Below are 46,720 nucleotides of genomic sequence, written 5' to 3'. Positions count from 1 at the left end.
TTCGTTAACTAGTTATCTAACTTGTTGATGTCTGCATTAACCTGTTAAATTTTGCCTATCCTGTTATTAATGCATATATCTAGGATGCTTGTATAGCAAGGGTTTTAACTAGTGGTTATATCTGCATATTAATTCATGACAGCATACACGAGTATCTATCTCTAACTTGTTATTTAACTGGTTATTTAATTTATTATATATAACAGTTTTATGGATTAACAGGTTGTTAGGTGCGGCGGCGTAACCTCGTTGTGTCTCCCTGCCACCTCAGCTTGCTTCACGGCTGGCAATTCTCCCCAGGCGCGTAGTCTTAGACTGGCAGCTACGCTGCTGACGACGGCGGCGTTGCCGCGTCTCCCTGAGAAGGCTAGGCTGACATCAAGCGGTTACACTATCGCTATCGTTCTATCTGGTTAGACATTTTAATAACCAGTTTTAACATTCTTAACAGGTTATTGCTGACTAACTTCCAGCTTTTGACCGCCGCGAAAATTTCCCAGGTTAGCGATCGCTCACTGTAATCTGTGGCAAGTCCGAGGGTCAAGCGCGATCGCTACTATTAGTTATGCCTTATTATTTTTATCTGGCATAACTCCTTTAAGGGCTTTTTCTATTTCTTCAATGGCTGTATCAATTGCATCCAATTGCTTACGATTTGCCCATTCTTGGTAGGCTTCCGTTACAGCTGGATCGGTAGCTAATCCCGTACTACTGCCTACCCTGCCTATGTGCTGATGGCAGGTGTATTCTGGATTCTTGCCGCGTTTGACAATTCCTTTTAACCTTTGCTTAGGGTTACGCTTAAAAATTGCTTCATTGGCTTGCCACTTGGCGTATACATACCAATATATTTCACCATCTTTTTTATACTGCTTTCGCACCTCGTATTCATGAATCCATACCCCAGGTGGTGACATTGGCTGATTGACTAGCTGCTGTCTAATTTCCTTTAATTGGTGCAGCTTCTCTATGATTTGGTCTATGCAGTCTGTCATGGCAGTTATAAGAGTTATGCCTATCAAAAATTTTAGGGCATAACTCTTCTGAACGCGCTACCAGAGTTGGACAATGCCAACGGCGGTAAGCTACGCTCCATACCGCATCTATTTAGTTAGATATTTGTAATAACAAGTTCTGACACTAATAACAGGTTACTGCCATTGGCTAACCTCTTCCCGATTCTTTGACCACCGCCAAAGTTCCCCAGATTGGCGATCGCGTGTTAGGGATTGGGCATTGGTGCGATCGCTTTCCCTCGGCAAGCTACGCTCCTATACCCAAACAATATTTTTGGCGTGGTTCCTAGTACTGCTATTTTGGTGCGAGATTGTGAGCGCCGCTTCTAATTGCCTCCCCGCCCTGCCACCAAAACAAAAAAAGGTCTTGGGGCGATGCCTGCCTGCGGCGGGCATCGCCTACGCACCCTCTAAATTTCATCCATTGGATTTTTCGCAGTAACTTGAGCAATTCGCTTCTCTGAAATCTATGGTTAGCGATGCCGAAGGCAGGCGGTTACGCCATCGCTTTGGGACTTGTTGCCCATTGTCACTAAAATTTCCCAATGATTTTGACTGGCATCTACGATGCCTCGCTGACTCAGGCTTCGCCACGAGCGCATCATTTTTGTACTGGCTTGACAATGCTGGGTTTTATACAAAATCGGTAGTCACCACTGAGAATAGCCGCATTTTGTATCAAATTCTGATACCGTAGTCACGCCTTCTATATAAATAGATATTAACTATCATGACTACCAAATCTATTATGACTACCAGACCATGACTACCAAAACCCTAAACCTCCAATCTCAATTCTTAGCATGACTACGGACGAGCGCATCATTTTTGTACTGGCTTGACAATGCTGGGTTTTATACAAAATTGGTAGTCACCACTGAGAATAGCCGCATTTTGTATCAAGTTCTGATACCGTAGTCACGCCTTCTATATAAATAGATATTAACTATCATGACTACCAAATCTATTATGACTACCAGACCATGACTACCAAAACCCAAATCCCCAATCTCAATTCTTGACGTGACTACGGGCGATCGCACTTCTCCAATTTGGAATGCGTGAATTGTCCATGACTTACGGGAGATTCTAAGTAAGTTTGTAAAATACTGCGATATTGCAAAGGTACTTCAAAAAACCCCTCAATCGAGTAATTGCTTGAGCAAGTGAATCTGTAATTCCAACTGTGAGATAGAGTAAATCACAGCAGTCTTGAGAGTGTCGCTGTCAGCACCAATGCGCTTTATGACAAATGGCCCCCAACACATCCTTAAAGTACTCAAAACAATTTTAGTCAAACCTCTGCCCGACATTCGACGCTCTCGCTCTCGTAAAAATTGCAGCAACTGGCCATCGCTACTGTCATGACTACGCTTAATCGAAAGCACTTCTAAATTAGGTTGCTCCATGTCCTGTATTCCTATCGAATTAAAGGAGATTATAAGTAAGCCATCGTGTTGATTGATACCAAATTCAAACGACTGTCAAAATGCGCCGTAAACCACCCCTAGTACCCCTCTACTGTACCAAATGACTGTCAAACGACTGTCATTACCCGAAACCCCAATGACTGTCAAACGACTGTCGTTATGTACCCTAAAGGTGCTTTTGGGCGTATTTTGACAGTAGGCAGTAAGCGCGATTTCTCCCCCAAAAGTGGATTTCAGGGTTTTGTATAAGTGATACCATACTCATTATGGTTTCATGCCCTGCGGGTGGCTGCGCCATCTCTCGCTGCGCTCGTGACATGAAACCGCCGTTCGCTTGGAGAGGTTTTTTTATACTACAAAAGTACTGCATTTGTAGCATAAATCTTTTATGTCGCCACTAACAATTCTCAGAATTGAGAAACTAAAAACATTCGGCAACGTTGCCGGAAGTGATGACCATGTTACCAGAAACAGAGAAACACCCAATGCAGATCCAACTAGAGAGAATGTCCGGTTGATTGGGGGAGAAGACGAACGCGCATTAGAGGAGATAGTTAAAGAAAAAATCTCTACGCTACTGCATCGCCCTCGGCATGATGCAGTGTTATGCACTGAAATGTTTCTCTCGGCATCGCCTGAATATTTCCGCCCCGATAATCCATCCCTTTCTGGGCAGTGGTCTAATGAGAGAATGCAGCAATGGGCTTTAGCATCTCGTGACTGGCTAGCTCAAAACTATGGGTCAAAGTGCGTCAGGGCAGAACTCCACCTAGATGAAAGTACCCCACACATTCACGCCTACATTGTGCCATTGAACGAGAAAACCGGGAGAGTCAGCCATGACGCGATGTTTGGCGGCAGAGGTGGACAGGGAAGAATTAAGTTATCCAAGCTCCAAGATAGTTATGCTGCTGCACTTGCTCCTTTGGGCATTGAACGGGGGGTCAAGGGCAGTAAGGCAACCCACACCAAAGTAAAGGAATATTACCAAGCGGTTAACAGTGAACCACTCACCGCAGTCATTACAAATAACCAATTAGCCCCCACACCGTTTGAATCAGCTAGGAGTTATGTAGCCAGGATTCAGTCAGATGACCAGTTCCAAGCGATTAACCATCAACTGGCTGACCGAAAATTCATGGAACAGCGATTAGAAAGGGCAGAGCAACGCGCTAGGGATAGCGAGAAGGAGCGACAGCAACTAGAGAAGCGGGTGCGATCGTTAGAGGCTCAGACTCAACAACTGCGGGACTTGGCCTTAGAGGATGTCGCCTGGGAGTTGGGGCTACACCATGATGAAGGAAAATGGAAGGGTCACGGACACATCATTAATATAGATGGCTCCAAGTTCTACGATTTCTCACCCGAACACTCCTTGGGTGGCGGTGGTGCGATTGACTTGGTGATGCACGTTAACCAGTGCAATCTGCGTCAGTCCGTTGTCTGGTTACACGAGCGATTTGGTGAAGCTGGGGCAGAACGAGCAGCGATCGCAAAAGCTCGTGAAGTAACTGCTGAAATTATTCAGTTAGAACCGCGAACCCCGTTTAAGCCACCCGTTGAGGATAAAGCAAAGTGGCAAGCAGTTCACAACTACCTGACTCAGAAGCGGGGAATACCATCAAATTTTGTGGAACTTCTGCACAACCGGGGGCTAGTTTACGCTGATGACCAGCAAAACGCTGTGTTCGTCATGCGGAATCTATTAGAAGAACCCCAGGGCAAAGGTGCGTTCCTGCGAGGGACACGGGGAGAAAACAACACTTTCAGAGGTTACAAGAAAGGGACTAAGCGGCGTGAGGGCTGGTTTCACTTCCGCTTAGGCGGACAGCCAACTTCACCTGTAGAGAAAGTGGTGCTTTTAAAATCGCCCATCGATGCCGTGTCTTTTGCCATGCTGGAATATCAGCTTAGAGGCGACGTGCCACCCAATAGAACTTTGTACATGGCGGTAGATAATCCCAAAAGCTTACCAGTAGAGCAATTGCAGCATATTCCTAATTTACAAGTGGCGTTTGACTCGGACGATTCTGGTAATGCAGCTGCACGAGTTGTTAAGGAACTACTGCCACAGTCCAAGCGCGTCAAGTGCAAGGCACATGATTGGAATCAGCAGCTACTCGATTATGGGCGACAGTTAAGGCAACAGCAACAGCAACAGCAACAGCAACGCCAGCAGGAAGATGATTTGAGTCTTTAATAGTCAGCGTTCTAGTAGTGAAGTGTACTGTTAGTTTTGTAGTATTAATGTAGCTTTTTTGTACTTCTTTTTGGTTCAAGTGATTTGAAATTTACTTAAATCGTCACTTTTCGCTCCAAAAAACTTTCCGCCAAAGATGGCGTACTGTGCCTCAAAAAAAGATGCATTCCAGAGCTTAAAAGCTTTTAAGCGAATTTCCCGATAATTTACCAATTATTGGGAGCAAATGGGAGACTTCTTATAAGTATTGGAAACTGTTTGGATTTATTGGGAATTTTTGAGCTAATGAGAATTTTGTGAATGGATGATGTTTAAGGGCTAAAAAGGTAAGAAACAAACTGGAGAATTGGGAGATGTTGGATAGATATTGGGAGATGTTGAATGTAGTTGGTGAGGGCGGGGAAAATGGATGTTTTTTCGAGATATTCGACCCAATGCACAAATTTAGTTAAATCAATCAACTAGTGCCAAAACTGTAATATTTCTTGATAAATGTATCAATAATCACGGTTTGGGCGGTTTATATTGAGAGTAATTATCAATTAGATAGACAAAAAAAGGGTCAAAAATAGGGGAAATTTTTTTTTGTGGATTTTGTTTCTTTAACAAGCTTTAGCGGGTCTAAGTCCCCGGCTACAAAATAAGCCGCAAGCTTGGCTATCCTCTCACCTGTGGCTAGGATCTCAATTCTTGGCATGACAACAGCGCGATCGCTTCCCTCACCCCTTCAGACCTTAAAGCCACCGCTCTTGATTTTGCTCCCAGCAGTAGTTAGAAGAATGCCTTAGACAATGAATGGCCGCGATGCCTGCGGTTCTTGCTAGCCGAACCACCTTCTTCGACCTATGCTTAATTCCCGAAGCGATCGCTTCTCCCTCCTATTCCCGCACTGCTGACTCTCGCCCCTCTAGCTCGACCGCATTCGCCATTGGGCATTGGATGTTGAGGAAGAGGCGATCGCCCGTAGTCATGCTACGCTCTACTCCCCTGGCGGCCCTATTAGACATTGGAGATTAGGGATTGGGTGAATGGGCGTTGTCATTCCATCTGTGAAACTTGATCTGCTTTTGTCGTTCTTTTGTCGTTCTTTTGTAGTCAATTTTAGCTGATTGCGATCGCGTCAACCATCCCACCTAACACTGCTAAAATAATTTTTTACCCCAAATTTTCATTTTTTCGCTTCAAAAGCCATGCAAAAATGGCTCAAATTTAAGTTAGCCAAAATAAGCGTAGTGAGTTACGGTTATTTTATTCTTTGAGCGAAGAATTTTTGCGGACAAAAAATAGTGATTCCCTGCGCTAAGTTGTGGCTTAGTCTAGGCTTAGTCCAAGCATAGTCTAGGAAACAAGTTTCTTGAAAAAACTGATTAAGAGCGCTTAGTCTAGGCTTAGTCCAAACATAGTCTAGGCATAGTCGGGAGAAAATGTAGTTTGGTATACAATTTCCTCATTTAAAATCCACTAATTACATAGACTTAGTGGTGATTATGACTGAGTTTGTAAAGGAAAAAATAACTTTAATTTCTCCCTGACTTAAAGCCTTCACCACTAAGGAACTCTTCATTGATCAGCAAGAGAATTTTATCTGTGTCCTTTCCCTTGTTGCCATAGCTGGCATAGACAATAAAAAGCCCTCTAAAAATTGATTCTAGAGGGCAGTGGGAAAAATTATTTGGTGTGAAGAGCTAGATGTACTAGGTTCTGTTGCTAGATACGATCAGAGTTGTCCCCAATCGGATCTTCAGTAACTACAGGTTGAAATTCATCAAATCCGGTTATTGCTGGGGGAAATGTTGTCCAGAAGTTCCATTCCACTGCGGATAATTTAGGAAATTTCGGGGCATCGAAAGAAGGGAGCAGTTGCAAAGATATCTGGAAGTAACGGATGAGCAGGTGTTGGGGGCGGCGGCGAGTTTGGCGATGTTGTCGCCTGTGGGTAGAAGTCATGTAGAGATATTTGCCCATTCACCACATTTACGCGGCTTATTTCTCATCCTGGGGAGAACCTAAAAGCGATCGCTATTCATCCCTCAGCATAGCTGCCTTTTTCAAAAATTCTCGCGTGACCCCTAGTTGTACTCTCCAGGAAGATCAGTTTTTTTAACAGTAATGCTGCCAACTTTCTTGCCTGACATTCTCAATAATTCATCACCTGAAAATTCAAAACCAAGCTTTAGTGCTATTCGCGCAATATCATCTGCGGTTGGTGCTGCAAGCACCTCGTTTTTAAGTTCAGGTTCAGACTGCATTTTCTTTAAAAATGCTTCGATTTGCTCAAAAGCCATATTTAAAATTTGATCCTCGCTAGCTACTCGTAATATAAAGAAAAACAGCAGTATATTTTTTAAGACTAGCAGCACAAGGGTATCAAGATTCGGGGGAAAGATGATTATAGCGACGCGCTGCTCTTCATTTATCAGAATCTTGCTTATAAGAAATCACGTTCTGATAAGTAATCATTATCCTACTCCAGATCCGTTTCAGCTTCTCCCTGCCTTAAAGCCTTCCCCGCTTAGAAATTCTTCATTTACTAGCAACAAAATTTTATTTGTGTCCTTGCCTTTGTTGGCATAGCTAGCAGGGTTACTGGGATCTTTTTTATTCTCCATACCGAATTTCGCGTTATGGCTGATTATTTCGTCTTTGTGTTGCTCAATCCAGTCGCGTACCAACAAGCCGTTACAGCCTGATAAATCTCTCAAAGCTTGGTTAGTAATTGCTAGGCGATCGCTGTCCCCAGTTGCCACAGTATCGTTATAAAGACAAATTGCCTGATAAGACCTACGAATTTTTTCTACAGCTGCTAAGGTTGCCTTGCTCCCCCAGACCTCAGCATCAGTTTTGGCTTGCCAGTCAATCTCTTCTTTGATGGGTGTGACTTTGGCGGCGGTAGCCTTGGCAGACGGGGCGATTGCTCCCCCAAGAGTAACCTTGTTCACCACTTCAATAATTTTCGCTTCTAACCAAGAATCTAGCTCGGTAACGTTGAGAGTAACTGTTTGTGGTTGCTGTGGTGCTGTGGTTTCCATTGCTGCTTTCTCCTGTTGTAATTGGTTATTGGCTTGCTCTAACTGGTTATTTGTTTGCCGTAACTGCTTAATTTCTGCTTCTAACTGGGCAATTAATCGCTGTGATTCCTGTAACTGCTTCGCAACATCAACGCGGTTTTTGTGGTGTTCAATCAAACGGCTGACTACCGATTGCTGATTTGGTAAATTCCATTGGGCTTGCAATTCCTTGAGATATTCAAAATCAGCAGGGATAGCCCGAACTTGAACTAGTTTTTCTTTCTCTGGTGCATCTGGGAAGCCTACAGGCTTTGTGGTGTAGTAGTCTGCATACCCCAAAGTGGTTACAAGGTTTTGTAAATCCCGATCAGTGGGAGCATCCTTGACAAAGTGTCCAGCTAACCTTGCAGCATGGAGCATTTTAGAACCTGTTGAACCCTGGCAATCCCTCTCTGTAGCCAGCGCTAAATATGCAGCCCGGAGCGCTTTGCAGTTGTCTTGTTCTTCCCCGTGTCGGAAATTTAAGATGGGGGCAATGTCTCCCTTATCCCCAAAGTACGCCCGTACTACCCGATTCAATGAACCGTTGCGGCGGCTGTCAATGGCGCGGTTTTGTGCTGCTACATCTGTAAGATTTTCGTTAGCCACCTCTGTTAAAAGTGCTTTAGTTGATGGTTCTTTTCTTAGCAAGTTCAACCGCTCGATGACGTAACTAGCAGGGTAAAGGGTAGCGATCGCAAATACTGGCTGATCTCCCCGTTTTTTACCTTGACCAGTAAACATAACTTGATAGCTTTGACCCTCAACAGGTGCAAACTTGGCACGAGCGAGAATTTCATGGGGACGGCGACCAGTGGCAGCAATTAACCCTACTGCTACCTCATGGAGGTCTTGGGATTCTAGCAATTTACCCGTTACCTCTAAATATTCGTCTGGGCTGATTTCCTGACCATTGTCTAGGCGTAAGCTTACCCGTGTAGTTTCGTTACGTTCCTCCCAATCCTTTTTGTCCAATCCACACAGCAGTAAAACATAGTGCTTTAACTCATAACCTGTTACATTGCCTTGGGCATCATGCTTGGGTACAGAATCAGCGTTTTTCCCTTGCTCTAATGGCAGTGACTTAAATTTTTTATAGAAGCCAGCCCGACTCAGCACAGTGCCTAAGCTTTTAATGCTGTAGCTGGTTTTGGTGTTAATAAACTCGTTAAAAGCTTCGCAGTGTGGCTTGATTTCCTCAAGGCTTTGCAAATCCTTGACCGCAACAAAGAGTTGTTCTACTTGCTCCTGAACTGCTTTAGACATCTGACTGACTCCCCTTTACTTCTAAGCTGTTACTAATTTAACTAACAAGTTAGCTAATGTCAATAACCTGTTAAAATATCTGACAAATTATTGACACATTATAACAGGTTAAGCTACGCTAATAACAGGTTGAAGAAACCACAGAAAAAGCGGGCTACTAACCCGCAGCTTAAAAATAAAAGGTATTCTCATGTTACTCACAATTGCTAAACCTCAACAATTCCAAGCAAAAGACGACTACTACGATGGTGAATTCGACGCGGCGATTGGACTACCACCTAAAAGCCAGGATGGAGAATACTGGAGAGGGTATCTAAGCTACACGCTCAAAACTGGTAACGTACCATTCTAAAAATCAAGGGGAGGGTAACACCTCCCTTTGCTGCGTAAGCCTACCAAGCTTCCCTAAATTTTTTACAAACTTCTGTCCAGGGCATTCCTTCTCTTAACTGGTTAGCAATTCTGGGCGCGTCCTCTCTTAGACAATGAAAATCGCTCCCGGACTCTGCATACATGGGCGATTTTCCTGCTAGCATTCCTTCTTCGCCTTGAAAGTAAAACTCTGCCCAGTGCCATGTAATTCCGTCTGTGTCAGAGCATGATTTAAATTGCCAGTCTTGAAATTTTGGTTTCATGCAAGTGAATTAGTTGATTAACCTTAAATTTTTGATCTGTTCTTGTGGTGGTGTCAGAGAGTTAACTGGTTGACTTGTCCATCTTCCGGCTATCAGTCCCACTCCCAAAAATCCTATCATGCTGAAAATGATTAGCTTAATTGGCAAGTCGCTGAGACTGAAAACGTGTAACGATCGCTTCTCAAATTCCCAGTTAACCATCATAAATTGCACTGGATTAAAATCAAACCACTCTTGACTTTTGATTAACCCAACATTGCATTGGCTAAATTGTTGATGTAATTCACCCTCTACATCTGCCATGTCCTCTACATAAATAGTCTTGAGGATTTTCACGTTACAAGGTGGTTGATTCCTATGAAAGTTATCAAGTCGAGCTTCGGGATTACGAGATAACCCAATTTTGCAACGACGGAGGTAACAACCAGGAATTAGCCCGTGATAGCCCTCTGCTTCCATTAAATAGATAAATCCCGGCTCATGGTCATTTTTAGGCTGATAGATAATTGTCGTAATATCATCCAATTCCATATATTTATTTCCAAACTATTTTATTAGAAACTGTTATTTTTTTGCAGTTCAAACAGTAATATCTTTTATCCTTTCTTACGGTTAAATTTGCGTGACCACAGTGGGGACAATAAGGCTTTGTGTCACTTTGGCGGCTACCCCCCATAGTGGAAAATGACGCGGCAGACATCACCGTTTCAGTGCTTGCTATGCTTGGGTTTAAGGTATCGCGTGTCAATCTCGTGTAACCCGTGTCAGGGGACTTTGCAACTCTTGCCAGTCGCTTTGTCTCTTCTATCAATGAATAGTTGAAACTAACTTTATCGAGATTAGGTAAAAAATAAAGTTTGGGTGAGCGAGAATCGACGACTAAGGCTACTCTTAATAATCTCGCATCATCGGTAACTAACTCATTTTTATGGTCTATGTATTCTTCAATAGCGTCTAAGTTCCGAATCAACTTAGCCAAGTTAGACTCGCTGTTTTTCCCCTTGCCGTAGGTATTCAGGTAATGTCTGATTTTGGGAATGCCAATGATTATTTCGGTAAAGAGTGACCGATCATCATTAGTAAAACCTGGGATTTGTTTGGTCATCACTGATTGACCCGACACAATCCAGCCGATGTTATTATGACCAAACTGTTTTAAAATCTTCTTAAGGTTTTCCCCTGCCTTGTATGGCTCACTGCAAGAATTTAGGGTGTTATCTAATTCATCCCATGCCCAAATTTGAAAGAAGTTAGCAGCGAATGTGGGGTTTTGAACTCGAAAATTTCCGTCGTCTAGGCAATCATCAAAGGATTTAATCGCGGCTGTGGTATCGCCATATTTAAGGAAATGCTCCAAAGGATAGTTGCTATCTTTGAGTGAAGCAACAGCACCAGGATAAGACACCGTGACCAGAGTGTGAGGTACTTTCTCACCCTTGCCAGTATTGCCGCGAGTGCATCCAGCTTTGACAATTTCGCTAATCATTACCGCAGTGGTTGGGGTTTTGCCAACGCCCGGATCTGCAATCAGCCGATAGCGAATAGGGTGACTGACTACATAGTTGATAAATTCGTCAGGAGTCCCAACCATCAACTTAATTTCATCTGCTTTGATGGCTGGCCCCATACGGTAGCTGACCACAATACAATCGGTTATTTCCAGCTTGCGAACGCTTGTTATTTTGAATAGTCCTAACTTTTTAGCCAGCGTGTCAGAATGCTTGCTGATAGCCTCCACGATGGCTTTGGGATGCACAGACCGGGAATAGCCATAACCTACATCTACAACGCTGTCAGGCTTAACCTGGAAGCCTTTAACGTTCAAAGCCAGACTGATATCAGTAAACAAGGTACGCGCTATTTCGTTGGCGATTTTCCCGTTGATATCAAAGCCAAATTCACCATACACGGGTTCTATTAAATCACCAAGCAATTGTTGCTGTAGCTGACCTATACGCTCGTTTAGTAATTCGATTTGCAAAAGATAATTTTGGCGCTCACTAGCGATCGCTTTCCCAACCTCATCTAAATTTTCGTTGTAGCTACTTGCTAAACTCTTGATAATTTCGGCTTTACTTTGATGACCATGCGCTACCTTTTCACCCCAGTTTTGCAACCTTCTGAATAGCTGCATAGCTTCAGAGGTAATAGAATCGTGTTCATGATAAATCTTTTCTAATTCCTGTGACTTGGCAAGTTGAAAGCGTTTGTTGGCTTCCGCTTCTACTTGAGTTTTAAAGTTCAATTCCCATTGCTCAGTCTCACTTTCCAGATATTCAATACGCTGGGTATCTTTTTGAGTCTGTGTAGATAATTGATTTAACTTGGCTTGCAGTTGAGCTATTATTGCTGTGCTTTCTAGTTTGTTATGACCTAACGAGTTGATGGTATTTCTCGCTTCTTTGAGTTCATCTTTCAAAGATTCTAGCTGGCTGCTAACAGTGGCTAACCTTGACTTGCTCCTTTCAAAATCCCTGATGATTTTATGCAGCGTTTGACCTGCTTGTTCATTCTTACTTTCGGCATGTGTTAATAGTCTTTGTGATTTAGTATCCGCGATCAAGTAAGTAATAAAACTTGCTGGCAACGCCCCTATACCAAGCATAGAGATTAGTTTGGCTGTATCGTTGTTAAACCCTCCAGAAGCAAATGCCAAGCCAGTACAGAAGCCAAATACACCAAGTCCTAACCCGTGTATTGCTTTCATTCCTTCACCTCTATATAATCGCCTAACTGTGCCTTAAAGCTTGATAATTTCCCTTGAGACTCAACAGTTTTTAGCCGTGATTCCTCAGCTTTAATGGAGGCTTGCAACAGTTTTTGATTTAGTTCGTCTTTGCTATGAACGGAAATGCTTGTATCGGCAACCGTCTTCACTTGGTTGACATCTAAAACAACTGATTTTTGGGTAGTTACTTCTTTTTGATTAAGGTAATCTAAATAATTACCTTTGACTTTCTCAATCTCGGTAGCGGCTTGGATGCCAGCACCAAAAGCCTTTGAGTGTTTACCAATAACAGTAAATTTCTCGCGTGTCAGGTCGAGCGCTGCCCCCGTAAGTTTCAATGCTCGTGTAGAACCTTCATAGATTTTCATACCTTTATCTAGCTGGCTTTGAGTTGCTTGTGGGAGAGTTTCGGGAGGATTTAACGGATCTGAAATATGGTATTGATTGGGCTGGAATGGTGGCATCATTCCCGGTATTAAATCCGGCGTGACGGTCAACAATCCAGGAATACGGCTATCTATAGGAATGGCGGTAGATGTGGTAGGTGTGGCAGATACGGAGTTAGTGCTAGATGGTGAGTTGACTTTACCTCTTGCCAGCTTTTCTGCTACAGCTTGAGCCGCTGCTTTTGTAGTGTCGATTTTAGCCATTGTTCAAAAATTTTCTAGTGTTTAGTAGGGATTGGTACTTAATTTCTAATTGCCTAAATGCCTTGTCTATTTCGCTAAATTCAAGTGCTAATTCCTCATCTAAGTCATATTTCTTCAGGACTTTGTTTAGCTCTTTCTCATCCGTCTTTGCATTCTCAATTTGACTATTTAGTTCGTCCATATTGCTAATAAGAAATTGCAAAATTAAAAAAGCCAATCAGCGAACTTATCTGAATATGCATCATGGCTTTGATATTTTTTAGCAAATTAGTTGAGCTTTGTGAGAGCTAGATATTCAACATCATCAATAGCCGCTAACACCTCATTTAGTGCTTGAACTGCGTCGCCTAACATCAAATCATTGTTAGTTGAAAAATATTCATGCTGTTGGATTTTCTGATAGTTAGCATCGCTCAAAACTACTTGTAAGGATGCTGAACAACCTCTCAGAATTGCTTTGATTTGTTCTGTATTCATGAGATAATTTTTCTGTAGTTTTCATCGGCGCAGACTGCATTCCATTTGCTATTCACAGGCGATCGCTTACTTTGTCCGAGACAGCGATTGCTTTGTATTGCCACCGAAAATCATTCTGTAAAACCTTCAAACCGAGATACTTCTAACTCAGCATTAGCAGCCGATTCCAAGTAGTTGAAATATTGCTTAACGTCACCAAGAGCTACATCACAATCAAAACGCAAGCCTTTAAACTGTGGATGCTGGCGGATTTGCCCAAGTAATTCCAGAGCTTGAGCAACTAGCTCTGGTAAGGAATTACCGCTCATATTTACCTGTGATTCAATGCCGGAAATTGTAAAAGTCATGGCGTTAGTACTCTTTCTAATAACCAGTTAACAAAGTCGAGGGGAGATAACAGGATGTTGATCGCTCTCACGCGATTAGCTTTTTTCCCAGTTCGGTGATGATGCCTTCAATTTCTTGGGTCAGGTCAGTTTCATCTGGGGTAACTTCTGGCTTTTGTTGTGCAAGTCCAGCCAAATCTCTAATCGCTCCCAAATATCCTTGCTTTTGGTGTTGCCAGTGCTGATTGATACCCTCTGTTAGTTCCGCATCTCGCACAGCTAAGTTATTTAGAATCAGTTGGTTCTTAACTTGGGCTATAGCGTCTACTGCTGCAATTTCTTCTGATGCCTGTCTAGTTAGCTGGTCAATCAGCGTCAGTTGGGCGTTAGGGCTTGAGCCGGGGGTAGGGGCTGTTAGATGTTGCTGTTGCCCTTGTCGGGATAGGGCATTTTGTGGCTGTTCTGTGGCTGGCTCAGATGCTTGCTGTGTTAAATTTTGTGAACTTTCGGACTGTTCCGGTTGTGTAAAATTTTGTGAATTTTCAGGGAATTCTGAGGTGCTAGCCACAGTTGGTAATTCTGGCTGAAAGTATGAGGCGATCGCTTCTAAATCTAATTCCGAAACTGCCTTTACAGTGTCGAAATCATCAGGGCGAACATGGCTTAAAGCCAGTCTCAAGCTCTGTTCCGTGGTCATATATCTTAAGCAAGCATCATGAATGCTTACTGTGTCTGCTGTTGGTGCTGTGGTTCTCTTCCGTGTTGCCATGATTTATGCTCCCTTTTGGATTTTTTGGATTTGCTGGAATGCTTGCTGATAGCGGTATCTAGAAAAATCATTCGGGTTTTTGGCGATATAGCCTTTGACTCGTTCAGACCGTCGTAGCTGTGCCATTAATCGCCCTACTCTGCCCAAAATCCATGCTTGGTAGGGTGATAAGGGTGATTCCCGGTCGTAACTGCCATCGTGGGTTTTGGGGTAGGCATCTCTGAAACTGGGGATTCTCCAGAAAGCTAAATTCTCCCAAGTGACTAAGGTCGAGCGACTAACACCCAAAACCTCAGCTAAATATGTCTTGGTAGATGGGAAATCTAAAAATAAATCTAAATCTGTAGAATGCTTGCTCCGTCTAGGTTTCATGGGTTTACTACAGTAATCAATGTGAATCAGATATTAACTAGCTAGCAATCAGAATAAGTACACATCACAATGTCGCTCCTAATCGCTAAACCCCTTACTGTGTAAGTCGTTGGGGTACTCGTAGGACGCTAATTAGTGGCTTGTTGTTGATCGATTGCTTCTCTGTTGATATAGTAATTAAAGGTGAGTCACCTGTCAATACTATGATTCAAAACTGGTCAATAAAACTCAAGAGGAATGATAATTAGGCATAGTGACTCACTGTTATGTATGCCTTCTAAAAAACCACAAATGACAATCCGTATAGAAGAGGATGAATATAAATATCTACAAAGTTGGGCGAATAAAGAGTTTTTAACGGTTCCCCAATTGACTAGGGTGCTAGTAAAACGCGCGATCGCCGAACAAAAGAAACTAGAACAAAATAAATCAGCATGATAAGAAGCACAAATTCAAGATATTTATTCACGCCAAGTTGCGATCGCCAAGATGATTGAGGCAGGGAAATGACAGATACACCAGAACAACCAAGCCGACTTGACCGTATAGAAAATCTAGCTATCAGAAATACTGAAGCTATAGCTAACCTCACAGTAAAGATTGACAACTTGACTGATAACGTAAATGAGTTAACCAGCAACGTTGACCGAGTTCTTGCTCGTAGCGCGATTTTGGATGATGTGTTACTTGAGTTACGTGATAGCCATGAACAACATCAGCGTAACTTTGAAGAACACCAGCGCACTACTAACGCAGCATTAAATCAGCTTGGCGCAATATTGCTACAGCTAACACGGATTGATCCACAAAACTAGCTCAGGCGATCGCAATGCTGGGAGTGGATTATGAAGAGATTTCCTTAAGGAAAGCGATCGCCTTATCAATAATTTGTATTTTTGAGGACTACACAAAAGATATAAAATTTTTATCAATTTCTCTAAAATTCACAGAATAAATAGCAAAAAAAATGCTAGCTACACAGCCCTCAGCTTTTTGAGTGCGATCGCAGGGATTAGAGATTAATCAATCCACCACGGTAAGCAAAAGCAGCGCACAAAGAAACGTTTACTAGACGTTTCAGCCCCCAGACTCTGCAACCAGCAAGTCTAATTAAATTTATAACTATTTCAAGCTTACCGACTAATCCCTACAATCTGCAAATTTAAAAGTTAAGGGGCTGTCCAAACCAACAAAGGACAACCCAATGAATAAACCCCTCACTTCTGACAGACAGGGGTTTGCGAATGAAAAGCCTAGTATTCTAACGCAAACTTTCCCCAACAATCAAGAATCTCGAATTTCGGAATTATCAAACCATATAAGCGATCGCCGAACTAGCACCAAATATTTAAAAGCGGGTTGCTGTGACGTTGCTCTAAGACCATGCCCCGACCCGGATGAGTTACTGCAATCGCCTAACCTCAACTTAGAGGAGTCCTTTTACTTACAGCGATTAGTCAAGCAAGGCATGTTTAGTGGTCAGGTGGCCGCTGTACTTCTCCAAATTGAAGCCAAGGTTGGAGGGGTGGCAGTATGAATCACAAAGGATTCGGCAAGATAGCCTCACCCCAAAAATCACTAAATCAAGAACTAAGGCAGGTTTTCAGAAAATTCAACAAGCGAGGTAAGCTCAGAAGTACCCCTTGGGCTTTGCATGAAATCTCAAGACTTGAGTCCAGAGATGGAAAAGTCCATCAAGTTGTTGTAGCCGACAGCCAAAATGACATGGCGCAAGGCGATGACCATGATATCGAAATTCAAGCACTGGGTAATCATCAAGGATTCAAAGGGCCATCCGCACCTTATACTTTGCCAGCCAGAGAAGATTTTGAACCAAGCCACTGGCAAGAGTGGGGTGAGAGTGCAATTGATAGTGAGATAGCGGCACTTAACTTCAAATCGCTGTCAGGGAATGCCGCTTTTGATTACTTGCTCTACTCCGATAAAATCAGCCGCCGTAACGATGGACGGCTACGCGATGGGGATATGCGGCGATATGCTCACCTCTCTAATGGTGGTTGGTGGTGTAGCGGAATAAATATTATCACTGGTGAAGATTCCGATTGGGGATGCTTCAAGCCCAACACGCCAAGAATAGATGAGGGTAACAGCAAGGCAATTAAGTATGAGCATCCCCCCAAAGTTGACACAGAAATTTTTGCCTTACGGATTCCCACCCGGATCTGGGAATTAATTAGCCGCCGCTACGATGTGGCACTACCAGAAAATTACCAAAGTTTACCTTTTGGTGATTTTTGGCGATGGGTGAGAGAGAATACCCAAATTCCCATTATCATCTGCGAGGGTGCTAAAAAAGCAGCTGCAATCTTATCTTGTGGTTATGTCGCCATTGGTATACCCGGAGTATGGGGAGGCCGTCGCCAACCAAAGGATCAATATGGCGAAAATAACGGCGCACCGTACCTAATCCCACAGTTAGCCGCTTATGCTCAATCAGGCAGGCGAATTTATTTCTGTTTCGATGCCGATGTGAAGCGCACCACGGTTAGAAGCGTGAATGGTGCGATCACTAAAACTGCCAAGCTTTTATCTTTGCGTGGCTGTGAAGTCCGAGTAATGGGGTGGCATCTGGCATTAGGCAAAGGCATTGATGATGTACTAGCCGCTTACGGCCGCGACCAATTTGATACTATTTACTGCGATGCTCTGAAATTAGATGAGTGGAATACCAAGCAACTAAGGCGGCTCACATACACCCCAGATTTGAACTTAAATCAGCGTTACTTGGGTGAGTTGGCTATTCCTTTGGGTAAGCAGCTAATAGGCTTGAAATCGCCAAAGAACACAGGCAAAACTCATTTGCTTCAGTGGCTAACTGACCCGATAATTCGCGCTGGTGAGAGGAGAGTGTTAGTAATTACCCATCGGGTGCAACTTGCTACGCAGCTTGTAAAAAAACTGGGATTACCTTTCATTACCGAAGTGAAGCAGACTGAGCAAGGCTCACATTTCGGAATGGGGTTAGTAATTGATAGCTTACATCCAAAAAGCCAAGCCAAATTTAACCCTGATGAGTGGAAAGGGTGCTGGTTGATTTTGGATGAAATCATGCAGCTAATCTGGCATTTGTTGAGCAGTTCGACTTGTCAGACAGATCGCGTAGCCATCATCAAAAATTTCAAACGCCTGCTACAAAATGTTGTTAATTATGGTGGGAAAATCTTCATTGCCGATGCTGACTTAAACGATATTGGTATTGACTTTATCAAAGGGCTGCTTGGGCAAGAGATTGACACTTTTCTCGTGGAAAATACATTTCAGTTTGTAGAGCCTTGGCAGGTAAATTTAGTACAGGGTAATAATCCAGCACAATTAGTAAAAATCCTTACCCAAAAACTAGAGAATGGGGAGAAGTGCTTTGTTGCTTTGTCTGGACAACGGGCTAGTTCTAAATGGGGTTCTCGCAATTTGGAGGCGTACTATAAAAAACTGCTACCACACCTGAGAATTTTACGAATTGATTCTAAAAGTACAACTACTCTTGGTCATCCGGCTTTTGGCTGTACAGATAATTTAAATGAAGTAATTAAAAACTATGACCTCGTTCTAACTACCTCGACCATTGAGACTGGGGTATCAATTGAAGAAAAACATTTTGATTATGTTTTTGGGATTTTTCAAGGCATACAAACTACCGATGGTGTTAGACAGCATTTATCACGTTATCGCCCTCCAGTCCCTCGTTATATCTGGCTTAATCCAGTAGGCATCAATAGGGTAGGCAATGGCTCCAATAGTGTCAAGGCATTACTAGCAGGTGAATACATCAAGAATAAAGCCAATATTAAAAAGCTCGTTGATTTGGGATTTGAGGAATCGATAGAAGGCAATTTTGAGAGCATCTGCATTAATACTTGGGCGAAGTTAGGGGCAATCATCAATGATGGGATGAATAGCTATGAATCGCAAATTATTAGTGATTTGAAATCTGAGGGACATATCATTTGTGAAGTCAGCGCAGATGAGTTACCCGAACCCGCAGAAGTAGAAACTACTAAGCAAGAAATTTACAACAACTGCAAATCAGAATATGCGGGACACTGTGAGAATGTAACTGCATCTGAAAGCATTACAGATGAACAGTTTTTGAAACTAGATAAACAAAATTGCAAAACTGAGTCTGAACAGTTAAAACACAGAAAAGGTGAGATTGAAAGGCGTTATAACGTGACCGTTACTCCCGAATTAGTAAAGAAAGATGATCAAAACTGGTATTCTATAATTCGACTAGATTACTACCTTGGCGTGGGTAGGGAATTTCTACCGGATAGAGAAATAAACGTCATGTCTACCGCTTTAAAAAATGGCGATGGAGATTATTTCATTCCCGATACTAATAAAAGCTTTATTGGGAAAAAAATTGATGCTTTAGACTGGATTGGGTACAAAGAGCTTCGAGAAACGGACGGATTGAGCAACAATCACCCATTAGCACAAGCAGTATTTGAGAAAGCAAAAACTCATCAGTCCGATTTGAGCTTAATTCTTGGCGCTAAGAGTAATATGTTTGCAAAGCTAAATACTCCCATGCAAGTCTGTCAAAAACTAGCATCTCTTACTGGGTATAAATTCCCCCGATTGCGGCGAGAGGGAACACGAGGCAACCAAGTCTGGATTTACGGTGTCCCCGCGCCAGACTTCCAAAAAGATGATGAGGGGAATCTGGTTTTGGTCGATGGTCACGCTGTTCCTGTTAGCGATCGCCGAGAGGAAGTTTTCACGGCATGGGTAGAGCGCGATATCCTAGCCAGAGAAAAAGCCGCCAAAGCAAAACTAGAGGCACAAGTACAAGCAACAATTCCCAATTGCCAATTGTCAGCACTTGCAGAAACCGAAATTAATACGCTGACCACATTACAAGAACAGTACGCAGAGCAAAAAACACAGACCCTAACAGAAGAAGTTGAGTCAATAGTCATCACTCATGACTCAGAAAGTCAGGTAATCATAGCTGAGTTACCAGTTGAAAATCATCAGCAGTCCACAGAAGCGGTAATTGAGAAACTACTAAAAATTTCTAATTGGGGAGAAGTTGCGGTGAGCCAAGCCGAGATTAATGAAGTTTGGCCCCTACTCTCAGAAAACCAGCGATCGTATCTGTGGGAACTTCATCAAACATATCAGCAGCAATTGTCTTTAGAGGAATTGGCACAGCAGGCGATCGCTACACAAGCTGAAATTAAGGAAACGGGTTTTGGTTCCCACTTCCGAAGCTATGTTTTGAAAACTGTTAGAGGGGGAATAGCGATCGCTCGGAAATGCTGGGGCGACAAGCAAGAATGCTCAATACCTTTAAATCAACTATTGCTAGCCACTGGTTAGAGTTTGTGTACCTAGTCAATTTTCAGAACACCAAACAATCATGACAAAAACAAAAATATCATATTTAGCAACCCCTGAAGAGGTAGCGGAGTATTGGCAAGTCCTTTTGCAGACTTTCTGATGGATTAGACCAGATAAAAAACAGTTGAAATCCATCACTCGCTAATTTCGTGTTCAAACTTGATAAATAAAGGGAACAATAATTATGTAGATGTATAAATATATAAAATAACAATGAGTGGAAAAAAGAAACCCTGGCTGCCTATAGTTATCGCAGCACTTTTAAGTTGGTTTGGCGTTAGTAAAATCCTGCAAATTACGAAAGATTATTCAGCACACCAACAAGCAATTACCGATGTACAGGCAATCGTTAATGAAAATAGTAATATTAATAGCATTCCCAATTTGGATGCTTTAAAAGCAAACCAAACCAAGATACAGCAAACCATTGAACAGCTAAAACTCGTTCCAAATCTACCAGGATATCCATATCAGAATGCCCAAAATCAAATATCACAGTTAAATCAATTACTTGCTAAACTTGACTCAAAAATCCAGGTTGAAGAAGCAGCTTTCAATAATTTACAAGCTGCACTTAAATTAGATGATGAAGCAGCAATACTAGTCCAAGAGAAAGCTTACTCCAATAATTGGCAAGAAGCGAAAGGTAAATGGCAGCAGGCAATAAGCATTTTAGAAAAAATTCCTACAGCTACATATGTTTCTGATACAGCAAAGCTTGGAATATTATCTGTAAAACGCAACTTTAATGATGTAGATAAGGTGATTACAAGTGAACAAAAATCACTTCAAAACTTTTCATTAGCAGTTGAATTAGCTCAAAAAGCTACTAACCTTACTAAAGATACTACATTAATCACATTACCTGAATTATTGAATGCAAAGTTGCAATGGCAGCAGGCAATTAATTTACTTGTAAATGTTTCTTCGGCAACTAATCTATCTTTGAAAGCACAATCCCAACTTAGCATTTATCGCAATAATTATCGCCAAGTTAGTAATGCAATTGATGAAATTAAAAAATGTCTAACACAAAAAACTAGTTTTGAGAGTGAGTGTACAGCAAGCGTCTCGTTAGATATTAGTCCTCCTGAAACCCTAACCGCATTGCTCGAAGATGTCAAAAAAGAAGAAGATGCTAATAATCAAATTGCTTCTTCTGAATTTAACAGTACATCTGGTACTTCGTCAGATACTTCAGATGACTCTAGCAGTAGTAACAACTATAGCGGGTATAGTGGTGGTTACAGTAGTGGTTATCGTAGCCATTCCGGTTCAGTTTTCGTACATGGATACACTCGTAGAGATGGAACTTACGTCAATAGTCACACCCGCAGCGCTCCAAGTTCTCGTGTAAGTGGTTTTGGTAGTTTTCGTTCTGGAGGAGCGAGTTCATGAACGATGTTAGGCATAAGTTTTACCAGCAGCATCAAGATATATTTAGCTGGTACGATGCCGATGAATATGCTTGCTATGAGGTGTTAATGGTTGCACCGGAAACCATAGAAAAAATCAAGCAAGCAGCAACAAGAGTTTGGCAGGTTTTAAACCATGCGGCTCTGGTTATGAAACAGTTTGATGAACGGACTCTAATTGAATTTGATTATCCTAAATCAACCCTACGATTAATCAAAAATAATAAGCAAGTACCTTTTATTGCTCGATGCGATTTTGCAGTTGTTGGTGATAATATCTACCTGCTTGAATGTAATGCGGAAGTGGCGACTTTTATAGTCGAAACATTCAAAATAAATGGGATAGTCGCTAAACATTTTGGGAAAGTAGACCCGAATATTAACGCTGAAGCAGTTCTTCAAATAGGGCTTAATCAATATATTGAAGAATCTGCCAAATATCTCAATAAATCTCCTGAAGACTGCAATATTATCTTTGCAGCCCTATCTGAAGCTCTCGAAGATATTGGTACTGTTGAATATTTAATGTCTTTGTGCCATTATCAATCTGCTTTTTGTCCAATCGAAAGTATTGCAATGGATGAGGATGGCTGCTACGACCATAGAGGTGAAGCAGTCGATATAATCTACCGCATATACCCAACAGAATGGATGGTAGAAGATAAAGACCCCGAATTTGGAGTAAGTCTCTGGGATTATTTTGAACCATTAGTCTATTCAAGGAAGCTAGCTTTAATTAATCCTGTCAGTGCTTTTGTAATGCAAAATAAAGCGTTAATGGCTTTAATTACAGAATTAGGAGTTGATTTTTTTAGTCAGAATAATTTGGCAGGATTTGAACATTTTCTACCTACATTTATGGAACAAGATAAAATCAATCCTCCCTTAGTGTCAAAACCCACTTGGGGGAGAGAAGGGAGAGAAGTTAAAGTTATTAAAAGTAATCAAGAAATAGCTTGTAACCCAGACCCAGAGTACGCTTATTTTGCTAAAATTTACCAAAAATATGCTGATTTACCAATTATCAAAGTAGAAGGAGAAGAGTATAGATTGCAGTTATCTTGCTTTTTGATCAATGGCGTTGCTGAAGGAGTGGCAGCAAGAATTGGTAAAGATGTGATTAATAATAACTCGAAATTTCTGCCAATTGGGTTTTAGGGGGAGAAGGGAAGAAACGGGAAAGTCGAATTTAGAATTTACCACCCAGCAGGCAAGGCAAGAAGGCGAACGCTTAACTTTGGGATTGAATCATGAACACGCTCTAAAGACTTGATAAAATTCTGAAAAGTCATAATTGTAGACAATTAAGATTGAATCAGACCATACTTGCAACTTACTGGGATTCCCAATTTGGGAATCTGGAAGTTTCGTTGTAGATTCCACTTCGGTCTGGTCATGCAGGGATCGCTCTTTTTCCTCATTAACTTGCTCAATATGACTGTGGTTTATATGCGTCGCTCTTTTTGGGATGTAAGCTAAAAGCACAAAAGATATGAGTTAACATCCTATGCAGCAGTCCACAAAAGGCAATTACCGGGATCTTTGGCGGCAGCTTGTTACTTTGGCTGCAATCTTTGGTGCTTTCGTTATCAACGTAGTATCGAACATTTTTCCGCTCAATGGACTCAGCATAGGGGAAATTTCCAATACTTTGTTTAAAAATGTCCTGATTATCCCTGCTAATTACGCCTTTGCTATTTGGGGGCTGATTTACCTTGGGTTGTTTGCTTTTGGGGTATACCAAGCTCTACCTGACCAACGAGATGACCCTGATTTACGTAAGACAGGTTATCTGTTGGTGATTGCCTGTGTTGCTCAAAGTATCTGGGTTTATCTGTTTTTGTCTCGGCTGTTTGCTCTTTCTGTAATTGCAATGCTTTTGATTCTGTTGCCCCTGATTGCTGTCTATGTGCAGTTAGAAATTGGCAATAAGCGTGTACCTCGGCTCAAGAAATGGTGTATTCAGTTTCCGATTAGCATTTATCTAGGCTGGATTAGCGTGGCAACCATTGTCAACGTAGCGTGTGCCTTGTATTTTCACGGGTGGAATGGTTGGGGGATTTCTGCTGTAATCTGGACTCTCATAATGTTATTGATAGCAACAGCAGTTGCAGCATTTATTGTCATCCAGCGTCGAGACATCGCTTATACAGCAGTAATACTCTGGGCATTGGTAGCGATCGCACTCAAACACTTTGATAACTCAATGCTCAGAAATGCTGCGTTGGTTTTGGCAATTGTCCTAGTTTTGACCGCTACGATTAACAGCTTACGCCCCCAACAAGAACATATTTAAGTGCGATGGCGTACCCGCCCACTGTAGGCTCACGCCCAAAAATTAACATTCATTGATGATGTCCTCACTAGCACCCTATTGGCGTAATACACTCAAAGTAAGAAGTCGGGTAGTTGACCGTGGAATTATCAACACTACAAGGACAACCAGCAAGTATTCTCGGTTTAGCAGGGCAATCGATAGATGCTGCAACTGTTTTGTTGGCATTTGAGGCGGGAATTAATTACTTTTTCTTTTACAATCTGGAATCTGAAAACTTTTTGGGTGGCTTAAAACCTCTGTTGCTAACAAAGCGTGAGCAAGTCTTGGTGGCAACGGGGAGTGAAAACCGAGATATACAATCTTTACGCCTTTACCTCGACTCTGTGCGCCATTGTTTAAATGTCGAAATGGTAGATGTATTTTTTATTGAATATGTCTCCCCTGCTGATGACATGACCCAGGTTCAGGTGTTGCTTGATGAACTTCGTTTGTGGAAGGATTCTGGACTTGTACGCTACGTGGGAGTTACCACACACAACCAAGCCATAGCTTTAGAAATGATAGAACGTCATCAGTGTGATGTGTTAATGCACCGTTACAATATGGCACATCGCAAGGCTGAACAAAACGTTTTGCCTGCCGCTCAAAAAGTTGGTATTCCCTTGGTGGCATTCACTTGCACGCGCTGGGGAACGTTACTCAAAGGTCATCACAACTGGTACGGAAAGTTACCCACGGCAGCAGATTGTTATCGCTATGCGTTAAATCATTCAGGGGTGCGTCTGGCGCTGACCGCCCCCAAAACTAGGCAGCAATTAGAAGAAAATCTTGCTGTTCTGTACGCACCCCAAATTGAAGCCCAAGAAGTAGCTAAATGGCACTCATACGGGAACTTAATTTATGGAACTGGGCAAGATGCGTTTGATACTCAATGGGTTTGAAAGGTGGAATGGTTGAGGGGAGCGATCGCACTGTGAGATAGCCACGTAATAGATGCTTGAATATAGAAGTCAACAAAAACCAATTATACCCATGTCAGAAATTGAAAACTTAGGAGTGAGTGTAGAGGAATATTTGGATGGATTGGCAGCAGGGATTGATGTTTTGGAATTGAAGCGGTTAGAAGCATGGGGAATTCCCACAAACCTAGCTTTAGAAGTGATGGCGATTATGCCAAAGGTAATTGATGGCACGGCTACTCCTGAAGAGGTTGTCCGAGGGCTAATGATTATGTCGCCATCCTTAAGAGAGCAAATTGAATAGTTTCGAGAATTACCACATTGGTTTACTTTGGATTGTCGCCTTGCATCAGTGCATCCAACTGAGCTAACAACTTCTCTACTTTGGATTTTTTCTTCGGGTCATCCCACACTTTCGCTTTTTTGAAGCGTTGAAAAGTATCATCAACGCGGTCTTTTATGGATGCTGATTCTGTTTGCTTTGATGACTCTGATTTAGACTGCTGCTCAATTTCTTGAATCTTACGCTTGATTTCAGTCAGTGAGAGGTTGTAGGCAATCGCATCTTCTAAGAGTTGCTTTCTTGTTTCTTTATCTTCAACCCGTGCGATCGCTCGTGCTTTAGTGTATTCGATTTGACCAGAACGCAGTACCTCTAGCACATCAGCAGGGAGATTGAGCAAAGGAATGCGGCTGACGCGAAAACTTTCAGCGCTGAATTTACCGATGGCTAAGAGGATAGATTCAATAGTTTCCATCTGACGGAAAACGTTTTCCGTCAAATCCAAGTTTCGCTTTTTGGCATTGGCAGCAGAGTTGAGGACGGAGATAACCTCGTTTGTGCTAACACCGAGTTCAATGCTCAAAAGTTCAAGTATTCCCTCAGTTTCTTCTACAGGATTTAGGTCTTCGCGCTGGAGATTTTCAACAAGCTGCACCTTAGAGGTGGTGATATCATCCATTTCGCGGATAACCACAGGGACTTCCGTTAGTCCTGCCATTGATGCGGCTCTATAGCGTCGTTCACCTGCAACCAATTCATAATCACTCCCAGAGAGGGGTCGCACCAACAAAGGTTCGAGGATACCTAGCTCTTTAATTGAGCGTGATAGTTCCTCTAGTTTTTTAGGGTCAAAGTAGCGGCGGGGCTGTGAGGGAGGTAGTTTAATTAAGCTGATGGCAACAGTAGTTGGTGAATTAGCAGTACTTTGGGTTTGGTTAAAGCTTTCGCCTAGTAGGGCAGCTACACCTTTTAACTGGCTGGTATAGGGTTGGTCTTTTTTGCTCACTGTAGTTTTTCTAAACTGAGGGCGATTTTTTTTAGTACAGCGACGGCAGGATGTTTGGGATTATATACTGCTAAGGGTATGCGTGCCTCACTTGCATCAGCAAAGGCAATAGATTTAGGAATGGGTTCGTAAACCTTGGCCAGGGGTGAAAGTTGTTCTGTGATAGCTTTCATGGTTCTGCTTTCTTGGGCAGTACGTGCATCATACATTGTGGGGATGAAGCCAGCAATTGCAAGTGTTTTATTAGCACTTTTGCGGAGTGTGGCTACAGTTCTTAATAGTAAATCAGTTCCTTGAAAGGATTTGAACTGGCATTGAATAGGTACTAAGACATGGGTGGCTGCTACTAAGCTAATAACGCTGAGGATGCCTAAAGATGGAGGACAATCTATCAAAATAAAATCATAGTTGTCCAAGATAGGGGCAAGTGCATTTTTGAGGCGCATTTCCCGCATCAAGGCGGCAACCAGTTCAAGTTCAGCAGCACTTAAGTTGATGTTAGCTGGCACTAAACCCATGCTGTGAATCAGTTCAGGATGAATTGCTAACGGTTCTTCACCCACCACTGCTTCATAGACAGTTTTGGTGGTACTTTCCGGTTCTAACCCCATAAATGTTGTGAGTGACGCTTGGGGGTCAAGGTCTATCAGAAGAACGCGGTTTTTCTTTTTTTGAGCGAGGTGATAGCCCAAGTTCATTGTTAAACTTGTCTTTCCTACTCCCCCTGATTGATTAAATAGCGCAATAATACGGGTTTTGCTCACGAGTGATAAATTACAGTTGTAATTAAAATGCCTCTAATACAGGCAGATTGTAGCTCTGGAATAAAGGTAATACAACTGGAAACAGTAAGTACATTTGTCACAAATTAAGGTTGTAAGAGCTGTAAGGTAGTTGTCAAGCTTCTTGGTCAGAAGACGATCGCACTTCTTTTGTTTTGTGCGATGCTTGACTCAAACAAAAAGGCGATCGCAGCAGGAAACACTAGATCGCCTTTCCTCTAAGAAAAATCGTTAGTTGAAAGCCTGAGCGATGCCTGCGGCGGCCTACGCCTACACAAAAAAATCCACCAAGGAGGTACTGCCCCTCCTATATCTGTGTTATCAGCACAGCGCCTCACTTTTCGGCTTCAGGTGGAAGGCGGAAGATGGAGGAATTGAACCCCCAGGTGTTACCCTGCTCTAGTTTTCAAGACTAGTTGCCCTCCCTTGAGCAGCATCTTCCATATAAACAAGGGGTATCTGAGGAGACTTGAACTCCCTAATGACTGGTTCCACAAACCAGCGCCGCGACCGCTTTGGCTTCAGATACCAAGAGTGGATACTGGTCGGATTTGAACCGACATCTTTCTGCTTGCAAGGCAGACGCTTTCCCAGTTAAGCTACAGACCCATGAGCAGGAGTGGTAGGGGTCGAACCTACATTGGTCGATTTAGAAGATCGATGCCCTCATCCATTAGGCGACACTCCCATAAATTGGTAGCCCCGGCAGGGATTGAACCCGCGACTTCCTCTTTGTAAGAGAGGCACTCTCCCAACTGAGTTACAGGGCTAAGAAAGCGATCGACGAGATTTGAACTCGTACCTAGAGTTTGGAAGACTCAAATGCTGCCATTACACCACAATCGCATTGAAGCTGGTGACAGGAGTTGAACCTACAACCTACTGATTACAAATCAGTTGCTCTGCCAATTGAGCTACACCAGCACTAATTTGGTGACGGGGGCAGGAGTTGAACCTGCCGATGTTCAGGTTATGAGCCTGACGAGCCACCGTTGCTCCATCCCCGCATATTCACCAATACCCCTGACTGGATTTGAACCAGCAACTTCCAAATTTTAAGTTTGGCACCTCTTCCACTTGGGTTACAGGGGTAAGTTTTGGTGGGCGCTACAGGGGTCGAACCTGTGTCAGCCTGATTAAGAGTCAGGAGCATAACCGTTCTGCCAAACGCCCAAGAGTTGGTGGGTCGCCCAGGGGTTGAACCTGGATGAATCCGCTTAAAAGGCGGCTGCATACCCGCTCTGCCAACGACCCAATTTAGTACCCTTGGTGGGAGTCGAACCCACAAAATCTGGTTTCTAAGACCAGCACGTTTGCCAGTTTCGTCACAAGGGCAAATGGTCGGGATGGTAGGATTTGAACCTACAACCTTCAGCTCCCAAAGCTGCCGCGCTACCAAGTTGCGCCACATCCCGTTGGTACTCCTGACGGGAGTTGAACCCGTACATAGACTGTTTTTGAGACAGCCACCTCTTCCAATTGGGCTACAGGAGTATATATAAGCTGGGAAGGAAGGAATCGAACCCTCAAACTTCGCATTCAAAGTGCGACGGCTTTGCCTGTTTGCCTACTTCCCAATAAATGGCTGCCCCAGTAGGATTTGAACCTACAACCCCCGCGTTAACAGCGCGTCGCTCTGCCATTGAGCTATGGGGCAATGTGCCAGTCCCCCAGATCCGGATTGAACGGATGACCTCCTGTTCTTCAGACAGGCGCTACTACCAACTGAGCTACCAGGGGGTAAGGCGAGAACGGAAGGACTTGAACCTTCACTTTTCAGTTTCGTAGACTGATGTGTTATCCAGTTACACCACGTTCTCATAAGGCGGAGAGAGAGGGAGTTGAACCCACAGTGAGATGATGAATCTCACAACTGTTTAGCAAACAGCTTGCCCTGCCGATAGCAATCTCTCCAGAATGGGACGGGCTGGAATTGAACCAGCAACGCAAACGCGGCGGTTTTACAGACCGTTGCCCACACCAGTAGGCGAGCCGACCCATGAATTTGGTAGTGCAGACGGGACTTGAACCCGCTAATTACACGCTTGAAAGACGTGCCGCTCGGCCACTTCGCTTCTGCACCATGTATGCCATGTAAGTTGAAAAAGCTGTTGATTCACACACAGGAATTGAACTTGCATAGACTGTTTTAGAGACAGTTGCCTTACCATTAGGCGAGTATGTAAGCTTTTTCGGTCAGGACACGGCAACGCACAGACTAGGACTTGAACCCAGAACAACAGTTTTGGAGACTGTGGTGTTGCCATTAATTACACCATCTGTGCATTTGGTAGCAGTGGCGAGAGTCGAACTCGCATATACCAAGTTATGAGCTTGGGGCTTTGCCGTTAAGCTACACTGCAACGTTTGGAGTCCAGGGCGAGAATTGAACTCGCACAGTCGGTTTTGCAGACCAATACCCTACCGTTAGGCGACCTGGACATACTACGAGGACGACAGGAATCGAACCTGTGACCACTTGCTTCGGAAACAAGCGCTCTTTCCGACTGAGCTACATCCTCATTTGGAAGCCTTGACGGGAGTTGCACCCGCTTCTCTCTGACTGAGAATCAGAACGACTTATCTATTCGTCCACAAGGCTACACGGGGATGATGGGATTTGAACCCACGGTCTTTCGCTCGACAGGCGACTGCTTTAAACCGGACTAAGCTACACCCCCACGTTGGATGGCAATTATTTAGTTTTCATGGTTCAGAAGTGTTTGCGCTATGCCTTTTTGAGAGGCTGTAGTGCTTCACTACATATATACTACATAATGTAATACAAAGTGTCAAGGGCATACTACAAAATTTTGAGAAGAAGTGAGAGGACATTGTGATGTAATCGCGGTATTGCCCTCTCTGACTAGGTTTGAAGTTAATTACTCGTTCTCACTTAGGCGTTGTGCGTTCCAAAACTGTTCGGCAAATGCTACTGCTGGGTGAATTGGGGCTTTGGGCTTATTTTTCAGTACCATTCCAGCTTCATGCGGTAAGCGATCGCTCTTAGTTGAATTACACTTCTCACACGCAGTTACAACGTTGTCCCAACTGTGCAGCCCACCTTTTGAGCGGGGGATTACATGGTCAAGGGTCAGACGCTTGCTGCTACCGCAGTATTGGCAGGTGTAGCTATCACGCTTTAACACTTCACGCCGATTTACAGGTGGTACTTTCCAGTGGCGTTCGGGATTACCAACAGTCAAGCGAATATGTTCGGGAACTTGTAGTACAACACTAGGTGAGCGCACTTCCCACTGCTTTGTAGTACCAAAATTCAACGATTCTGCCTGACCTGTGACTAACAGCACGATTGCTCGTTTGATGTTGATACGTGCCAGTGGTAAGTAGTTCTTAGAGAAGACCACCACCGAATTTTGTAATATGTGTGGTTGAGCTTGCATCACTGATTCACTCCTCAAAAAATAACCCCCGCCTCTGAGATTCAGGAGCGGGGGTCAGATAGTTGATACTTTTTGCCCTATGTTGGTGCTGTAAGACATTTGCACCTCCCGCTTTGGATAAGTTGATCTAGATTCAGCCATCCGGTAATCGCTTCAAAAATACTTTCACGCTGCAATTTACAGCCGACAAAACAATACATTCCCTCAAACGCAAACAGCGCGAATACTCTGCCTAAACCCTTGTTGGGTCGGCAATGCATCACGCTGCTAATGGTTGAGGAGAATCTGCTTATCATTGAAGGTTTGTAGTATTTGTAATTGAGACTTATATCAATAATACAGTTGTAGTATGCGTTTGTCTACTGCACAATTCTGGGGACGGGCGAACGCTGCGTGAATGCCTTAGCGGTAAAGGCTAAATTTGCAGATGGGGCATCATTTTTTCTCAGCACAACCTTCTAAAACCTTATTCCCCAGGATAAAAATTGCCGAGTATGGATACTCTTTATCTGACATACCATCGCTACAGGCATCGACTTTTTTGATGATTAAGATATTGTTGCCTTTCCCTTGAAGTCGGTAAACTCGCACCAAGTCTGCTCTCCGCGCCTCTGCTTTTAGAGGTGCAACATAGGAGAAGGTTTGCTGTTTTGTGTCTGGCGAAGAGTAGACAATTGCCTTCTTGCTCACAGTAACACTCCAAAAGGGTTCTGTACCCCTAGCGATGAATTCTTCACTACTCGTAGTTTCTGCAACAACGAGACTATTGCTAGTAATAGATGATTCATTGGCAGTACTGCGACTGTTAGCTAGTAAGCTAGCGCCAAATAAGAGCAGAGTAACATAACAGATGAAACTTTTCATGTATCGAGGTATAGCTACTAATTTGCAATATTCTTGTATGTTAATCGAGTAATATCGTTTTTAATTTTCCGGAATCGCTAACTTTACTGTGGTAGTAACACACAGACAAGCAAATATAACGCACTTTCTATAATTAACCTTTGGGAATATACCCAACTCAAGCCTAGTCGTTATGACTAGGCTTTTGAGTTTGAGTCTGTTACCCGAAGAGTTAAAGCAGGTATCGCATTTACCACAACGATAACTGCCCCGGTGAAACATTAGACTTACCGCCTCTATGGTATAAAAGGTGACAAGCGCTGCACAGAGCTATAAGGTTGCCTCTGTGATTATTTGCTGGATTTCTGTCCCAATGGTGTACCTGTAGCGTGTACACTCTACGTTTTGAGCGTGTAAGTTTTGCTGTATTTTCTCCTGGGGGGATGCACTGTAACCCGCACTTTTGACAACGCCACTGGGCTTGTTGCTTAACTGAAGTGGCAATTTCTGACCAATTGTCTGGGTACAGAGAATGGGTGAACATCATTCAGTATAATTAAACTGCGGCTTGACCAATTGTAATGCCAATAGCAGTACGAAAGCTTAATCAAATTCATTCATACATATAGGCGATCGCTACTAGCCATAAATATCTTTTAATACAGCTTCTAGCCCCGCATTTAAATCTTGCAGTGCTGCATCCAAACTGTCATAACTTTCTTTTCCCTCCCAAAACATTCCACCACAATCGAGTGCGCGTACAAAAGAGTTGAGAGGACTATCTACGTCATAACCAATTTCAATCCAGCCTTCATGCTCATCTACCCAACGAGCAATATTTGGGTAAGTTTTTTCAAATGAAACTTTCATATTTTCCTCTAGAACTAATCACCCCATCACTCATCATCATCGGGCAAATACAACCCACTACTATCAGTCGGTCTTTTAATCAAAACCTCGGCAACACTGTACCCGTGCCTGCGTCTTTTTTTGTGCGGACATAAGCCTTTGTTGTGTCGGTTTTACTGTGCCCCAACTGGTTTTGCACCTCAAAAACATTTTTATGCTCGACTGCTCTTGTCGCGTGAGAATGGCGTAACCAGTGACATGAAAACTTCACCTTTGCCACCTCGGAGATATCCTGAATCAACCTTTTTATTGCCCGATCGCTCAACGGCAACCCCTTTTTTGCTGGGTCAGGTGACATATTCGCAAACACGGGCATCTTATCACTAGCCATCCCCCGGTACTTTTTGAAAACGAGCGAAGTCTGATGGTCTAAGCCAATCTCGCGGTACTTGCCACCTTTGCCTCGGAACTTAATCGTATAGTATCCCCGGTTTCTATCCTCTGGTGTCGGGTCGGGATACCACTGGAAATTATGCCAATATAACCCCGGATAATCTTCCTTGGGTTGGCCCGGTTCATCACCCGGAACCGTCACGCGACCCACTTCACCAACCCGCATCCCACTGTAAAAAATCAAACTAAAAACTAGCCAATACTTACCCCCCAACTGCTTGGCTGCATCAGCTAGCTTCTTCATCTCGAAATCTTCTAGATATCGCTCTGCCTTCGGTAAATTACTGAAATTGTCGTAATTTATACTACTTGCAATATTCCGCAAAAAATAGCCAATACTCTCCCCGCTCCCATAGCTCCACAGCGATCGCAATATCAGCACTCGGTTACTTTTAGTATAAGGGGAAATCTCACCCCAACTAGCAATAAATTCGAGTAATTTTGGCTGCTGTAGCAATCTTAAATCAGGTATACCTTCATGACGTACCCAATCAAGCAATTTTTGACCAAATCGGTAGTATTTTCGTTTAGTTTGTTCGCGGTTTTGGCTTCCAGCCCAAGCCAAAATTAACTCCTCATCATTACCCACCGCAGGCGTGCGGTAATAATATTGCCGAATTACCTCCTCTACCAATTCTGGAGTTACTTGAGCATTAGTGTTTTTAATTACACTTGGTTGGGGAGTAGCAGGCAGAATTTCTACAGAGCCAATCTCAATATTAGTAACATCCATCTGGTCTTTAGGGTTACGCGACCATAAAAATATAGCTTCCTGGAAGTGCGGTTTCAGGAAGCTTTTATATTCTACGACAGCGCCGTGGATATGCCGGCATTGCCGGCTCTGGTATTTGTCACCAAGCAACGAAGAAGGTTTTTGGTTTTTTGTGATACTGGCGGCTTTCATCAATCAATCTCTGTCACTAACCATTGCCACTCAGTTATTACGGTGTTGGGTATATTGAGAACCAATGGCTGTCCACTCTCTAATGGCACATAGAGTTTGAGCGCATCGGTTGTTGGCAATTTGGGTAAGACATCAGTTAAGTTATATTCGCCCACATTTGGGGCGGGTGCAGTTAAAGCGTAGACATCCGATGCCAAAAGCAATTTTCCCGTTACTGTCTCGATTTCTAATGGTTGGGGGTGAGCCAGTTCAACCACACCCGGAAAAGCAACCAAACGCAACCTTAAGTCTTTTATTGCACTGTTGTAATTTTGTTTGAACAGCAGCACTTGCCAAGCGTATCCAAATTCATCTTTGATAGATACTTGCGAGTGGTAGCGCAAGACACCAGGGGAATCATGATGTTGACGTAGCAGTGCGTGTGCTTCTTCTACACCCCATCCATATAGAGTCAATGCGAGAAAGACTACTAGGGCGCAACGCCAGATAATTTGTGTAAATCGATACATTTTAATTTCCGATGAGTTCACATTATTAGTTTTCGAGCGCTGCGATCGCTCGTGCAACACGACCAATAGTCACCCTCATCATGATACTGTCAAGGTAATTATCTTTTCGGGATGACGCGCTCACTCGGTCGCGCACAGTCCCGGTTTACCAAGAATGGGAAAGGGGGAATGGGGAAAGGGTTTAATTGTTCCTTTTCTTTTTAACCTTTACCCTTTGCCCTTTCACCCTCTTCTTTACCTAGATATGAGCAATACAGGGAGAACAAAGAAGCTAGCATCTTTCAACTGTGACCAAAAGATGTGGGAGCAGTTTATCGCCCGTTGTAAGTCGAAAGGGACGACGGCAACAGCCACGCTCACCCAATTTATCGAACTTTACCTAGATGATATAGATAACCTTGACGCAATTGGTGGCGATAATTTAGATAAACGCTTGGACTCTAAGATTAAGGCAAGTGTTGAGGAATACTTAGTTGCTGGCAACAATAATAACTACAACCCTACGAATGAAACGATATTAGCTATTTGCTCACGACTTGATAAGCTGGAGTCACATTCAAGTGACTCTAATAGTAACGAAACCGAAGCAATCCATAATCTCGCCGATTTAGAAGAAAAAATTGAGGGGATAACAGCCCGAATGACACAGTTGGCTGAGGCGATTATTAAAATTCAAAATCATCTCAACAACCAACCGAGGCGGGGCAATAAATCGTACAACAACAATTCATCCTATCAAGGGCAAACTCCGCGAATGCAACCATTAACCGAAGAAGGTTTGGCTTCAAGACTTGGTGTAAGTCAAGAAACTGTACGCAAGGAGCGAATTAATCTGCACCCACCGCTTTTTGTGGCATGGTGCAAGGGCAAAGATAGAGCAGGGTTAGGGTGGGAATTTAACGAAAATACGGGGTTATATCATCCGGTAAGTTAGTATTTTGATTAATTTCAATAATTTCTGAATTTACACTGATTCGTTCGTCTTTTTGCGATGTCTACGACGGGCTGCTCGGTGTCGCCCTCCATTTTTCAAAGAGGAAACTTGAGCTTCAGTGGGGAGCTACGCTCTTGTAGTCAAAAACTGGACATCCCCTTAAAAATGGTGATGATTAATTTAATCTGCGATAGTAGCTAAAATTTATGCGTTTAATCAATCATTTTTGGGCTTTGGCTGTTGCCACTGGGCTAATTGCTCTATTGGGGTGTTCGCCAGCACCAAGCCAGCCACCAACATTAACTCAGTCGCCAACACCGACAACAGAAAAACCATTACAGCCAACGCCGATTGTACCTACTAAACCCTCAATAAGCATTCATTTGCTGCTGGGATTTCCCAGCAGCGCAACTCCAACGAGCATTACTCCAGATAATTATCTAATGGTAAAAAACCAGTACGCGCTCTCCTACAATCAAAGCAAGGGAACTGCCAACTGGGTGGCTTGGCAGTTAAATAAATCATGGCTGGGTAATGCTGAACGCCAAAACAACTTTCGTCCTGATAATACTTTGCCTGCGGGTTGGACGCGAATAACTCCCAGTGCTTACACAGGCTCAGGTTACGACAGAGGCCATATTGCACCATCGGGCGATCGCACTAAGACGGTAGAGGATAATTCCTCAACTTTCCTCATGACCAACATGATGCCGCAGACACCAGATAACAATAGAAATACATGGGGGAATCTAGAAGACTATTCCCGATATTTGGTAAGCCAGGGAAAAGAACTTTATATCGTAGCTGGGCCTGCGGGAAGTCAAGGTGAACCCCTTAAAGGTAAGGTGACAGTTCCTAAATCAACTTGGAAGATAATTGTGGTTTTAGATAGCTCCGGCTCTGGACTTGATGGTATTACTGCTAATACTCGCGTTATTGCGGTTAATATTCCCAACGAGCAAGAAATCAACAACGATTGGAGAGCTTATAAAGTAAGTGTTGACCAACTCGAAAATTTGACAGGCTATGATTTTCTTTCTAATGTCTCACCAGAGATTCAGTCAGTTATTGAAAACAAGGTAGATTCGTAAACCACTCAAGTTTCTACAACTTTTGTAGACAGTCCGATACTGTCTCCCGATGGAGTTTGACCAATAACATAGACATCAATCTCTATTTTCCCAAGGCGATACACCTGTAGATTACTCAGGTTTTCTTTAAGTGTCTGCACAAGAGCTTGAAATTTGTTGACGGTTGCTTTCTCTTCTTCGCCGTGCCAATCTTCAGGAGTTGTGGACACTTGAAAAAAATCGTCAATCCCCACAATTTTAATGGGTGTGTCTTGAGAATGATTTGTTTGTTGTATAACTTTTTGGGGTGTTGCAGGTGTGATATCTTCCCAAAGAAAAACTTCAAACGGGTACTCAGACTCACTCATGATGAGTAAACCATTCGCTGCTGTACGAAGCTGGTCAATAATTTCTGAATTAGTTTTAGTCATATAGAGAATAATACAGCGAACGCAATAAACTGTATCATCCATCTGTCTGCTTTTTAGGCAGTATTGGTGGATTTTTACTCATACTTTTTCTTTCTAACGGTACAAGACAAAGAAGCCAAAATAGTGCAATTTAAGAGTAGTGTAAATATGGTCAATTATGGACGCTGCTAAACGCCTTGCTACTCTAAATCGCATCCGTAAACTCAGCCGTTTGATGGATACATCAATACGCATCCCTTTAATAGGTTTTCGCATTGGAATAGACCCAATTATCGGTTTAGTTCCAGGTGCCGGTGATTTAATCAGTACAGCGTTTTCAGCTTACATCATATTTTTAGCTACTCGCTTCGGCATCCCACGCCAAGATTTAGCCAAAATGATTTTTAATGTAGGTTTAGAAACAGTAGTGGGTACTGTGCCTTTAGTAGGTGATTTGTTTGATGCTTTTTATAAGTCCAACATTAGGAATTTAGCAATTTTAGAGCAACATTTGACAGTGGTTGAACCAAAACTTCAAGAAGTGTCTGATGAACTTTACTCTCGTGAGTTAAGCCAAGTTTGAGGAGGCATATTTAAAGAAATTGCTCTACACGCTATCATCCATCCAGCTGCACTCTGGATTTTGACAATCCCAATGCACCCGTGCTGTGTAGTCGCGCTCAAACTCATACTCGCACTGGGGACATTTGCCAGTAAACATAGGATGGGTATCTAGCAGTTCTAGCTGTTGCTGTTGCGTCAATCGCTGCTGTGGTTGCAAAATTAGTTCGCCGTTATAGTAGGTTGCCCCTTCCGGTTGCCATAGCTCCTCTACTTCAGCGTTGGGGTCAAGTCGAAAGTCCAAGCAGCTATCCCCCTGTGGCCCTGCTGGGTGAACGGCACAGACTATGTGGGGATTGTGTGAGTAGAGGAGACAGCGATCGCATTGAGGAATTTTCGGCATAGTATCAGTTATACACCCTACTTTTTCCTAAAGGAATATCCAGTTTCTCTCAGGTTTAGGGCAGATACCGATTCATCCTTACCCAATCTTGAGCAGATTTCCTGGCGCAAGGACATTGTTCACGAATTGGGTGCTAGATAGCATAGTAGAACAAAATCTCAATACTTAGATAGAAGTTGAACTTTTTTTGAAAGTTTACTATTCCTAATAAAAATCTCTCATGGCTTTTGATTATTCTTTAGACTTTAAAAATATTGATTTTCGCCAACATCCTGAACTCTATCGTATTGGCAAGGGTGAGCAGGGTGTACTTTTGGTAGAGCCATACAAATCAGAAATTCTTCCTTACTGGCGCTTCAAAACTCCTGATATTGCTAGAGAGTCAAGTGAAAAAATCTACTATATGTTTCTTGTTTATCTAGAACAAGATGATTTTGTTGGCGCGGATATGGCACGAAAGTTTATCCAAATGGGTTATACTCGCTCTCGCCGTTATGCTAATCATAAAAGCGGCAGGAAGTATAAAGAAAATTCGGAAACTTCAGATTCCAAAAAAGAGATTCTTCCCTATGAAGTAGACCCAGTTAAAGCCGAGTCAGCAGCAATATTTAAAGCGAAGTGGGTACAAGCAAAGACAAATAAGAAATATCAAGAGCTTTTAGCCAAACATAAGCAGATGTATGAAGTAGCTAGTACTCCGTCAACTTGAAATTAAGTAACTTTCGTAGGGTGTGTTATACCGTAGGCTAATGCACCTTCCAAGGTATTATCGCTCCTTTTGAGATTTTCTTGCTTGAATTCTAGGTAATAACTTTGTTAAGCTGCGCTTTCCTCTTTACGAGACGCGCTTACGCGAATGCTTAAACGGCATCGCACTCTAACAAAACAATAGCGCCCACCTAAATACAGGCAGGCGCTATTCAAATAATTTCAATTCAGGGAAAAAATCTAGTGAAATGAGTTCCCTGATTTTTACTATTAATTAATTCCAATTTAATTGATTACACAGCACTGCGACGATTTAGCAAGTTCCACAAGAAAACAGCGACAATTGCGCCAAGAACCGCTACTGCAATACCAGGAATGCTCAAAGTGGGGGCGGCTAATGTCAAGGTTCCTGTACTGAAGAATACACCTAAACTTCCACCAACAAAAGCACCGATAATTCCTAATAAGATTGTTCCGAGAATTCCGCCACCTTGATGACCGGGGTAGATAGCCTTTGCAATAGCACCAGCAATTAGACCTAAAACAATCCAAGCAAGAATATTCATTGTTTTAATTTGATAAACGTTTTTTAACTGACAAATACACAATAGCAATCCAAACATTGACATTCAATCTACCAACAGAACCAATTATTAATAGCCTTGAGGATGAATGCTGTTACTTCTGGTGATATACCCCCTAATTAAGATGGATAATAAATAAAAAAGCTCCTAGTAGGTCTAAAACTAGGAGCTAATAAATTCATTGCTTGATAATTGCAGTATATGCATTTCTAATGATTTATCTCATCTACTTTAAGAATTAAGCTAAGTTTGAAAGCCGAATATTAATTTGATAAGGTGAAGGGGTAAATGGCTTGTAGCTGCGACCAATGTAAAAGAAGTCCTCAATTGCTGGCTTGTTAAATTCAGCCACCTTTACAACTACCTTGGCACTAGCAACAATTATTTTTTATCCATCAAAAGCTTTGTCACAAACACCAAGCGACGGGCGCAACACGGTTCCCCAAGCAGGTTGCCTATCTGGATATCCTGATGACACATATCAAGGTTCGCGCCCAGTTACGCGTTATGAATTTACTGCTGGCTTGAATACGTGCCTAAATCAGCTAAATCAACTTATTCCCGCTAATAGGGCGGATTTAGCAACTAAGCAAGATTTGGAAATTTTGCTCAAACGACAAAGGGAATTAAACCAACAACTTCGAGAACTCAACGAGCGAGTTGACACCCCACCTGCTACAAAATAAGTATTCGACAGCAGTTAGTTTATGCGATGGCGGAAGCGCCCGCTTTATAGCGATCGCTCTTAATTCTTAGAGGAAACCCCAAGCGTAGGCGTAGCCCGTCGCAGACATCGCTCCCTGGTGTAGCTTTGACTCGCTTGATTTTCTGAAGCGATCGCTCCTCAAGTATGTAACTTTTCCTCTAAGAATTTTATATATCCTCAAACAAGCGTGTAATTTCAGCTACTTTATTGTGCAGTGGCTGATTAAATAACAGTAATAATTACTTATTTTTCAGCACAAAGCTTTTTAAGCCATTACTTTTATTAACACTGTTAAAGAACATCCAGAGTCTACTATGGCTGCCATTTTTATCTAGATAGTCCTTGCACAATTGAAGGGTTTTATTTAGTATTTCTGTCAAGCTAATTTTCTTATAATCTCTAAAATTATCTTCGCTGAATTCAGGCAATAAAACTTTAGCATCTATTTGTTTTAAGATTAAATGTAATACCAACAAATTTCCGTATTTGATAATATCCTGTGTAATTTTATTGTCTATTTTTCCTTGTTTTTCAGTAATGATATTATCGATTTCGCGTTTTATTTCTATTTGCCTCCATAGTTGCATCGCAGTAACTTTGGAGTTAAACAAGCTAGTGTATGGAGCTTGAGAAGTATCCGACCATAGCTTACTGATATCTTGTTTGGCGGTAATAACTAAATTCACATCATGATTGCCACAAGCTAAGGTGACGGTGGCTTCTTCTAAATCGTAATTGTTTTCATCTCTAGCTGGAGTATCAGCAGCACGCTTGTAGTGATAGTTTCTGCCGTTAGTTTTAAATTCCTTGCGTAACCTTTCTTGTTCAAAGTCTAGTGCTACAAAATCTCTAACTTCAACTTTATTTTGTGTATTGGTTGCTTTTGTAACTCTCAAACCAAAAGAATCTTCTTGACATTTTTCCAAAGATATAAATCTTATAAAGATTTCTGCACTTTCTAAATTTTCTTTTTGTTCTTCAGAAGCTTCTTCGTAAAATGCACCTATACTACCTATAGTTTGAGCGCCATTAACAATACTAATACCCTTGGCTACAAAGTCTCCTAATCTTTTATCTGTTTTTGCACCTAGTCTATCTATGTCTTTACATAAAACAGTTATGCCGTTATTAAAATACCAAAATAGCCTTGGCTCATTTTCGAGTGTTATACTAATTTCACTATTGACGTTACTTGTACCTAAAAAGTCTCGAATATTCTTAGAAAATAATTTATTTTTATATTTATTCCACCACTCTACTACTTCCATAGCACTGATTTGTCCGTAGTAAGCTGGATATGGTTCATCAATTTTTCCCCAGTTTGACAGTCTAAAATTGACTTCAATCTCTTCGTGCTTGTGATTATCAATTACAGCATTATAAGCCGCATCTAGATCAAATACTTCGAGCGATGCTATACCAGCATTATCGCGATTTAAAATTTCAATGCAATCTTCTTCTAACACTGTCCTAGCATGAGTTGATAGCTTGGAACCAGTATAAGCAATTACAACTTTGATTTTGAGTCCGGGAGTCTTAGTGACTGCAAGAATTTCATCTTCTCTTTTAGTAAATTTATCATTAAATCTTTTTGCTTTCTTAGAATCAAAATCTAAGAAGTCGAAAATTCCATCTTTAAAAGTTTTCATTTCATTTTGTTTGGGGCTATTTTGACCATTCTGTATCCACTTCGATTGAACAAGCCATAAGGTTTTTTGTTTCTCATTAAATAAAAACCCATCTATACCATTGTCTTCACCCCCATCGACAATAGCTTCTGCTGCTTGTCTGGGGCTGACACCAGCTAATATATGTAACGAATAAGCCGCTAATGCCCGACTATTCAAAACATTGTCTTTATCATTTTTCTTTTTACCGTCACAATCTGACATATCTATTAATTCTGCAAAAATACCATTAATTTCACCTTCGACTTGTTTGATGTGAAACGCAGTTGTCTTATCGCTCATTATTTCCTAAGCTACCAATTGTTATGGAGTCTACGTAAAAGTCCTATTAAGTAGTATTCTTACTACTTAATTATCAGTTCATCAGTTTGCTAGTTGTGATTGAAATCACATATAAATGTGAGAAGAGATCGCCCATCCAAACTTTGCTTCTAATAATTCAAGTTCAACATCACTTAAAAAACTTCCATTCATTAAAGCAAGAAATTTTACTATAAAAATTCATTTCAGTGTATGTACGGGGGACGACCAGTTTTAGCCTGACTAATATGTAACAAGCAATATAGCATCAGCTACTTAAGCTAGAAGGTAAAGTTTCAAAGTAAATGACTATCAAAAAACCCTTGGCTATCAAACAGCCAGAGGTAGGGCAGATCATTCGTGATCTGCGGCTTTTGGCTGGGCTAACGCAAGAACAATTTGCACCAACTCTCGGTGTGACATATACAACAATTAACCGTTGGGAAAATGGACGCTCTAAACCGTCGCCGCTAGCGATGGAGAAGATTGAGGGGATGTTGGAAAAGATGGGCGCTCAGGGTCAGGATTTGTTGGCGAAGTATTTGCCAAATTAGTTGTTTGCTCAGTTTTGGTATGAGCGATCGCAGAGATTATCGAGCCACCCAAAATTATCGCTAACCCCCCTGACATTGGTTACTGGACTGATACCAGTCGCGTTGGTGTTAAACCTTGCGCCAAAATCCGCTTTACCAGCAAGTTGGTAGAAAAGCCCCTGCTACGCGAAGACCTCAAGCTTGACCCTGTGCTAAAGACCTTGATGGTGATTCGTCAGCCAAACGCTACAAACTACAAGGTTACACAACAGGAATGGCAACGTGTACATGAATTAAGAGGATAGCGATCGCTCATTCGTAAGGAAAAACTAACAGTAGAGGCGATCGCACCCCAGATAATTAAGTAAATATTGCAACAAAATAGATAATTATTTATATGAGTGAACCTATTACTTTAACTGCACTTTTCGGAGCTTCTAAAGCAACTGCTGACATTTCGATAAGAATAGCTAAATCTTTAAAGCTAATAGAATCTATTGAAAGTAAAGTTGACCTTTTAACGCAGGTGGAATTTAATGCTGCTTGGAAAACACTTCTTCAGGCGTGTAATTCTAGCTCTTCTGATGAACAAAAGTCTGTTCTTATTAACAATGCTAGAGAGAGTTTTACTAACGCTACTTGTCTTGAAAAAGGTGAGCGACTTTTTTATACTTACTTAGGATTAGCAATTTGTCATTATTTACTTGATGATGTAAATAATGTTAAAACAGCTTTAATAGAGGCTACCAAAGTTAGTATATATAAGGATATTTATCAACAAAGACGAGATTCTTATCTGGGTTTTAATAAGTATGGCATTAATTCAATTATAAATAGTTATAATCCTGTAAATATGTTAAATCTCATAAAAGGTATATTTGCATATCCATTGCTTTTAGCACAAAAAACAGAAATTCAAAAATATAATAAATCTAAAAGTGATTTAATTGACCATATTTTGAGAAAAATAAATGCTGAACAACAAATGATTATTATGGTAACAAGAACTAATCAGCCAAGCGTTATATTTACAAGTTTAGAATCAAAATCATTGGAGTTAATAAATTTACAAAAACAATGTATAAAAATAATAAGTAATATTTGATTTTCAATATTTAGCCATCACTTCGCTCGTCATAGGCATAGCTTCCTCCCATTTTTAAGGGAAAAGTACACAAGCAATAGATGATAGTAAAAAATATGAATGTTGTAACTCAAGAGGTAAAGACTAAATTTAACCCATCAGGAGACGAGCAGAACCTTGATGAAAGCGCAATTGTATTAAAAAGTTCTAGTTTACCCTATTTTATAGAATTACGAACTTCTTCTTTAATTGATTATATTTTAAAAATTTACTCAAAAAGTAGCTTTACTAGAAAAAGTATTAATGACTGGTTAGCTATAAGAAGTAAGTCAGGATTTTATAAAGAATTAGCTCCTAATTTACATTTAGCATACGCTGACCAACGTGATGGACATAATTCAAAACATTGGTGGACATTATTTTTTAATGAGCATTATAAAGAAGATATATTGAATAATATAAAAATTGAAATATCTTCCGTTAAAAGTAAATATTCAAAAGATGATACTAATGCCCAGCATCAATGGGGTGGCTTAAATTTTAGGTCAAGAACAGAAGTCAGAATAGCACACGCCTTACATAGTCAACGACTTTTATTTTTTGCTAATAGCCGGGCTTATATGGATTTAACTGATTTACCTATTTCTAACATTGATAATAATCAATTAAAAGAAAGAATAGAAATAGATTTTTTAGTTTTCTATAAACAAAAGTGTATGATTTTGGAAGTTGATGGAGAACATCATCAGCAAGCATCACAAAAAACTAGAGACTACAGAAGGGATAGAGTCTTATTACGTGATGGTATTCGGACTGCTAGATTTAATGCAAGTGAGTGTTATAACCATCCTTTAGAGGTCGTTACCGAATTTTTGAATCTTTTTTAAGATAGGTAATTTTGACACTCACACCTGCATAGGCTTCTTGCACCGCAGGCATCTCCCTTCAGCATTTACCAACCGTTTGGAGACAGTATTAGGTAAAGTAATTTGATTAGCGATCGCCCCTCAATCAAGCAAGGAGAGCGATCGCTCTCCCAATTCTTAGAGGAAAAGTTAAGGATGCGTAGTTTATCAATCGCGCTCAAGCCTAAAAATCAGCATTTTAACCAAGATAAGGATATTGTGGCGGTTTGATTTTCAACAATTCTGTCCAATATCGTATAGCATTATGTTTGGTGGTTTCGATGTCACGCGATTTGTGAACTCTGCCTATTTCCATTAAAAAATATGTAAGTTTAAGAGCAGGAAGAAAGTTAATCAACCCTACCGCTTGAAAATGTTGTAAAAATAAGTGAATAATAGTTTGTAATTTTTGTCTGTGACGAAAATACATCCACCATTTCATTTGATGTATGGCGATACTGGTTTGATAACCTAATGTAGTTTCTACCTCAATTAATTTATCTTTAACTTGATGATAAAACTGCATTTCTTTATCAAAATCACCTGCTTGTTGAGCATTAGCAGCATCATCCGCTAATTGATAAGCTTCACTAATTAAATTACTTGCCGTTTCTGCCTGCTGTTGAGTATAACCAAGTTTCAGATATATAGTAGCTGCTGCTGATGCCAATTCTGTAAACTCCTCAGCATCATGTAACCAATATATTTGTGCTTGTAATTCCCCTAGTGTGGCTGCTAAAGTCTCATTCATATTCAATTTAACTTTTCCTGTAAGACAATCTGGTAGTGATTAACCACACCAGTATTTTAGGTGTTAAGGGTTTCCTCTAAGAAACGGAAAAGAGCGATCGCCCCAATCAAGTGAGGAAAACCCAGGAGTTACCCGACGCAGACATTGCTCCTGTTGAATTTACCAACCGTTTAGAGACGGCATTAGGTAAAGTGGCAGTAAAAGTACTTTAATTGGTAGTTGCGTAGGCATACCATTCTTAGAGGAAAAGAGAAGCGATCGCCCACCCCAGCCATGACTGAAACCCACAACCTCGCCATGACCGATACCAAGTATGCAAAGCTGATAGCCCAAGGCTACGACCCCAACCTAGAACACCAGTTGATAGAGCTTGGCGAGAGCTTAGACCAAGCCAGGAAGCTAGCGCGAGTAGTGGGACTGACACAAGACAAAGCACCAGAGACTGATCAGGAGTGGGAAGAATTTATGGCAGTTTGGGGGGATTAGTTCTCTTGGAAAGTGAGCGATCACATCATGTCAAGAAGACTAGTGTATTCTCAATATGCGTTTGCCCTGATATGGCGGACAAAGTACTTTAATGGGTAGTCAAGAGATGGCGCAGAGCGTCTACCATAGATGGTTTTGATGGTTGCCTTAATACAACGTATGTAACGTTCCAATCCAAACATCTCCTGTTTTAATAGCAAAGTATCTATCACCATTTTGGAGAAAACCTGACCTGTAGGCTTTTTGTTTGATTTTGTTAATTTCTGCTTCACTTAGCTGGTCAATCTTTTCATAAAAATAATTTTCTTCGGCGTGGAGTTCCCACTGAAAATTTCCCAGACTGAAGTTGTGAATTTTATATTTATCAAATGGAAACGCTCTCTTTTCGTTGCTCTTTGTAAAAGTATTGTTATATCCAACAATCCAATCTCCAGTTGCTGCTACAACTTGAGAGTTGATAAAATGATGCTCAAACAACCATATTTTTAAGTAAAAAGGCTCTCCCGACTCCTGAAGTGTTTTATGCCAATTTAAATAAATCTCTATTAAAGCCTCTAGTATTAATCGGTTGTACCAAATGGGAGGATTTCTTCTTACTAAGCGATACCAGGGGTCAATAGTGACCTTGACATAATCTCGTTGAGACTTGTGCAATTTGGTTACATCTAAGGTGAGATTGTAATTCTTCCAATAGTTAATTTTTCTAATCTGTTTTTTCCAACCTCGAATCTTTTTTTTATTACTGTACGGGTTTGACATGGCAATTCTACAGGAGCTAACTAATCTACTACTGTAGTATGTATATATTTGGCTTTGAGTTACTTACTTTGTATAAACCCGAAAGCCATACCACCTTTACTATGTGTTTTCTAGTACATTACTAGCCAGTTGTATGTAGAGAAGCGATGACCGAGCGCTGTGAATTGGCTGCTGAGTTCTACAGCGTTGGGTCAACAACTGGCGATTTGTGGCTGTTCTGTTGTGTTGATATCTCATTTAAACCGCAATTCAGAGATAAGTTATGCCAAATTGCCTGAACCTTGAAACATAGCGGTATAACTTCAATTTTTTCTTAGAGGAAAGCCCAAGCGTAGGCGCACCCCTTAAAGTAAACATCGCCACCTCACAACCCCAAATCCTGCTAAAATCCCTGTATTCAATACACCAACTACCATGTCTGGCAAAGGATTTGGGCAATCTCAACCTACTAAAATCGATAAACTTATTGAATCTGCGGTGCGTTATTGCCACCAACGCAGTCCAGAAGCCCTAGATAGCATCTTTGATAATCTACCTGTCAACCTGAACCAACAAGTAGTAACAGGGATTTTGGCAGCATTGCAGAAAGATATTGACACTTTGAGTTGGTTTTGCGGCTACATGGCATCAGAAATCAACCGCAGTGAGGACAACCAAAAGCCTCATCATCCCATTGCCGAACTTAGCAAAACTTTGATTACATCGGGAATGGAACCGTTTACTGATTTTATTCCTTACCCAGGTTGCCGCATCGTCATACTCAATTCTGAGAAATTTGAATCATTGCCGCCTAGAGTGCAAGCAGCAGTCAAAGAAGCTTTTGATGTGGTAGAAACTAGTGGGGAAGAGGCACAAAGGAGAAATGAGGCATTG

General features: G+C 41.8%; 54 protein-coding genes and 26 tRNA genes. 24 read left to right on the top strand and 56 right to left on the bottom strand.

From position 1 onward, the window contains the following. Positions 1–397: 397 nt before the first annotated feature. Positions 398–544: a hypothetical protein gene (locus tag ACWATR_RS35840; protein ID WP_460343797.1), complete on the bottom strand. Its 147-nt coding sequence runs from the start codon at positions 542–544 to the stop codon at positions 398–400. 19 nt (positions 545–563) lie between these two features. Beyond that, on the bottom strand, positions 564–995 hold the full coding sequence (locus ACWATR_RS35835; RefSeq protein WP_460343794.1) for a hypothetical protein: 432 nt from the start codon (positions 993–995) through the stop codon (positions 564–566). Positions 996–1,183: 188 nt separating this feature from the next. On the opposite strand from ACWATR_RS35835, the gene ACWATR_RS35830 reads away from it, so the two are divergent. Next, on the top strand, positions 1,184–1,306 hold the full coding sequence (locus tag ACWATR_RS35830; protein ID WP_460343791.1) for a hypothetical protein: 123 nt from the start codon (positions 1,184–1,186) through the stop codon (positions 1,304–1,306). A 183-nt stretch (positions 1,307–1,489) separates the two neighbouring features. Here ACWATR_RS35830 and ACWATR_RS35825 read toward each other — a convergent pair whose 3' ends face one another. Together ACWATR_RS35825 and ACWATR_RS35820 are read right to left on the bottom strand one after the other, a co-directional pair. Continuing rightward, positions 1,490–1,657, bottom strand: coding sequence for a hypothetical protein (locus tag ACWATR_RS35825; protein WP_460343787.1), 168 nt, complete (start codon positions 1,655–1,657; stop codon positions 1,490–1,492). A 501-nt stretch (positions 1,658–2,158) separates the two neighbouring features. Then, positions 2,159–2,425: a hypothetical protein gene (locus tag ACWATR_RS35820; RefSeq protein ID WP_185582076.1), complete on the bottom strand. Its 267-nt coding sequence runs from the start codon at positions 2,423–2,425 to the stop codon at positions 2,159–2,161. Between the two features lie 409 nt (positions 2,426–2,834). Between ACWATR_RS35820 and mobV the strand changes: the two genes are divergently transcribed. Further along, positions 2,835–4,646: a MobV family relaxase gene (gene mobV, locus ACWATR_RS35815; protein WP_460343784.1), complete on the top strand. Its 1,812-nt coding sequence runs from the start codon at positions 2,835–2,837 to the stop codon at positions 4,644–4,646. Between the two features lie 804 nt (positions 4,647–5,450). Next, the gene (locus ACWATR_RS35810; protein ID WP_460343781.1) at positions 5,451–5,663 is read left to right on the top strand and encodes a hypothetical protein; all 213 of its coding nucleotides are present in this window, start codon (positions 5,451–5,453) and stop codon (positions 5,661–5,663) included. A 690-nt stretch (positions 5,664–6,353) separates the two neighbouring features. Here ACWATR_RS35810 and ACWATR_RS35805 read toward each other — a convergent pair. From ACWATR_RS35805 to ACWATR_RS35795, 3 genes are all read right to left on the bottom strand, one after another. Continuing rightward, positions 6,354–6,593 carry a hypothetical protein gene (locus ACWATR_RS35805; protein WP_190898856.1) on the bottom strand — a complete coding sequence of 80 codons (240 nt, stop codon included), beginning with the start codon at positions 6,591–6,593 and terminating at the stop codon, positions 6,354–6,356. 122 nt (positions 6,594–6,715) lie between these two features. Beyond that, positions 6,716–6,931 carry a Nif11-like leader peptide family natural product precursor gene (locus ACWATR_RS35800; protein WP_460343778.1) on the bottom strand — a complete coding sequence of 72 codons (216 nt, stop codon included), beginning with the start codon at positions 6,929–6,931 and terminating at the stop codon, positions 6,716–6,718. 195 nt (positions 6,932–7,126) lie between these two features. Beyond that, positions 7,127–8,959, bottom strand: coding sequence for a protelomerase family protein (locus ACWATR_RS35795; RefSeq protein WP_460343775.1), 1,833 nt, complete (start codon positions 8,957–8,959; stop codon positions 7,127–7,129). A 190-nt stretch (positions 8,960–9,149) separates the two neighbouring features. On the opposite strand from ACWATR_RS35795, the gene ACWATR_RS35790 reads away from it, so the two are divergent. Continuing rightward, positions 9,150–9,311, top strand: a complete 162-nt coding sequence (locus ACWATR_RS35790; protein WP_460343772.1) for a hypothetical protein — start codon at positions 9,150–9,152, stop codon at positions 9,309–9,311. A gap of 40 nt (positions 9,312–9,351) precedes the next feature. Here the strand turns inward: ACWATR_RS35790 and ACWATR_RS35785 are convergent, their stop codons facing one another. From ACWATR_RS35785 to ACWATR_RS35745, 9 genes are all read right to left on the bottom strand, one after another. Beyond that, positions 9,352–9,594 (bottom strand): hypothetical protein, encoded by a 243-nt coding sequence (locus ACWATR_RS35785; protein ID WP_460343769.1) that lies wholly within the window; start codon positions 9,592–9,594, stop codon positions 9,352–9,354. Positions 9,595–9,603: 9 nt separating this feature from the next. Beyond that, entirely contained in the window at positions 9,604–10,125 is a 522-nt protein-coding gene (locus tag ACWATR_RS35780) for a GIY-YIG nuclease family protein (RefSeq protein WP_460343766.1), read from the bottom strand. A 4-nt stretch (positions 10,126–10,129) separates the two neighbouring features. Further along, positions 10,130–12,301 (bottom strand): hypothetical protein, encoded by a 2,172-nt coding sequence (locus ACWATR_RS35775; RefSeq protein ID WP_460343763.1) that lies wholly within the window; start codon positions 12,299–12,301, stop codon positions 10,130–10,132. Then, positions 12,298–12,972: a hypothetical protein gene (locus ACWATR_RS35770; protein ID WP_460343760.1), complete on the bottom strand. Its 675-nt coding sequence runs from the start codon at positions 12,970–12,972 to the stop codon at positions 12,298–12,300. The genes ACWATR_RS35775 and ACWATR_RS35770 overlap by 4 nt, the downstream gene beginning before the upstream one ends. Continuing rightward, positions 12,965–13,153: a hypothetical protein gene (locus tag ACWATR_RS35765; RefSeq protein ID WP_228038511.1), complete on the bottom strand. Its 189-nt coding sequence runs from the start codon at positions 13,151–13,153 to the stop codon at positions 12,965–12,967. Before ACWATR_RS35765 ends, ACWATR_RS35770 begins: the two co-directional genes overlap by 8 nt. Positions 13,154–13,239: 86 nt before the next feature. Further along, on the bottom strand, positions 13,240–13,449 hold the full coding sequence (locus ACWATR_RS35760) for a hypothetical protein (RefSeq protein WP_190898865.1): 210 nt from the start codon (positions 13,447–13,449) through the stop codon (positions 13,240–13,242). Positions 13,450–13,559: 110 nt separating this feature from the next. Continuing rightward, positions 13,560–13,796, bottom strand: coding sequence for a hypothetical protein (locus ACWATR_RS35755; protein WP_460343757.1), 237 nt, complete (start codon positions 13,794–13,796; stop codon positions 13,560–13,562). A 67-nt stretch (positions 13,797–13,863) separates the two neighbouring features. Then, positions 13,864–14,544: a hypothetical protein gene (locus ACWATR_RS35750; RefSeq protein ID WP_460343754.1), complete on the bottom strand. Its 681-nt coding sequence runs from the start codon at positions 14,542–14,544 to the stop codon at positions 13,864–13,866. 3 nt (positions 14,545–14,547) lie between these two features. Beyond that, a complete protein-coding gene (locus ACWATR_RS35745) occupies positions 14,548–14,916 on the bottom strand; it encodes a hypothetical protein (protein WP_185582829.1) in 369 nt (122 codons plus the stop codon). 291 nt (positions 14,917–15,207) lie between these two features. Between ACWATR_RS35745 and ACWATR_RS35740 the strand changes: the two genes are divergently transcribed. From ACWATR_RS35740 to ACWATR_RS35700, 9 genes are all read left to right on the top strand, one after another. After that, positions 15,208–15,354: a hypothetical protein gene (locus ACWATR_RS35740; protein WP_167407759.1), complete on the top strand. Its 147-nt coding sequence runs from the start codon at positions 15,208–15,210 to the stop codon at positions 15,352–15,354. Between the two features lie 68 nt (positions 15,355–15,422). After that, the gene (locus tag ACWATR_RS35735; RefSeq protein ID WP_069068063.1) at positions 15,423–15,731 is read left to right on the top strand and encodes a hypothetical protein; all 309 of its coding nucleotides are present in this window, start codon (positions 15,423–15,425) and stop codon (positions 15,729–15,731) included. Positions 15,732–16,120: 389 nt separating this feature from the next. Then, complete coding sequence (locus ACWATR_RS35730; protein ID WP_460343750.1) at positions 16,121–16,453, top strand: hypothetical protein; 333 nt, start codon at positions 16,121–16,123, stop codon at positions 16,451–16,453. Further along, on the top strand, positions 16,450–20,259 hold the full coding sequence (locus ACWATR_RS35725) for a plasmid replication protein, CyRepA1 family (RefSeq protein ID WP_460343747.1): 3,810 nt from the start codon (positions 16,450–16,452) through the stop codon (positions 20,257–20,259). Before ACWATR_RS35730 ends, ACWATR_RS35725 begins: the two co-directional genes overlap by 4 nt. A 234-nt stretch (positions 20,260–20,493) precedes the next feature. Next, positions 20,494–21,678 (top strand): hypothetical protein, encoded by a 1,185-nt coding sequence (locus ACWATR_RS35720; protein ID WP_460343744.1) that lies wholly within the window; start codon positions 20,494–20,496, stop codon positions 21,676–21,678. After that, the gene (locus tag ACWATR_RS35715) at positions 21,675–22,853 is read left to right on the top strand and encodes a glutathionylspermidine synthase family protein (RefSeq protein WP_460343741.1); all 1,179 of its coding nucleotides are present in this window, start codon (positions 21,675–21,677) and stop codon (positions 22,851–22,853) included. Before ACWATR_RS35720 ends, ACWATR_RS35715 begins: the two co-directional genes overlap by 4 nt. Positions 22,854–23,202: 349 nt before the next feature. Next, positions 23,203–23,991: a tryptophan-rich sensory protein gene (locus ACWATR_RS35710; protein ID WP_460343738.1), complete on the top strand. Its 789-nt coding sequence runs from the start codon at positions 23,203–23,205 to the stop codon at positions 23,989–23,991. Between the two features lie 119 nt (positions 23,992–24,110). Continuing rightward, positions 24,111–24,914, top strand: coding sequence for an aldo/keto reductase (locus ACWATR_RS35705; protein WP_460343735.1), 804 nt, complete (start codon positions 24,111–24,113; stop codon positions 24,912–24,914). A gap of 91 nt (positions 24,915–25,005) precedes the next feature. Then, positions 25,006–25,236, top strand: a complete 231-nt coding sequence (locus ACWATR_RS35700; protein WP_460343732.1) for a hypothetical protein — start codon at positions 25,006–25,008, stop codon at positions 25,234–25,236. A 22-nt stretch (positions 25,237–25,258) separates the two neighbouring features. Here ACWATR_RS35700 and ACWATR_RS35695 read toward each other — a convergent pair whose 3' ends face one another. The 33 genes from ACWATR_RS35695 to ACWATR_RS35535 all read right to left on the bottom strand — a co-directional run bounded on the left by ACWATR_RS35695 (position 25,259) and on the right by ACWATR_RS35535 (position 33,965). Beyond that, positions 25,259–26,221, bottom strand: coding sequence for a ParB/RepB/Spo0J family partition protein (locus tag ACWATR_RS35695; RefSeq protein ID WP_334853852.1), 963 nt, complete (start codon positions 26,219–26,221; stop codon positions 25,259–25,261). Next, positions 26,218–26,985, bottom strand: coding sequence for a ParA family protein (locus tag ACWATR_RS35690; RefSeq protein ID WP_460343728.1), 768 nt, complete (start codon positions 26,983–26,985; stop codon positions 26,218–26,220). The genes ACWATR_RS35695 and ACWATR_RS35690 overlap by 4 nt, the downstream gene beginning before the upstream one ends. 377 nt (positions 26,986–27,362) lie before the next feature. Further along, positions 27,363–27,445: transfer RNA gene (locus ACWATR_RS35685), tRNA-Ser, on the bottom strand. Positions 27,446–27,538: 93 nt separating this feature from the next. Beyond that, positions 27,539–27,612: transfer RNA gene (locus tag ACWATR_RS35680), tRNA-Ala, on the bottom strand. A 5-nt stretch (positions 27,613–27,617) separates the two neighbouring features. Continuing rightward, positions 27,618–27,691: transfer RNA gene (locus ACWATR_RS35675), tRNA-Arg, on the bottom strand. Between the two features lie 6 nt (positions 27,692–27,697). Continuing rightward, a tRNA-Val gene (locus tag ACWATR_RS35670) sits at positions 27,698–27,773 on the bottom strand. Positions 27,774–27,778: 5 nt separating this feature from the next. Further along, a tRNA-Gly gene (locus ACWATR_RS35665) sits at positions 27,779–27,849 on the bottom strand. A gap of 5 nt (positions 27,850–27,854) precedes the next feature. Continuing rightward, positions 27,855–27,927 (bottom strand) — tRNA-Thr (locus tag ACWATR_RS35660). 7 nt (positions 27,928–27,934) lie between these two features. Further along, positions 27,935–28,011: transfer RNA gene (locus tag ACWATR_RS35655), tRNA-Met, on the bottom strand. Positions 28,012–28,021: 10 nt separating this feature from the next. After that, a tRNA-Leu gene (locus ACWATR_RS35650) sits at positions 28,022–28,095 on the bottom strand. A 6-nt stretch (positions 28,096–28,101) separates the two neighbouring features. Further along, a tRNA-Lys gene (locus ACWATR_RS35645) sits at positions 28,102–28,176 on the bottom strand. A 6-nt stretch (positions 28,177–28,182) separates the two neighbouring features. Further along, positions 28,183–28,257 (bottom strand) — tRNA-Lys (locus ACWATR_RS35640). Between the two features lie 7 nt (positions 28,258–28,264). After that, positions 28,265–28,338, bottom strand: a tRNA-Leu gene (locus ACWATR_RS35635). A gap of 3 nt (positions 28,339–28,341) precedes the next feature. Then, a tRNA-Pro gene (locus tag ACWATR_RS35630) sits at positions 28,342–28,418 on the bottom strand. A 1-nt stretch (position 28,419) separates the two neighbouring features. Then, a tRNA-Leu gene (locus tag ACWATR_RS35625) sits at positions 28,420–28,497 on the bottom strand. A gap of 9 nt (positions 28,498–28,506) precedes the next feature. Continuing rightward, positions 28,507–28,580 (bottom strand) — tRNA-Gln (locus ACWATR_RS35620). Positions 28,581–28,585: 5 nt separating this feature from the next. Beyond that, positions 28,586–28,660, bottom strand: a tRNA-Asn gene (locus ACWATR_RS35615). Between the two features lie 9 nt (positions 28,661–28,669). After that, positions 28,670–28,743 (bottom strand) — tRNA-Phe (locus tag ACWATR_RS35610). A gap of 6 nt (positions 28,744–28,749) precedes the next feature. Continuing rightward, a tRNA-Arg gene (locus tag ACWATR_RS35605) sits at positions 28,750–28,823 on the bottom strand. A gap of 6 nt (positions 28,824–28,829) precedes the next feature. Continuing rightward, positions 28,830–28,917, bottom strand: a tRNA-Ser gene (locus tag ACWATR_RS35600). Positions 28,918–28,921: 4 nt separating this feature from the next. After that, positions 28,922–29,002 (bottom strand) — tRNA-Tyr (locus ACWATR_RS35595). Positions 29,003–29,009: 7 nt separating this feature from the next. Continuing rightward, positions 29,010–29,086 (bottom strand) — tRNA-Glu (locus ACWATR_RS35590). Between the two features lie 127 nt (positions 29,087–29,213). After that, positions 29,214–29,288: transfer RNA gene (locus ACWATR_RS35585), tRNA-Trp, on the bottom strand. Between the two features lie 3 nt (positions 29,289–29,291). Continuing rightward, positions 29,292–29,366: transfer RNA gene (locus tag ACWATR_RS35580), tRNA-Ile, on the bottom strand. A gap of 5 nt (positions 29,367–29,371) precedes the next feature. Further along, positions 29,372–29,445, bottom strand: a tRNA-Cys gene (locus ACWATR_RS35575). Positions 29,446–29,451: 6 nt separating this feature from the next. After that, positions 29,452–29,525: transfer RNA gene (locus ACWATR_RS35570), tRNA-Arg, on the bottom strand. Positions 29,526–29,528: 3 nt separating this feature from the next. Continuing rightward, positions 29,529–29,605: transfer RNA gene (locus tag ACWATR_RS35565), tRNA-Glu, on the bottom strand. Positions 29,606–29,608: 3 nt separating this feature from the next. Continuing rightward, positions 29,609–29,684: transfer RNA gene (locus ACWATR_RS35560), tRNA-Asp, on the bottom strand. Positions 29,685–29,885: 201 nt separating this feature from the next. Further along, positions 29,886–30,407 carry an HNH endonuclease gene (locus ACWATR_RS35555; protein ID WP_460343725.1) on the bottom strand — a complete coding sequence of 174 codons (522 nt, stop codon included), beginning with the start codon at positions 30,405–30,407 and terminating at the stop codon, positions 29,886–29,888. A gap of 435 nt (positions 30,408–30,842) precedes the next feature. Beyond that, positions 30,843–31,271, bottom strand: coding sequence for a COG3650 family protein (locus tag ACWATR_RS35550; protein ID WP_460343723.1), 429 nt, complete (start codon positions 31,269–31,271; stop codon positions 30,843–30,845). 618 nt (positions 31,272–31,889) lie between these two features. Next, positions 31,890–32,120, bottom strand: coding sequence for a hypothetical protein (locus ACWATR_RS35545; RefSeq protein ID WP_460343720.1), 231 nt, complete (start codon positions 32,118–32,120; stop codon positions 31,890–31,892). 79 nt (positions 32,121–32,199) lie between these two features. After that, positions 32,200–33,456: a tyrosine-type recombinase/integrase gene (locus ACWATR_RS35540; protein ID WP_460343717.1), complete on the bottom strand. Its 1,257-nt coding sequence runs from the start codon at positions 33,454–33,456 to the stop codon at positions 32,200–32,202. Then, complete coding sequence (locus ACWATR_RS35535; RefSeq protein ID WP_460343714.1) at positions 33,456–33,965, bottom strand: DUF3122 domain-containing protein; 510 nt, start codon at positions 33,963–33,965, stop codon at positions 33,456–33,458. Before ACWATR_RS35535 ends, ACWATR_RS35540 begins: the two co-directional genes overlap by 1 nt. Positions 33,966–34,263: 298 nt before the next feature. Here ACWATR_RS35535 and ACWATR_RS35530 point away from each other — a divergent pair, with 298 nt between their 5' ends. Further along, positions 34,264–34,899 (top strand): hypothetical protein, encoded by a 636-nt coding sequence (locus ACWATR_RS35530; protein WP_460343711.1) that lies wholly within the window; start codon positions 34,264–34,266, stop codon positions 34,897–34,899. A 206-nt stretch (positions 34,900–35,105) separates the two neighbouring features. After that, complete coding sequence (locus ACWATR_RS35525; RefSeq protein ID WP_460343708.1) at positions 35,106–35,990, top strand: DNA/RNA non-specific endonuclease; 885 nt, start codon at positions 35,106–35,108, stop codon at positions 35,988–35,990. A gap of 5 nt (positions 35,991–35,995) precedes the next feature. Here the strand turns inward: ACWATR_RS35525 and ACWATR_RS35520 are convergent, their stop codons facing one another. After that, on the bottom strand, positions 35,996–36,400 hold the full coding sequence (locus ACWATR_RS35520) for a nuclease A inhibitor family protein (RefSeq protein WP_460343705.1): 405 nt from the start codon (positions 36,398–36,400) through the stop codon (positions 35,996–35,998). A gap of 157 nt (positions 36,401–36,557) precedes the next feature. Between ACWATR_RS35520 and ACWATR_RS35515 the strand changes: the two genes are divergently transcribed. Further along, positions 36,558–36,962, top strand: coding sequence for a DUF4112 domain-containing protein (locus ACWATR_RS35515; protein ID WP_460343702.1), 405 nt, complete (start codon positions 36,558–36,560; stop codon positions 36,960–36,962). Between the two features lie 24 nt (positions 36,963–36,986). Here the strand turns inward: ACWATR_RS35515 and ACWATR_RS35510 are convergent, their stop codons facing one another. Next, positions 36,987–37,343: a hypothetical protein gene (locus ACWATR_RS35510; protein ID WP_460343699.1), complete on the bottom strand. Its 357-nt coding sequence runs from the start codon at positions 37,341–37,343 to the stop codon at positions 36,987–36,989. Between the two features lie 220 nt (positions 37,344–37,563). On the opposite strand from ACWATR_RS35510, the gene ACWATR_RS35505 reads away from it, so the two are divergent. Beyond that, positions 37,564–38,052: a DUF4385 domain-containing protein gene (locus tag ACWATR_RS35505; RefSeq protein ID WP_460343696.1), complete on the top strand. Its 489-nt coding sequence runs from the start codon at positions 37,564–37,566 to the stop codon at positions 38,050–38,052. A 292-nt stretch (positions 38,053–38,344) separates the two neighbouring features. Here the strand turns inward: ACWATR_RS35505 and ACWATR_RS35500 are convergent, their stop codons facing one another. Beyond that, positions 38,345–38,617 (bottom strand): GlsB/YeaQ/YmgE family stress response membrane protein, encoded by a 273-nt coding sequence (locus ACWATR_RS35500; protein WP_069068080.1) that lies wholly within the window; start codon positions 38,615–38,617, stop codon positions 38,345–38,347. A 383-nt stretch (positions 38,618–39,000) separates the two neighbouring features. On the opposite strand from ACWATR_RS35500, the gene ACWATR_RS35495 reads away from it, so the two are divergent. Further along, the gene (locus ACWATR_RS35495; protein WP_460343692.1) at positions 39,001–39,321 is read left to right on the top strand and encodes an S-layer homology domain-containing protein; all 321 of its coding nucleotides are present in this window, start codon (positions 39,001–39,003) and stop codon (positions 39,319–39,321) included. A gap of 259 nt (positions 39,322–39,580) precedes the next feature. Here ACWATR_RS35495 and ACWATR_RS35490 read toward each other — a convergent pair whose 3' ends face one another. Beyond that, positions 39,581–41,311: an AIPR family protein gene (locus ACWATR_RS35490; RefSeq protein WP_460343689.1), complete on the bottom strand. Its 1,731-nt coding sequence runs from the start codon at positions 41,309–41,311 to the stop codon at positions 39,581–39,583. 323 nt (positions 41,312–41,634) lie between these two features. On the opposite strand from ACWATR_RS35490, the gene ACWATR_RS35485 reads away from it, so the two are divergent. From ACWATR_RS35485 to ACWATR_RS35470, 4 genes are all read left to right on the top strand, one after another. Beyond that, positions 41,635–41,883 (top strand): helix-turn-helix domain-containing protein, encoded by a 249-nt coding sequence (locus ACWATR_RS35485; protein WP_460343686.1) that lies wholly within the window; start codon positions 41,635–41,637, stop codon positions 41,881–41,883. A 143-nt stretch (positions 41,884–42,026) separates the two neighbouring features. Continuing rightward, on the top strand, positions 42,027–42,167 hold the full coding sequence (locus tag ACWATR_RS40435) for a hypothetical protein (protein ID WP_465249747.1): 141 nt from the start codon (positions 42,027–42,029) through the stop codon (positions 42,165–42,167). Between the two features lie 92 nt (positions 42,168–42,259). Next, positions 42,260–42,967 (top strand): hypothetical protein, encoded by a 708-nt coding sequence (locus ACWATR_RS35475; RefSeq protein ID WP_460343683.1) that lies wholly within the window; start codon positions 42,260–42,262, stop codon positions 42,965–42,967. A gap of 95 nt (positions 42,968–43,062) precedes the next feature. Next, positions 43,063–43,833, top strand: a complete 771-nt coding sequence (locus ACWATR_RS35470) for a DUF559 domain-containing protein (RefSeq protein WP_460343680.1) — start codon at positions 43,063–43,065, stop codon at positions 43,831–43,833. Positions 43,834–43,898: 65 nt separating this feature from the next. On the opposite strand, the gene ACWATR_RS35465 is transcribed toward ACWATR_RS35470, so the two are convergent. Together ACWATR_RS35465 and ACWATR_RS35460 are read right to left on the bottom strand one after the other, a co-directional pair. Beyond that, entirely contained in the window at positions 43,899–44,033 is a 135-nt protein-coding gene (locus tag ACWATR_RS35465) for a hypothetical protein (protein WP_460343677.1), read from the bottom strand. A 17-nt stretch (positions 44,034–44,050) separates the two neighbouring features. Further along, on the bottom strand, positions 44,051–44,602 hold the full coding sequence (locus ACWATR_RS35460; protein ID WP_460343674.1) for a hypothetical protein: 552 nt from the start codon (positions 44,600–44,602) through the stop codon (positions 44,051–44,053). Positions 44,603–44,821: 219 nt separating this feature from the next. On the opposite strand from ACWATR_RS35460, the gene ACWATR_RS35455 reads away from it, so the two are divergent. Then, positions 44,822–45,088: a hypothetical protein gene (locus ACWATR_RS35455; protein WP_460343671.1), complete on the top strand. Its 267-nt coding sequence runs from the start codon at positions 44,822–44,824 to the stop codon at positions 45,086–45,088. Between the two features lie 147 nt (positions 45,089–45,235). Here the strand turns inward: ACWATR_RS35455 and ACWATR_RS35450 are convergent, their stop codons facing one another. Beyond that, on the bottom strand, positions 45,236–45,847 hold the full coding sequence (locus tag ACWATR_RS35450; protein WP_460343668.1) for a hypothetical protein: 612 nt from the start codon (positions 45,845–45,847) through the stop codon (positions 45,236–45,238). 414 nt (positions 45,848–46,261) lie between these two features. Here ACWATR_RS35450 and ACWATR_RS35445 point away from each other — a divergent pair. After that, positions 46,262–46,720 (top strand): hypothetical protein (locus ACWATR_RS35445; protein ID WP_460343665.1); only part of this gene is annotated, 459 nt, incomplete at its 3' end.

It is taken from the genome of Nostoc sp. UIC 10890, from assembly GCF_054786515.1.
Note: the sequence above shows the minus strand (reverse complement) of the source record. Positions and strands in the feature narration are given on the sequence as shown.

Excerpts from the sequence above, each read along its gene's own strand:
- ACWATR_RS35490 (WP_460343689.1), bottom strand. The coding sequence starts at position 41,311 with ATGAGCGATAAGACAACTGCGTTTCACATCAAACAAGTCGAAGGTGAA.
- ACWATR_RS35820 (WP_185582076.1), bottom strand. The coding sequence starts at position 2,425 with ATGGAGCAACCTAATTTAGAAGTGCTTTCGATTAAGCGTAGTCATGAC.
- ACWATR_RS35790 (WP_460343772.1), top strand. The coding sequence starts at position 9,150 with ATGTTACTCACAATTGCTAAACCTCAACAATTCCAAGCAAAAGACGAC.
- ACWATR_RS35460 (WP_460343674.1), bottom strand. The coding sequence starts at position 44,602 with ATGAATGAGACTTTAGCAGCCACACTAGGGGAATTACAAGCACAAATA.
- ACWATR_RS35485 (WP_460343686.1), top strand. The coding sequence starts at position 41,635 with ATGACTATCAAAAAACCCTTGGCTATCAAACAGCCAGAGGTAGGGCAG.
- ACWATR_RS35750 (WP_460343754.1), bottom strand. The coding sequence starts at position 14,544 with ATGGCAACACGGAAGAGAACCACAGCACCAACAGCAGACACAGTAAGC.
- ACWATR_RS35745 (WP_185582829.1), bottom strand. The coding sequence starts at position 14,916 with ATGAAACCTAGACGGAGCAAGCATTCTACAGATTTAGATTTATTTTTA.
- ACWATR_RS35775 (WP_460343763.1), bottom strand. The coding sequence starts at position 12,301 with ATGAAAGCAATACACGGGTTAGGACTTGGTGTATTTGGCTTCTGTACT.
- mobV (WP_460343784.1), top strand. The coding sequence starts at position 2,835 with ATGTCGCCACTAACAATTCTCAGAATTGAGAAACTAAAAACATTCGGC.
- ACWATR_RS35755 (WP_460343757.1), bottom strand. The coding sequence starts at position 13,796 with ATGACTTTTACAATTTCCGGCATTGAATCACAGGTAAATATGAGCGGT.
- ACWATR_RS35545 (WP_460343720.1), bottom strand. The coding sequence starts at position 32,120 with ATGAAAGTTTCATTTGAAAAAACTTACCCAAATATTGCTCGTTGGGTA.
- ACWATR_RS35810 (WP_460343781.1), top strand. The coding sequence starts at position 5,451 with ATGCCTGCGGTTCTTGCTAGCCGAACCACCTTCTTCGACCTATGCTTA.
- ACWATR_RS35770 (WP_460343760.1), bottom strand. The coding sequence starts at position 12,972 with ATGGCTAAAATCGACACTACAAAAGCAGCGGCTCAAGCTGTAGCAGAA.
- ACWATR_RS35535 (WP_460343714.1), bottom strand. The coding sequence starts at position 33,965 with ATGTATCGATTTACACAAATTATCTGGCGTTGCGCCCTAGTAGTCTTT.
- ACWATR_RS35505 (WP_460343696.1), top strand. The coding sequence starts at position 37,564 with ATGGCTTTTGATTATTCTTTAGACTTTAAAAATATTGATTTTCGCCAA.
- ACWATR_RS35450 (WP_460343668.1), bottom strand. The coding sequence starts at position 45,847 with ATGTCAAACCCGTACAGTAATAAAAAAAAGATTCGAGGTTGGAAAAAA.
- ACWATR_RS35795 (WP_460343775.1), bottom strand. The coding sequence starts at position 8,959 with ATGTCTAAAGCAGTTCAGGAGCAAGTAGAACAACTCTTTGTTGCGGTC.
- ACWATR_RS35550 (WP_460343723.1), bottom strand. The coding sequence starts at position 31,271 with ATGAAAAGTTTCATCTGTTATGTTACTCTGCTCTTATTTGGCGCTAGC.
- ACWATR_RS35835 (WP_460343794.1), bottom strand. The coding sequence starts at position 995 with ATGACAGACTGCATAGACCAAATCATAGAGAAGCTGCACCAATTAAAG.
- ACWATR_RS35500 (WP_069068080.1), bottom strand. The coding sequence starts at position 38,617 with ATGAATATTCTTGCTTGGATTGTTTTAGGTCTAATTGCTGGTGCTATT.
- ACWATR_RS35555 (WP_460343725.1), bottom strand. The coding sequence starts at position 30,407 with ATGCAAGCTCAACCACACATATTACAAAATTCGGTGGTGGTCTTCTCT.
- ACWATR_RS35785 (WP_460343769.1), bottom strand. The coding sequence starts at position 9,594 with ATGAAACCAAAATTTCAAGACTGGCAATTTAAATCATGCTCTGACACA.
- ACWATR_RS35725 (WP_460343747.1), top strand. The coding sequence starts at position 16,450 with ATGAATCACAAAGGATTCGGCAAGATAGCCTCACCCCAAAAATCACTA.
- ACWATR_RS35720 (WP_460343744.1), top strand. The coding sequence starts at position 20,494 with ATGAGTGGAAAAAAGAAACCCTGGCTGCCTATAGTTATCGCAGCACTT.
- ACWATR_RS35765 (WP_228038511.1), bottom strand. The coding sequence starts at position 13,153 with ATGGACGAACTAAATAGTCAAATTGAGAATGCAAAGACGGATGAGAAA.
- ACWATR_RS35515 (WP_460343702.1), top strand. The coding sequence starts at position 36,558 with ATGGACGCTGCTAAACGCCTTGCTACTCTAAATCGCATCCGTAAACTC.
- ACWATR_RS35760 (WP_190898865.1), bottom strand. The coding sequence starts at position 13,449 with ATGAATACAGAACAAATCAAAGCAATTCTGAGAGGTTGTTCAGCATCC.
- ACWATR_RS35710 (WP_460343738.1), top strand. The coding sequence starts at position 23,203 with ATGCAGCAGTCCACAAAAGGCAATTACCGGGATCTTTGGCGGCAGCTT.
- ACWATR_RS35530 (WP_460343711.1), top strand. The coding sequence starts at position 34,264 with ATGTGGGAGCAGTTTATCGCCCGTTGTAAGTCGAAAGGGACGACGGCA.
- ACWATR_RS35700 (WP_460343732.1), top strand. The coding sequence starts at position 25,006 with ATGTCAGAAATTGAAAACTTAGGAGTGAGTGTAGAGGAATATTTGGAT.
- ACWATR_RS35470 (WP_460343680.1), top strand. The coding sequence starts at position 43,063 with ATGAATGTTGTAACTCAAGAGGTAAAGACTAAATTTAACCCATCAGGA.
- ACWATR_RS35475 (WP_460343683.1), top strand. The coding sequence starts at position 42,260 with ATGAGTGAACCTATTACTTTAACTGCACTTTTCGGAGCTTCTAAAGCA.
- ACWATR_RS35730 (WP_460343750.1), top strand. The coding sequence starts at position 16,121 with ATGAATAAACCCCTCACTTCTGACAGACAGGGGTTTGCGAATGAAAAG.
- ACWATR_RS35780 (WP_460343766.1), bottom strand. The coding sequence starts at position 10,125 with ATGGAATTGGATGATATTACGACAATTATCTATCAGCCTAAAAATGAC.
- ACWATR_RS35510 (WP_460343699.1), bottom strand. The coding sequence starts at position 37,343 with ATGCCGAAAATTCCTCAATGCGATCGCTGTCTCCTCTACTCACACAAT.
- ACWATR_RS35520 (WP_460343705.1), bottom strand. The coding sequence starts at position 36,400 with ATGACTAAAACTAATTCAGAAATTATTGACCAGCTTCGTACAGCAGCG.
- ACWATR_RS35800 (WP_460343778.1), bottom strand. The coding sequence starts at position 6,931 with ATGGCTTTTGAGCAAATCGAAGCATTTTTAAAGAAAATGCAGTCTGAA.
- ACWATR_RS35540 (WP_460343717.1), bottom strand. The coding sequence starts at position 33,456 with ATGAAAGCCGCCAGTATCACAAAAAACCAAAAACCTTCTTCGTTGCTT.
- ACWATR_RS35735 (WP_069068063.1), top strand. The coding sequence starts at position 15,423 with ATGACAGATACACCAGAACAACCAAGCCGACTTGACCGTATAGAAAAT.
- ACWATR_RS35715 (WP_460343741.1), top strand. The coding sequence starts at position 21,675 with ATGAACGATGTTAGGCATAAGTTTTACCAGCAGCATCAAGATATATTT.
- ACWATR_RS35525 (WP_460343708.1), top strand. The coding sequence starts at position 35,106 with ATGCGTTTAATCAATCATTTTTGGGCTTTGGCTGTTGCCACTGGGCTA.
- ACWATR_RS35740 (WP_167407759.1), top strand. The coding sequence starts at position 15,208 with ATGACAATCCGTATAGAAGAGGATGAATATAAATATCTACAAAGTTGG.
- ACWATR_RS35805 (WP_190898856.1), bottom strand. The coding sequence starts at position 6,593 with ATGACTTCTACCCACAGGCGACAACATCGCCAAACTCGCCGCCGCCCC.